The 56,134-nt window shown below is 70.3% G+C and carries 55 protein-coding genes and 4 pseudogenes (1 of these 59 cut by a window edge); 32 read left to right on the top strand and 27 right to left on the bottom strand.

Annotated elements, in window-relative coordinates:
* The 4 genes from C593_RS0110660 to C593_RS0110645 form a co-directional block, all read right to left on the bottom strand.
* Nucleotides 1-520 carry the 5' portion of a Maf family nucleotide pyrophosphatase gene (locus C593_RS0110660; protein ID WP_018847287.1) on the bottom strand. Its footprint begins 71 nt before the window's first position, so 520 of the gene's 591 nt are visible here — the first part of the coding sequence; it begins with the start codon at nt 518-520; its stop codon lies off the left edge, out of view.
* A gap of 158 nt (nt 521-678) precedes the next feature.
* Complete coding sequence (gene mmpB, locus C593_RS33690) at nt 679-807, bottom strand: morphogenic membrane protein MmpB (protein WP_018847286.1); 129 nt, start codon at nt 805-807, stop codon at nt 679-681.
* 151 nt (nt 808-958) lie between these two features.
* Nucleotides 959-1,168: an acyl-CoA carboxylase epsilon subunit gene (locus C593_RS0110650; RefSeq protein ID WP_018847285.1), complete on the bottom strand. Its 210-nt coding sequence runs from the start codon at nt 1,166-1,168 to the stop codon at nt 959-961.
* Between the two features lie 52 nt (nt 1,169-1,220).
* Nucleotides 1,221-2,810, bottom strand: a complete 1,590-nt coding sequence (locus C593_RS0110645; protein ID WP_018847284.1) for an acyl-CoA carboxylase subunit beta — start codon at nt 2,808-2,810, stop codon at nt 1,221-1,223.
* 147 nt (nt 2,811-2,957) lie between these two features.
* Here C593_RS0110645 and C593_RS0110640 point away from each other — a divergent pair, with 147 nt between their 5' ends.
* The 5 genes from C593_RS0110640 to hutH all read left to right on the top strand — a co-directional run bounded on the left by C593_RS0110640 (nt 2,958) and on the right by hutH (nt 9,399).
* Nucleotides 2,958-3,827, top strand: coding sequence for a biotin--[acetyl-CoA-carboxylase] ligase (locus tag C593_RS0110640; RefSeq protein WP_020610284.1), 870 nt, complete (start codon nt 2,958-2,960; stop codon nt 3,825-3,827).
* Between the two features lie 233 nt (nt 3,828-4,060).
* Nucleotides 4,061-5,272 carry an adenylate/guanylate cyclase domain-containing protein gene (locus C593_RS0110635; RefSeq protein ID WP_018847282.1) on the top strand — a complete coding sequence of 404 codons (1,212 nt, stop codon included), beginning with the start codon at nt 4,061-4,063 and terminating at the stop codon, nt 5,270-5,272.
* 269 nt (nt 5,273-5,541) lie between these two features.
* Complete coding sequence (locus tag C593_RS0110630) at nt 5,542-6,342, top strand: enoyl-CoA hydratase-related protein (RefSeq protein WP_018847281.1); 801 nt, start codon at nt 5,542-5,544, stop codon at nt 6,340-6,342.
* A 132-nt stretch (nt 6,343-6,474) separates the two neighbouring features.
* Nucleotides 6,475-7,647 carry a GGDEF domain-containing protein gene (locus tag C593_RS0110625; RefSeq protein ID WP_037745441.1) on the top strand — a complete coding sequence of 391 codons (1,173 nt, stop codon included), beginning with the start codon at nt 6,475-6,477 and terminating at the stop codon, nt 7,645-7,647.
* Between the two features lie 210 nt (nt 7,648-7,857).
* Complete coding sequence (hutH, locus tag C593_RS0110620) at nt 7,858-9,399, top strand: histidine ammonia-lyase (protein ID WP_018847279.1); 1,542 nt, start codon at nt 7,858-7,860, stop codon at nt 9,397-9,399.
* A gap of 62 nt (nt 9,400-9,461) precedes the next feature.
* Here hutH and C593_RS0110615 read toward each other — a convergent pair whose 3' ends face one another.
* Complete coding sequence (locus C593_RS0110615) at nt 9,462-9,818, bottom strand: hypothetical protein (protein ID WP_026277562.1); 357 nt, start codon at nt 9,816-9,818, stop codon at nt 9,462-9,464.
* Between the two features lie 106 nt (nt 9,819-9,924).
* On the opposite strand from C593_RS0110615, the gene C593_RS0110610 reads away from it, so the two are divergent.
* Together C593_RS0110610 and C593_RS0110605 are read left to right on the top strand one after the other, a co-directional pair.
* On the top strand, nt 9,925-10,302 hold the full coding sequence (locus C593_RS0110610; protein ID WP_051093668.1) for a hypothetical protein: 378 nt from the start codon (nt 9,925-9,927) through the stop codon (nt 10,300-10,302).
* Between the two features lie 527 nt (nt 10,303-10,829).
* Complete coding sequence (locus tag C593_RS0110605; protein WP_018847276.1) at nt 10,830-12,092, top strand: Ig-like domain-containing protein; 1,263 nt, start codon at nt 10,830-10,832, stop codon at nt 12,090-12,092.
* Between the two features lie 100 nt (nt 12,093-12,192).
* On the opposite strand, the gene C593_RS0110600 is transcribed toward C593_RS0110605, so the two are convergent.
* The 3 genes from C593_RS0110600 to C593_RS0110590 are packed head-to-tail and all read right to left on the bottom strand — an operon-like array spanning nt 12,193 to nt 14,384.
* Complete coding sequence (locus tag C593_RS0110600; RefSeq protein WP_018847275.1) at nt 12,193-12,810, bottom strand: outer membrane protein assembly factor BamB family protein; 618 nt, start codon at nt 12,808-12,810, stop codon at nt 12,193-12,195.
* Between the two features lie 57 nt (nt 12,811-12,867).
* On the bottom strand, nt 12,868-13,482 hold the full coding sequence (locus C593_RS30965; protein ID WP_078521376.1) for an outer membrane protein assembly factor BamB family protein: 615 nt from the start codon (nt 13,480-13,482) through the stop codon (nt 12,868-12,870).
* 35 nt (nt 13,483-13,517) lie between these two features.
* Nucleotides 13,518-14,384 (bottom strand): MmyB family transcriptional regulator, encoded by an 867-nt coding sequence (locus C593_RS0110590; protein ID WP_018847273.1) that lies wholly within the window; start codon nt 14,382-14,384, stop codon nt 13,518-13,520.
* Between the two features lie 127 nt (nt 14,385-14,511).
* Between C593_RS0110590 and C593_RS0110585 the strand changes: the two genes are divergently transcribed.
* Together C593_RS0110585 and C593_RS0110580 are read left to right on the top strand one after the other, a co-directional pair.
* Complete coding sequence (locus tag C593_RS0110585) at nt 14,512-15,564, top strand: NAD(P)-dependent alcohol dehydrogenase (protein ID WP_018847272.1); 1,053 nt, start codon at nt 14,512-14,514, stop codon at nt 15,562-15,564.
* A 223-nt stretch (nt 15,565-15,787) separates the two neighbouring features.
* Nucleotides 15,788-16,144, top strand: a complete 357-nt coding sequence (locus C593_RS0110580; protein WP_018847271.1) for a DUF1330 domain-containing protein — start codon at nt 15,788-15,790, stop codon at nt 16,142-16,144.
* 101 nt (nt 16,145-16,245) lie between these two features.
* On the opposite strand, the gene C593_RS0110575 is transcribed toward C593_RS0110580, so the two are convergent.
* A complete protein-coding gene (locus C593_RS0110575) occupies nt 16,246-16,629 on the bottom strand; it encodes a VOC family protein (RefSeq protein WP_026277561.1) in 384 nt (127 codons plus the stop codon).
* Nucleotides 16,630-16,842: 213 nt separating this feature from the next.
* Between C593_RS0110575 and msrA the strand changes: the two genes are divergently transcribed.
* Nucleotides 16,843-17,355: a peptide-methionine (S)-S-oxide reductase MsrA gene (gene msrA / locus C593_RS0110570; protein WP_018847269.1), complete on the top strand. Its 513-nt coding sequence runs from the start codon at nt 16,843-16,845 to the stop codon at nt 17,353-17,355.
* 41 nt (nt 17,356-17,396) lie between these two features.
* Here the strand turns inward: msrA and C593_RS0110565 are convergent, their stop codons facing one another.
* The gene (locus C593_RS0110565; protein WP_018847268.1) at nt 17,397-18,500 is read right to left on the bottom strand and encodes a membrane protein; all 1,104 of its coding nucleotides are present in this window, start codon (nt 18,498-18,500) and stop codon (nt 17,397-17,399) included.
* A gap of 243 nt (nt 18,501-18,743) precedes the next feature.
* Between C593_RS0110565 and C593_RS0110560 the strand changes: the two genes are divergently transcribed.
* Nucleotides 18,744-19,898 carry a cystathionine gamma-synthase gene (locus C593_RS0110560; RefSeq protein ID WP_018847267.1) on the top strand — a complete coding sequence of 385 codons (1,155 nt, stop codon included), beginning with the start codon at nt 18,744-18,746 and terminating at the stop codon, nt 19,896-19,898.
* A 134-nt stretch (nt 19,899-20,032) separates the two neighbouring features.
* Here C593_RS0110560 and C593_RS0110555 read toward each other — a convergent pair whose 3' ends face one another.
* The 4 genes from C593_RS0110555 to C593_RS29345 all read right to left on the bottom strand — a co-directional run bounded on the left by C593_RS0110555 (nt 20,033) and on the right by C593_RS29345 (nt 21,912).
* Nucleotides 20,033-20,224 carry a DUF1059 domain-containing protein gene (locus C593_RS0110555; protein ID WP_018847266.1) on the bottom strand — a complete coding sequence of 64 codons (192 nt, stop codon included), beginning with the start codon at nt 20,222-20,224 and terminating at the stop codon, nt 20,033-20,035.
* A gap of 169 nt (nt 20,225-20,393) precedes the next feature.
* The gene (locus C593_RS0110550; protein ID WP_018847265.1) at nt 20,394-20,645 is read right to left on the bottom strand and encodes a hypothetical protein; all 252 of its coding nucleotides are present in this window, start codon (nt 20,643-20,645) and stop codon (nt 20,394-20,396) included.
* Nucleotides 20,642-21,172, bottom strand: a complete 531-nt coding sequence (locus tag C593_RS29350; RefSeq protein ID WP_037745436.1) for a sigma factor-like helix-turn-helix DNA-binding protein — start codon at nt 21,170-21,172, stop codon at nt 20,642-20,644. Before C593_RS29350 ends, C593_RS0110550 begins: the two co-directional genes overlap by 4 nt.
* Before the next feature lie 209 nt (nt 21,173-21,381).
* A complete protein-coding gene (locus C593_RS29345; protein WP_199790017.1) occupies nt 21,382-21,912 on the bottom strand; it encodes a MarR family transcriptional regulator in 531 nt (176 codons plus the stop codon).
* A 257-nt stretch (nt 21,913-22,169) separates the two neighbouring features.
* Between C593_RS29345 and ilvA the strand changes: the two genes are divergently transcribed.
* The 3 genes from ilvA (at nt 22,170) to C593_RS0110525 (ending at nt 25,662) form a co-directional block, all read left to right on the top strand.
* The gene (gene ilvA / locus C593_RS0110535; protein ID WP_018847262.1) at nt 22,170-23,402 is read left to right on the top strand and encodes a threonine ammonia-lyase; all 1,233 of its coding nucleotides are present in this window, start codon (nt 22,170-22,172) and stop codon (nt 23,400-23,402) included.
* A gap of 311 nt (nt 23,403-23,713) precedes the next feature.
* Nucleotides 23,714-24,805: a daunorubicin resistance protein DrrA family ABC transporter ATP-binding protein gene (locus C593_RS0110530; protein ID WP_018847261.1), complete on the top strand. Its 1,092-nt coding sequence runs from the start codon at nt 23,714-23,716 to the stop codon at nt 24,803-24,805.
* On the top strand, nt 24,802-25,662 hold the full coding sequence (locus C593_RS0110525; protein ID WP_018847260.1) for an ABC transporter permease: 861 nt from the start codon (nt 24,802-24,804) through the stop codon (nt 25,660-25,662). Before C593_RS0110530 ends, C593_RS0110525 begins: the two co-directional genes overlap by 4 nt.
* A gap of 191 nt (nt 25,663-25,853) precedes the next feature.
* Here the strand turns inward: C593_RS0110525 and greA are convergent, their stop codons facing one another.
* Nucleotides 25,854-26,351 carry a transcription elongation factor GreA gene (gene greA, locus C593_RS0110520; RefSeq protein ID WP_018847259.1) on the bottom strand — a complete coding sequence of 166 codons (498 nt, stop codon included), beginning with the start codon at nt 26,349-26,351 and terminating at the stop codon, nt 25,854-25,856.
* A 262-nt stretch (nt 26,352-26,613) separates the two neighbouring features.
* Nucleotides 26,614-27,021 (bottom strand): DUF4307 domain-containing protein, encoded by a 408-nt coding sequence (locus C593_RS0110515; RefSeq protein ID WP_106434623.1) that lies wholly within the window; start codon nt 27,019-27,021, stop codon nt 26,614-26,616.
* Between the two features lie 106 nt (nt 27,022-27,127).
* Between C593_RS0110515 and mca the strand changes: the two genes are divergently transcribed.
* From mca to C593_RS0110500, 3 genes are read left to right on the top strand one after another with little or no spacing between them, the layout of a single operon-like run.
* A complete protein-coding gene (mca, locus tag C593_RS0110510) occupies nt 27,128-28,009 on the top strand; it encodes a mycothiol conjugate amidase Mca (RefSeq protein ID WP_026277560.1) in 882 nt (293 codons plus the stop codon).
* Nucleotides 28,002-28,256 (top strand): hypothetical protein, encoded by a 255-nt coding sequence (locus C593_RS0110505; RefSeq protein ID WP_078521373.1) that lies wholly within the window; start codon nt 28,002-28,004, stop codon nt 28,254-28,256. The genes mca and C593_RS0110505 overlap by 8 nt, the downstream gene beginning before the upstream one ends.
* A 52-nt stretch (nt 28,257-28,308) precedes the next feature.
* The gene (locus tag C593_RS0110500) at nt 28,309-29,448 is read left to right on the top strand and encodes a Fic family protein (protein WP_018847255.1); all 1,140 of its coding nucleotides are present in this window, start codon (nt 28,309-28,311) and stop codon (nt 29,446-29,448) included.
* A 22-nt stretch (nt 29,449-29,470) separates the two neighbouring features.
* On the opposite strand, the gene C593_RS33685 is transcribed toward C593_RS0110500, so the two are convergent.
* On the bottom strand, nt 29,471-29,602 hold the full coding sequence (locus C593_RS33685) for a hypothetical protein (RefSeq protein ID WP_486591108.1): 132 nt from the start codon (nt 29,600-29,602) through the stop codon (nt 29,471-29,473).
* 26 nt (nt 29,603-29,628) lie between these two features.
* Between C593_RS33685 and C593_RS31540 the strand changes: the two genes are divergently transcribed.
* Nucleotides 29,629-30,093: a DUF4304 domain-containing protein gene (locus tag C593_RS31540; protein WP_078521371.1), complete on the top strand. Its 465-nt coding sequence runs from the start codon at nt 29,629-29,631 to the stop codon at nt 30,091-30,093.
* 405 nt (nt 30,094-30,498) lie between these two features.
* Nucleotides 30,499-30,906: a helix-turn-helix domain-containing protein gene (locus C593_RS33680; protein WP_486591119.1), complete on the top strand. Its 408-nt coding sequence runs from the start codon at nt 30,499-30,501 to the stop codon at nt 30,904-30,906.
* A 154-nt stretch (nt 30,907-31,060) separates the two neighbouring features.
* Here the strand turns inward: C593_RS33680 and C593_RS32955 are convergent, their stop codons facing one another.
* From C593_RS32955 to C593_RS0110480, 3 genes and pseudogenes are all read right to left on the bottom strand, one after another.
* A complete protein-coding gene (locus C593_RS32955) occupies nt 31,061-31,270 on the bottom strand; it encodes a hypothetical protein (protein ID WP_158686818.1) in 210 nt (69 codons plus the stop codon).
* 198 nt (nt 31,271-31,468) lie between these two features.
* Nucleotides 31,469-31,654, bottom strand: a pseudogene (locus C593_RS0110485) (site-specific integrase); the annotation flags it as partial.
* Between the two features lie 514 nt (nt 31,655-32,168).
* Nucleotides 32,169-35,360 carry a tetratricopeptide repeat protein gene (locus C593_RS0110480; protein WP_018847252.1) on the bottom strand — a complete coding sequence of 1,064 codons (3,192 nt, stop codon included), beginning with the start codon at nt 35,358-35,360 and terminating at the stop codon, nt 32,169-32,171.
* Nucleotides 35,361-35,452: 92 nt separating this feature from the next.
* On the opposite strand from C593_RS0110480, the gene C593_RS29340 reads away from it, so the two are divergent.
* Together C593_RS29340 and C593_RS31520 are read left to right on the top strand one after the other, a co-directional pair.
* On the top strand, nt 35,453-35,824 hold the full coding sequence (locus C593_RS29340) for a type II toxin-antitoxin system RelE/ParE family toxin (RefSeq protein WP_018847251.1): 372 nt from the start codon (nt 35,453-35,455) through the stop codon (nt 35,822-35,824).
* Between the two features lie 132 nt (nt 35,825-35,956).
* Nucleotides 35,957-36,115, top strand: a pseudogene (locus tag C593_RS31520) (DUF255 domain-containing protein); the annotation flags it as partial.
* 377 nt (nt 36,116-36,492) lie between these two features.
* Here the strand turns inward: C593_RS31520 and C593_RS0110465 are convergent.
* Both C593_RS0110465 and C593_RS0110460 read right to left on the bottom strand, forming a co-directional pair.
* Complete coding sequence (locus C593_RS0110465) at nt 36,493-37,128, bottom strand: DUF4276 family protein (protein WP_018847249.1); 636 nt, start codon at nt 37,126-37,128, stop codon at nt 36,493-36,495.
* Nucleotides 37,125-38,537: an AAA family ATPase gene (locus C593_RS0110460; RefSeq protein ID WP_018847248.1), complete on the bottom strand. Its 1,413-nt coding sequence runs from the start codon at nt 38,535-38,537 to the stop codon at nt 37,125-37,127. The genes C593_RS0110465 and C593_RS0110460 overlap by 4 nt, the downstream gene beginning before the upstream one ends.
* 226 nt (nt 38,538-38,763) lie before the next feature.
* On the opposite strand from C593_RS0110460, the gene pglX reads away from it, so the two are divergent.
* The gene (pglX, locus tag C593_RS29335) at nt 38,764-42,396 is read left to right on the top strand and encodes a BREX-2 system adenine-specific DNA-methyltransferase PglX (RefSeq protein ID WP_018847247.1); all 3,633 of its coding nucleotides are present in this window, start codon (nt 38,764-38,766) and stop codon (nt 42,394-42,396) included.
* A gap of 81 nt (nt 42,397-42,477) precedes the next feature.
* On the opposite strand, the gene C593_RS0110450 is transcribed toward pglX, so the two are convergent.
* Genes C593_RS0110450 through C593_RS0110435 form a run of 4 tightly spaced genes read right to left on the bottom strand, consistent with a single transcriptional unit; the run spans nt 42,478 to nt 46,975 of the window.
* Complete coding sequence (locus C593_RS0110450; RefSeq protein ID WP_018847246.1) at nt 42,478-43,011, bottom strand: hypothetical protein; 534 nt, start codon at nt 43,009-43,011, stop codon at nt 42,478-42,480.
* 26 nt (nt 43,012-43,037) lie between these two features.
* Nucleotides 43,038-45,080, bottom strand: a complete 2,043-nt coding sequence (locus C593_RS0110445) for a hypothetical protein (RefSeq protein ID WP_018847245.1) — start codon at nt 45,078-45,080, stop codon at nt 43,038-43,040.
* Nucleotides 45,077-46,252 (bottom strand): 5'-methylthioadenosine/S-adenosylhomocysteine nucleosidase, encoded by a 1,176-nt coding sequence (locus C593_RS0110440; protein ID WP_018847244.1) that lies wholly within the window; start codon nt 46,250-46,252, stop codon nt 45,077-45,079. Before C593_RS0110440 ends, C593_RS0110445 begins: the two co-directional genes overlap by 4 nt.
* Complete coding sequence (locus tag C593_RS0110435) at nt 46,253-46,975, bottom strand: NUDIX hydrolase (RefSeq protein WP_078521367.1); 723 nt, start codon at nt 46,973-46,975, stop codon at nt 46,253-46,255.
* A gap of 207 nt (nt 46,976-47,182) precedes the next feature.
* Between C593_RS0110435 and C593_RS31515 the strand changes: the two are divergent.
* The 5 genes and pseudogenes from C593_RS31515 to C593_RS29330 form a co-directional block, all read left to right on the top strand.
* A pseudogene (locus tag C593_RS31515) lies at nt 47,183-47,332 on the top strand (DUF255 domain-containing protein); the annotation flags it as partial.
* A 64-nt stretch (nt 47,333-47,396) separates the two neighbouring features.
* Nucleotides 47,397-47,546: a hypothetical protein gene (locus tag C593_RS33310; RefSeq protein ID WP_018847242.1), complete on the top strand. Its 150-nt coding sequence runs from the start codon at nt 47,397-47,399 to the stop codon at nt 47,544-47,546.
* Between the two features lie 300 nt (nt 47,547-47,846).
* A complete protein-coding gene (locus C593_RS31510) occupies nt 47,847-48,650 on the top strand; it encodes a restriction endonuclease (protein WP_486591107.1) in 804 nt (267 codons plus the stop codon).
* A gap of 303 nt (nt 48,651-48,953) precedes the next feature.
* Complete coding sequence (locus tag C593_RS0110425; RefSeq protein WP_018847241.1) at nt 48,954-50,156, top strand: SAVED domain-containing protein; 1,203 nt, start codon at nt 48,954-48,956, stop codon at nt 50,154-50,156.
* Nucleotides 50,153-51,499 (top strand): SMODS domain-containing nucleotidyltransferase, encoded by a 1,347-nt coding sequence (locus C593_RS29330; RefSeq protein WP_018847240.1) that lies wholly within the window; start codon nt 50,153-50,155, stop codon nt 51,497-51,499. The genes C593_RS0110425 and C593_RS29330 overlap by 4 nt, the downstream gene beginning before the upstream one ends.
* A 233-nt stretch (nt 51,500-51,732) precedes the next feature.
* On the opposite strand, the gene C593_RS0110415 is transcribed toward C593_RS29330, so the two are convergent.
* On the bottom strand, nt 51,733-52,299 hold the full coding sequence (locus C593_RS0110415; RefSeq protein WP_018847239.1) for a Uma2 family endonuclease: 567 nt from the start codon (nt 52,297-52,299) through the stop codon (nt 51,733-51,735).
* A 231-nt stretch (nt 52,300-52,530) separates the two neighbouring features.
* Here C593_RS0110415 and C593_RS31505 point away from each other — a divergent pair.
* From C593_RS31505 to C593_RS0110390, 5 genes and pseudogenes are all read left to right on the top strand, one after another.
* A pseudogene (locus tag C593_RS31505) lies at nt 52,531-52,689 on the top strand (DUF255 domain-containing protein); the annotation flags it as partial.
* Nucleotides 52,690-52,743: 54 nt separating this feature from the next.
* Nucleotides 52,744-52,893: a hypothetical protein gene (locus tag C593_RS33305; RefSeq protein WP_018847238.1), complete on the top strand. Its 150-nt coding sequence runs from the start codon at nt 52,744-52,746 to the stop codon at nt 52,891-52,893.
* Between the two features lie 931 nt (nt 52,894-53,824).
* On the top strand, nt 53,825-54,058 hold the full coding sequence (locus C593_RS0110400; protein WP_018847236.1) for a hypothetical protein: 234 nt from the start codon (nt 53,825-53,827) through the stop codon (nt 54,056-54,058).
* A gap of 339 nt (nt 54,059-54,397) precedes the next feature.
* Entirely contained in the window at nt 54,398-55,444 is a 1,047-nt protein-coding gene (locus C593_RS29325; protein ID WP_018847235.1) for a phage tail sheath family protein, read from the top strand.
* A 498-nt stretch (nt 55,445-55,942) separates the two neighbouring features.
* On the top strand, nt 55,943-56,134 hold a 192-nt coding region (locus tag C593_RS0110390; protein ID WP_158686839.1), incomplete at its 3' end, for a transposase.

The raw sequence follows: 56,134 nt of genomic DNA, 5'->3' as shown, positions 1-56,134 counted from the left end.
CGATGACGTTGCCGTGGTCGCCGTCGATCGAGTCGACGAACGGCGCGGACCGCCCGTCCAGGGTGAACGCCCCGGCCACGTGCAGCGGTTCACCGCTGGCGACGTACGCGGCGATCTCCGCGTCCGTCGGCTCCCCGAAGCGCACGGTGGTCGACGCGGTCGCCGAGGCGCGCCGGCCGGTCACGGTGTCGATCACGCAGTGCCCGGTCCGCAGCACCCCGTCCCGCCCGCGCATCGCCTTCCAGCGGGCGGTGGCCTCCTCGGCGTCGGCGGGCTTCCCGTAGGCCGTGCCGTCCAGTTCGAGGACGGAGTCGCAGGCGACCAGCAGGGCCCCGGCCGCCTCCGGGCGGGCGGCGACGGCGTCGGCCTTGGCCTCGGCGAGGACGAGGGCCAGTTCGGCGGGAGTGGGCGCCTCGATCGCGTCCTCGTCGACCCCGCTGACGACGACATGGGGATCGAGTCCGGCCTGCTTCAGCAGACCGAGGCGGGCGGGCGACGCGGAGGCGAGGACGAGACGCATGGGGTCATGCTACGGGCGGCCCGCCGGGCGCCGGTACGGGCCGGGGGCCGGGCCCACACGTGCGCGACGGGGGACCCGGGGCCGGGCCCACACGTGCGGGACGGGCCCGGGTACCTGACGGGCGAGGGGCGGCGGGCCCGGGTCCCGGCCCGCCGGGGTCAGCGCAGGCCCGCCGCCAGCATCGCGACGAGCATCGCCAGCGCCAGCAGCACACCCGCGCGGCGCAGCATCGCCTGCATGGCGCGCAGTTCCTCGGGCGGCTCGTTCTCCGGGTCGGACCACAGCATGCCTTCGATCCTGCGGGTCGCGCCGCCCTCCCGCCTGAGTACGCGTACTCAACCTGCCCGTGGCCCCCGGCACACCGCGAGGACCGCACACGGCGAGGGGGCAGGTCCCGGCCGGGACCTGCCCCCTCGCCCATGCCTCACGGGCCGCCCGTCAGGACGGCCAGTAGCTGCGGACCCAGGACCGCGGCCCCGGCATCGGCCGGCGGCTGCGGGCGATGCGCGCCGGGTCCGACCAGCCCTCGGGAACGGCCTCGGACGTGCCCGAGGCGGCCTGTGCGCTCGCCGCGGCACGGGCCTGGACGACCGCGACGGCGGCGGCCAGCTCCTCCGGGGTGGGGTTGCCTCGTACGACCTTGATCATCGGATTGCCTCCCGGGGCCCGCCGTTCGGAGCGGGCCCTCGCCGTCGGACCGTCAGAGCGGGATGTTGCCGTGCTTCTTCGGGGGCAGGCTCTCCCGCTTGGTGCGCAGCTGCCGCAGGCCCTTCACGATGTGGGCACGGGTCTCGGACGGCATGACCACCGCGTCGATGTAGCCGCGCTCGGCCGCGGTGTAAGGGTTGAGCAGGGCGTCCTCGTACTCCTGGATCAGCCGCGCCCGCACCTCCTCCTGCTCCTCGGCGGGGGTCTCCGCGATGGTGCGGCGGTGCAGGATGTTCACCGCGCCCTGCGCGCCCATGACCGCGATCTGGGCCGTGGGCCAGGCCAGGTTGAGGTCGGCGCCCAGGTGCTTGGAGCCCATCACGTCGTACGCACCGCCGAACGCCTTGCGGGTGATGACCGTGATCAGCGGGACGGTCGCCTCGGCGTACGCGTAGATCAGCTTGGCGCCGCGCCGGATGATGCCGCCGTACTCCTGGTCGACGCCCGGGAGGAAGCCGGGCACGTCCACGAAGGTGATCACCGGGACGTTGAACGCGTCGCAGGTGCGCACGAAACGCGCCGCCTTCTCCGAGGCGTTGATGTCCAGGCAGCCCGCGAACTGCATCGGCTGGTTGGCGACGATGCCGACCGGGAAGCCCTCCACCCGGCCGAAGCCGGTCACGATGTTCGGCGCGAACATCGTCTGGGTCTCCAGGAACTCGCCCTCGTCCAGGACGTGTTCGACCACGGTGCGGATGTCGTAGGGCTGGTTCGCCGAGTCCGGGATCAGCGTGTCCAGCTCCCGGTCCTCGTCGTTGACCGCGGTGTCCGCGGACTCCGGGAAGGACGGCGGCTCGGAGAGGTTGTTGGACGGCAGGTACGACAGCAGGGACTTGACGTACTCGATGGCGTCCTTCTCGTCGCCCGCCATGTGGTGCGCCACGCCCGAGGTGGTGTTGTGGGTGCGCGCGCCGCCCAGCTCCTCGAAGCCGACGTCCTCGCCGGTGACGGTCTTGATGACGTCCGGGCCGGTGATGAACATGTGCGAGGTCTGGTCCACCATCACCGTGAAGTCGGTGATCGCGGGGGAGTAGACCGCGCCACCCGCGCAGGGGCCGACGACCAGGGAGATCTGCGGGATCACGCCCGAGGCGTGCGCGTTGCGGCGGAAGATCTCGCCGTACATGCCGAGCGCGCTCACGCCCTCCTGGATGCGCGCGCCGCCGGAGTCGTTGATGCCGACGACCGGGCAGCCGGTCTTCAGGGCGAAGTCCATCACCTTGATGATCTTCTGTCCGAACACCTCGCCGAGGGCGCCGCCGAAGACGGTGAAGTCCTGCGAGAACACGGCCACCGGACGGCCGTCGACCGTGCCGTAGCCGGTGACCACGCCGTCGCCGTAGGGCCGGGTCCTCTCCAGGCCGAAGTTGGTCGAGCGGTGCCGGGCGAACTCGTCCAGCTCCACGAAGGAGTCCTCGTCCAGCAGCAGGTCGATCCGCTCCCGAGCGGTCAACTTGCCCTTGGCGTGCTGCTTTTCCACGGCGCGTGCGGAGCCGGCGTGCGTCGCCTCGTCGATCCGGCGCTGAAGATCCGCGATCTTGCCCGCGGTGGTGTGGATGTCGATTGCTTCCGGCTCGGACATCGGGATGCGGCTCCCTGACTGGTCACGGGGGACGGGTACGGAAACGGGTGATCGGCTTCCGGGCTGGTTCCGGTGCTACTGACTCGTAGCGTATCGGCGGGGATACCGTTCGGCAGTGCGGCGTTTGCCACACCTAACCTGGCTTGCATGACGCACGAGAATGCGCCCGACGGGGCCCCCGCAAGCCGCTGGTCCGACCTCGGCCGGCCCCCGCTGAACGTGGCCGCGCTGCGGCGCGCCCTCCTCGTCCCCGGGGGCCTGTGGACCTCCCTGGACGTCCTGCCGAGCGTGGGTTCCACCAACTCCGACCTGGCCGAGCGGGCCGGGGACCTGCCCGAGGGGGCCGTGCTGGTCGCCGAGGAGCAGACCGCGGGCCGGGGCCGGCTGGACCGCTCCTGGACCGCGCCGCCGCGCTCCGGCCTCTTCCTGTCGGTGCTGCTGCGCCCCGGACCGGAGATCCCCCCGGAGCGCTGGGGCTGGCTCCCGCTGCTGGGCGGCGTGGCCGCCGCGACCGGTCTCGCCCGTGCCGCCGGCACCGATCTGACCCTCAAATGGCCCAACGACCTCCTGGTGACCGTGGGCGGCGAGGAGCGCAAGACCGGCGGCATCCTCGCGGAGCGTGCCGGTGACGACGCGGTCGTCCTCGGCCTGGGCATCAACGTCTCGCTCGACGCCGGTGAGCTGCCCGTCCCCACGGCCGGCTCCCTGGGCCTCGCGAACGCCGTCTCCACCGACCGCGACCCCCTGCTGCGGGCCGTGCTGCGCTCCCTGGAGCAGTGGTACGGCGACTGGCGCGCGGCGGGCGGCGACGCGGGGGCCTGCGGGCTCCAGGCGGCGTACGCGGCGGGCTGCGCCACCCTCGGCCGCGAGGTGCGCGCCGAGCTGCCCGGCGGGAAGGCGCTGACGGGCGAGGCGGCGGCGATCGACGGCGACGGCCGGCTCGTGGTCACCACGGGTGACGGGGAGCGCACGGCGGTCTCGGCGGGCGACATCGTCCATCTGCGCCCGGCGGGCTGAGGCGGGGCGGGTGTCCCGGCTCGTGCGCCGGCCCGGGCGGGCCGGGGCCGGTGCGGGCGGTCCCCGCCTGTGTGCGCGCCCGGGCGGAGCCGGGGCGGTGCGAGCGGTGCGGCGCATTCCGTTCGTGCGGGTCCGCCGCCGGGACGTGAGCTGGGGCACACCTGCCGTATCGTTGAGGCGATCGAGCGACAGATCGGCAGGTACGTGCGCAGGGAACGGGCAGGAGGCGGCTGGTGACCGTCGACGACACCACTTCCGGCGCGGGCGAGCAGCCGCCGTCGGACTCCTCGTCCGGCTCCTCCGGCACCGCGGGCCCGGCCGCCTCCGGGAGCGGCGCGGGCCAGAACGGCCCCGGAGCCGTCCACCCCCCGCACCGCGAGGTCGACCACACGGCCGAGCCGTCCGACGACCCCCTGGCCATCCGGCTCGAACAGCTCATCCTCGGCGCCGAACGCCGCTACACCCCCTTCCAGGCCGCCCGCACCGCCGGTGTCTCCATGGAGCTGGCCTCCCGCTTCTGGCGGGCCATGGGCTTCGCGGACATCGGCCAGGCCAAGGCGCTCACCGAGGCGGACGTCCTCGCCCTGCGCCGCCTCGCCGGTCTGGTGGAGGCGGGGCTGCTCAGCGAGCCGATGGCGATCCAGGTGGCCCGCTCCACCGGGCAGACCACCGCCCGGCTGGCCGAATGGCAGATCGACTCCTTCCTGGAGGGCCTCACCGAGCCCCCGGAGCCGGGGATGACCCGGACCGAGGTCACCTATCCGCTGGTCGAGCTGCTCCTGCCCGAGCTGGAGGAGTTCCTCGTATACGTGTGGCGGCGCCAGCTCGCGGCCGCGACCGGCCGGGTCGTCCAGGCCGCCGACGACGAGGAGATGGTGGACCGCCGGCTCGCCGTCGGCTTCGCCGACCTGGTCGGCTTCACCCGGCTCACCCGGCGCCTGGAGGAGGAGGAACTCGGCGAACTCGTCGAATCCTTCGAGACCACCTGTGCCGACCTGGTCGCCGCGCACGGCGGCCGGCTGATCAAGACCCTCGGCGACGAGGTCCTGTACGCGGCGGACGACGCCCGCACGGCCGCCGAGATCGCGCTGCGCCTCATCGACGCCATGTCCGAGGACGAGACCATGCCCGCGCTGCGGGTGGGCATCGCCTTCGGCACGGTGACGACCCGGATGGGCGACGTGTTCGGGACGACCGTGAACCTGGCGAGCCGGCTCACCTCGATAGCGCCCAAGGACGCGGTCCTGGTCGACGGCGCGTTCGCCGAGGAGCTGGTGCGGACCGGGGACGCCCCGGAGTCGGAGGCGGAGGCCGCGGCGGCGGAGAAGGAGAGCGAGGAGCCCTCGCCGTACCGGTACGGCCTCCAGCCGATGTGGCAGCGCCCCGTGCGCGGGCTGGGTGTGGTGGAGCCGTGGCTGCTGGCCCGCCGCCCGGCCGCGCCCTGACCCCCGTCCCCTGGCCCGCCGGCCGGCCGCGCCCTGACCGGCGCTGTCGCGCCGCCCGGCCGCGCCCCGGCCGGGCGCCCGCTGTGCGCGGGCCCGGTGGCCCCTGCCCGGCCCCGCCGTACCCGCACACTCCTCTGCCGCGCCCGGCCCCGCTGTCCCGTCGTACCCGCACGCCCGGCCGTCCCCCTCCGTCCCCTGCCGTCCCGGCGCTCCCTGGGCCTATGATCCCGGTGGATGTGAACCAGCGTTAACCGGGAGGGTGGGCCGTCATGCCGGAGTCCGAGCAGAGGTTCGGGGAGTTCGTCGCGGTGCGCAGGCACGAGCAGGGGCATGTCGCCGAGCTCGTCCTCGACCGGCCGAAGGCGATGAACGCGGTCTCCACGGAGATGGCCGCCTCGATCGGTGCGGCCTGTGCCGCCCTCGCCGCCGACCGGGAGGTCCGGGTCACCGTCCTGACCTCCAGCAACGACCGCGCCTTCTGTGTCGGCGCGGACCTCAAGGAGCGCAACTCCTTCTCCGACGCCGACCTGGTGCGGCAGCGGCCCACCGCGCGCGGCGCGTACACCGGGGTGCTGGAGCTGCCGATGCCCACCGTGGCGGCGGTACACGGTTTCGCCCTGGGCGGCGGCTTCGAGCTGGCGCTCTCCTGCGATGTGATCGTGGCCGACGCGACGGCCGTCGTCGGACTGCCCGAGGTGTCGGTCGGCGTCATCCCGGGCGGCGGCGGCACGCAGTTGCTGCCCCGCCGGGTGGGCGCCGCCCGCGCCGCCGAGCTGGTCTTCACCGCCCGCCGGGTGGAGGCGGCCGAGGCGCGCGAGCTCGGGCTCGTCGACGTCCTCGGGGAGGACGCCCGCGCCGAGGCGCTGGCGCTGGCGGCCCGGATCGCCGTCAACTCGCCCGTCGGGCTGCGCAACGCCAAGAAGGCGATGCGTCTCGGTCAGGGGCTGGACCTGCGGGCGGGGCTGGAGGTGGAGGACGCCGCCTGGCGCGCGACCGCGTTTTCCGGCGACCGGGCCGAGGGTGTGGCCGCGTTCAACGAGAAGCGGCGGCCGGCCTGGCCGGGGGAGTGACGCGCCGCGAGCCCCGGTGCCTCCGGCCTCGCGGGGCCGCCGGGCGCCGTGCCGGGCGTGGCCGGGGCGTGATGATTGATCACTTTCGCGTCCAACCGATCGTATTCGGACAAACCTCTCTAGTGTGGGGGGATGGCTGAGGATCGGCGTTTGCGGGCCGTCGTGGCGCTGGCGCAGGCGATGGCGGCCGCCCACACCCCTCGGGAGTCCTGGCGGGCGGCGGCCCTCGGCGCCTGTGTCGCCCTCGACGGCACCTTCGGGGCGCTCTCCGTCTGGGAACGGGAGCTGGGACGGCTGAAGGTCCTGGTCAACGCCGGGCAACGGGCCGAGGGCGAGGAGGAGTTCCCGGAGGCGGAGACCTATCCGGTGAACCGTTTCCCCGAGATCACCGAATTCCTGCACGAGCAGTGGGCGGGCGGCGGGGAGCCGGACGCCTGGGTGGAGACGGCGGAAGGACCGGCGACTCCCGGCCACGGCTACTGCCACCAGCGGGTGGCCGCACTGAGACGGCGGCGGCGCGGCTGCTGTGTGGTCGCCCCGATCGTGCTGCACGGCCGCGCATGGGGCGAGCTGTACGTGGCCCGGCCTCTCGACGCACCCGTCTTCGGCCGGGAGGACGCCGACTTCGCGGCAGTCCTCGCCGCCGTGGTCGCCGCCGGGATCGCGCAGACCGAGCGGCTGGAGGAGGTCCGCACCCTCGCGTTCACCGATCCGCTGACCGGGCTGGCGAACCGCCGGGCCGTCGACACCCGGCTGGACGAGGCGCTGGAGAACCACCGTCGCGACGGGGTGGTGGTGAGCCTGGTCGTCTGCGACCTCAACGGTCTCAAGCAGGTCAACGACACCCTGGGGCACGAGGTCGGGGACCGGCTGCTGGAACGGTTCGGCTCGGTGCTGTCCCGGTGCGGGGCGATGCTCCCGGGCGCGCTCGCGGCCCGGCTCGGCGGCGACGAGTTCTGTCTCGTCGCCGAGGGCCCGCCGGCCGACGACGTGATCGCGGCGGCCGCGGAACTGTGCGTGCGCGCGGGGGAGTTGGAGCTCGGGGCGGGGGTGGCCTGCGGGGTGGCGTCCACCGGGGACGCCATCGGGGAGGTGCGCAGCGGGCGGCGGCTCTTCCGGCTGGCCGACGCCGCCCAGTACCGGGCCAAGGCCGCCCGCTCACCCGGCCCGGTGGTCGCCGGCCGGGACGGAACGGTCCTGCGGCTGGCCGACTCCCCGCCGCGTTCGCCCCAGGACCGCCGCCGTTTCCGCGACGCCCGGCCGGAGGAGGACCCGGAGGCCCGGGAGCCGTGGAGCGAGCCGTGATGCGCCGTGCGGGCGGCGGCCGTGAGGAGCCGGTGCCGGCGTTCCCCGGCGGTACCACCGCCGGGGCCTCCGCCCCCTTCGCGGCCGCCGGCCCCGGCGGTACCACCGCCGGGGCCTCCGCCCCCTTCGCGGCCGCCGGCCCCTCGGCAAGCGGTCCCCGACCATCTCGTGACAGGTAGCGATTCAAAACGTACGCTGCTGAATATGGATATGCACACTGTCGTGGTGGGGACGTCCGGTACCACCGCCGACGACGTCGTCGCCGTGGCCCGCCGGGGCGCCCGTGTCGAGCTCTCCCACGAGGCCCGCGCCGCCCTCGCCGAGGCCCGTGCCGTGGTGGACGCCCTGGCCGTCAAGCCCGAGCCCGTCTACGGGGTCTCCACCGGGTTCGGCGCCCTCGCGACCCGGCACATCAGCCCCGAACTCCGTGCCCAGTTGCAGCGCAACATCGTCCGCTCGCACGCCGCCGGCATGGGCCCGCGCGTCGAACGGGAGGTCGTGCGGGCGCTGATGTTCCTGCGGCTGAAGACCGTGTGCTCCGGCCGCACCGGCGTCCGGCCCGAGGTCGCCCGGACCATGGCGGACCTGCTGAACGCGGGCATCACCCCCGTGGTCCACGAGTACGGCTCCCTCGGCTGCTCCGGCGACCTCGCACCGCTCTCCCACTGCGCCCTCGCGCTGATGGGCGAGGGCGACGCCGAGGGGCCCGACGGCACCGTCCGCCCCGCCGGTGAACTCCTCGCCGAGCACGGCATCGAGCCGGTCGTCCTGCGCGAGAAGGAGGGCCTCGCCCTCCTCAACGGCACCGACGGCATGCTCGGCATGCTCGTCATGGCCCTCGCCGACCTCGACCGCCTCTACAAGACCGCCGACATCACGGCCGCGCTCACCCTGGAGGCCCTCCTCGGCACCGAGAAGGTCCTCGCGCCCGACCTGCACGCCATCCGGCCGCACCCCGGGCAGGGCGCGTCCGCCGCCAACATGCTCGCCGTACTCAAGGGCTCCGGGCTGACCGGCCACTTCCAGGAGGAGGAGGCCCCGCGCGTCCAGGACGCCTACTCGGTGCGCTGCGCCCCCCAGGTCGCCGGCGCCGGCCGGGACACCATGGCCCACGCCCGCCTGGTCGCGGACCGCGAGCTGGCCGCCGCCGTCGACAACCCCGTGGTGCTGCCCGACGGCCGGGTGGAGTCCAACGGGAACTTCCACGGCGCGCCCGTCGCCTACGTCCTGGACTTCCTCGCGATCGCCGTCGCCGACCTCGGCTCCATCGCCGAGCGCCGCACGGACCGGCTGCTCGACAAGAACCGCTCCCACGGCCTGCCGCCGTTCCTCGCGGACGACGCGGGCGTGGACTCCGGTCTGATGATCGCCCAGTACACGCAGGCCGCCCTGGTCGCCGAGCTGAAGCGCCTCGCCGTGCCCGCGTCCGCGGACTCCATCCCGTCCTCCGCGATGCAGGAGGACCACGTCTCGATGGGCTGGTCCGCCGCCCGCAAGCTGCGCACCGCGGTCGACAACCTGGCCCGGGTCCTCGCCGTCGAGCTGTACGCGGCCACCCGCGGCATCGAACTGCGCCGTCACCTCACCCCGGCGCCCGCCTCGCAGGCCGCGATCGCCGCGCTGCGGGAGGCCGGCGCCCAGGGGCCCGGTCCGGACCGCTTCCTGGCACCGGACCTGGCGGCGGCCGAGGCGTTCGTGCGGGAGGGGCGGCTGCTGGCGGCGGTGGAGCCGGTGACCGGCCCGCTCGCCTGACCCTCCCGGCCCTCTCCCCGGCCCCGTACGTCTTCCTGACCCCGTGTGCGTCGCGCGCGGGGTCAGGCCGCGTACGCGCCGCCGCTCCTGCGGATCGAGTACCCGACGAAGCCCGCGCCGATCGCGAGGAACGCCGACCCGGCGATGACGTACGGGGTGGTGTTCACGCCGCCGGTGTCCGCCAGCCGGAGTTCCCGGCCGTGGCTCTGGTCCTGGCCCGGGCCTTGGTCCTGGTCGCCGCTGCCGGGCCCCGCCTCGGGGGCTTCGGCGTTCCGGGCCGGGGTGACGGTGCCGGCCGCGGCCGCCACCTGGCCCTGTCTGCTCTCACCGGTCGCGTTCGCCGAAGGGACGAACCACAGCGCGCACAGCAGGGACCCCGCGGCGGTCGCGGTGAGCAGCGGACGACGTGCGACGGACACGAACACCTTCCCCATCAACGGTCGTTCGAATCATTGAATGCGCTGATGCTAGTGAACGCAGCGGGTCTCCGGAAACCCGAGGGCACCGGCCCCTACGCTCCCGTCCATGACCACTGACGAGACATCACGTTTTGTGCGGCTGCGAGTGGAACTGGTCCTGGAGATCGAGGACCCGGACGCCCTGACCGGGGCCGCCCTGGAGCGCATCACGGCCGACGAGCTGATGCCGGACGAGGAGCGCGCGCACGCCGGCTCGGCGGTCCGCGAGGACGAGGCGGAGGCGCTGGCGTACCTCGTCGACCCGTTCGACCTGGTCGCCGAGGTGCCGGGGGTGGAGCTGGCGCAGGCGTCCTGGAGCAGTGAGCAGGTCGACTACGACCCGGACGCGGACGACTGGGACCTCGACGACGACTCCGACGACGACTCGGACGACGAGGACCTCGACGAAGGCCCCGGGGTGGAGCCCGGAGCGGGCCCCCGCTGAACGGCAGCGCGCCCCCGGATGCCGAGGGACGGGCCGGGGCGTAAGACGGATCACATCGCCACGGCGCGAGCGGGCCCGTCCCCCCCCCGTGCACGCCGGGGGAGACGCGCCGGGGCCCCCGATGCCGCGGGCCGGGGTCAGCGGTGGGCGAGGGGGTGGTTCCGGGGCGGTCCCGGCAAGGAGGATGATGGGGGGCGGGCCGGCACCGCCGCCGTGTCCGGTCGACCACCGGACTCCCGCCGCCCGGATCCGCGTGCTTCAGGCACCGGATGCCCGGGCAGGCGTACTGGCGGAGCGCCGGACGGCCGGTGCACGACGGGCGCGACGGGGAGGCCGCCGCGCCACGTCAGCACCGGTCCGCGGGCCCGTGCAACCAACCGGCCGCCGCACGCGTCGATCACATCGGTGAGCGGGGCGCGGGGGGTCGCGCGACCGGCAGTGGCGTTCCCCACATCCTTCGCGGATGTGGAACCGGATGCCCTGAGATGGGGATTGTCCACAGTGACGGTCCGGGGAAATCGGCGACGATGGAGAAGCATGTGATGACGGACAGCAAGCGGCGCAGGGGTCTGGTGGCCGTGTCCGCGGTGCTCGGGGGCGTGCTGGTGCTTTCCGCCTGCAGCGACGGCGACAAGGGCGCGGGGTCCGACAGCTCGAAGACGTCGCAGGCGCAGGTCGACGAGGCGGCCGCCAAGGAGGTCTCCAAGGCACGAATAGCGATCTCCCCGAAGAACGGCTCCGACAACGCCAGCATCAACAACGCCGCCAAGGTCACCGTCTCCGACGGCACGCTGACCGAGGTCACCCTGACCGGAGCCGACGGCACCGCCGTCAAGGGCACCATCGCGGCCGACGGCAAGAGCTGGAAGCCGGACGTGCAGCTGGAGCGCTCCACCACCTACAAGCTCGCCGTGACGGCGAAGGACGCCGACGGCCTGGCGGCCCACGAGAACTCGTCCTTCACCACCGTCTCGCCCGACAACAGCTTCATCGGGAACTTCACGCCCGAGGACGGCTCGACCGTCGGCGTCGGCATGCCGGTCTCGATCAACTTCAACAAGGCGATCACCGACCGCAAGGCCGTCCAGTCCGGCATCACGGTCAGCTCCAGCAGCGGCCAGGAGGTCGTCGGGCACTGGTTCAACGACCAGCGTCTGGACTTCCGCCCGGACCAGTACTGGACCGAGGGCTCGACCGTCACGCTGAAGCTCGCGCTGGACGGCGTCGAGGGCGCGGACGGCGTCTACGGCGTCCAGCAGAAGACCGTCACCTTCAAGATCGGCCGCAACCAGGTCTCCACCGTCGACGTCGCGACGAAGACGATGACGGTCACCCAGGACGGCAAGACGATCAAGACCATTCCGATCTCCGCCGGCTCCCCGGAGAACCCGACCTACAACGGTCAGATGGTGATCTCCGAGAAGTTCAAGGAGACCCGGATGAACGGCGCGACGGTCGGCTTCACCGACGACGACGGCAAGGGCGAGTACGACATCAAGGACGTGCCGCACGCCATGCGCCTGTCCACGTCGGGCACCTTCCTGCACGGCAACTACTGGGGCGCCGACTCGATCTTCGGCAACGCCAACACCAGCCACGGCTGCGTGGGCCTGAACGACGTCAAGGGCGCGGGCGACCCGAACCAGCCCGCCGCGTGGTTCTACAACAACTCGATCATCGGCGACGTCGTGATCGTGAAGAACTCCAAGGACAAGGTCATCCAGCCGGACAACGGCCTCAACGGCTGGAACATGAACTGGTCCCAGTGGAAGGCCGGCTCCGCGGTCTGATCCGCTCCGCGCCATCCGCCCCGACGCCGAAGCGGCGGCCCTCCCGACCGGGAGGGCCGCCGCTTCGTGCGTGCGGGGAGTGGGGGGTGGTGTGCCCTGGTCAGCCGACGGCCCGGTGGGCCTCCAGGCTGCCCTGGGTGCCCTTGACGAGTCCGACACCGCCGTCCACCGCGCTCGGGGCCACAGCGGGCGCCGTCTCCCGGTCGGCTCCCGTGCGGGCGTCCAGGACGACGGGGCCGCTCTTCGCCTCCCCGTGGACGGCGCCGTGCCAGGCCGTGGTGACCTCCAGGGAGGTCCGGTCCCCGGTGGGCAGGGACCACAGCTTCTTGCCGGAGACGGCGTCGTAGCCGTTCACCTCGTCGGAGGTGTGCGCCGTGCTGCCGCACACCACGACGCTGCGCTCGTCGTAGGCGCAGGTCAAGGCGTTGCCGCTGGAGCCGATGCCCTCCCTGGGCGGGAGCCCGACGAGCTGCTTTCCGGTCCGGGCGTCGACCACGCCCTCGGTGTCCTCCCCGAAGTCACCGGAGAGCGACTGGTAGACCACCTCGGTCTGGAGCACACCGGTACCGATGGCCCGCGCCTTCAGCGTCGTGCTCTTGGCGTACTGCTCCCACAGTTCGGAGCCGTCCTTCGCGGAGAGTCCCACGAGCCGGGTGAACCGGTCCTCGAAGGTCTCGCTCCGGCCCTCGACCGTGAACTTCTCGGTGCTCCGCACCACGCCGACGACCGCGCCGCCGCTGTAGACGGGGTCGACGAGTCCCGCGTCCGGCTTCTGTCAGAGTTCCTTGCCGGTCGCCGGGTCGATCGCGTGAACGGAACTCGTCTCGGTGCCGGTGCCGGTGCCGGTGCCGGTGTCGGTGTCGGTGCCGGTGTCGGCCTCGGGCCGGGTGCCGACGACGACCGCGGCGGTGGCGTCGGCGCCGATGAGGGTCCCCTCCGCGCCGACCGCCGTCCGCCACTTCTCGGTACCGGTGCGCGCGTCGAGCGCGACGACCTCCGTCGAGGTCGTCTCCTTCGAGGTGCCCGTGCCGCCGGTCGTGACCGACACCGCCGCGATCACCAGGGCGCCGTCCCCGTCGGCCACGACGTAGGGACGCTGCGGACCTCGACCGACCGGGGTGGACCACATCACCTCGCCGGTCGCGGTGTCGTAGGCCGAGAGCTTCTCCTCGGCCACCGTGTAGGCCAGCCCCTCGTGCAGGGCGAAGGTGGGGGTGCTGAAGGCCACGGCGGTCAGTGATCGCCAGGTACGCAAGGGAACTGCCTTTCGTGGGAGAAGCAGGGCCGCGGCAGGCGGCAGCAGAGGATGGGGCCCTTGCTCCCGGCTCCCGGTCCCCCGATGCCGGACTCGCCCGGCGTGATGCTGTCCTGGTCGAGCAGACCGTAACACCCATGATCACATGGCGGTTTGGGCGGCGGACGTCCCTACGCCGTGCCCGCGTCCGCCGGGATCTCGGCGACGCCCCAGCCCGCCAGCAGGCGGAGGGACTCGGCGGAGCGGGTGTCGGGTTCGGCGTGGTAGGTGACGAGGGAGAGGTCGTGGTCGTCGGGGAGGCGCAGAGTCTCGTAGGCGAGGGAGAGTTCGCCCACCAGGGGGTGGTGGAGGCGCTTCACGCCGTGGCCCTTCTCCTGCACGGTGTGGGCCGCCCACAGGGAGCGGAACTCCTCGCTCTTCACCGACAACTCGCCTACGAGAGAGGAGAGTTGCGGGTCGTCCGGGTAGCAGCCCGCGCACAGGCGCAGGACGCTCACCACCTCGACCGCCTTGCACTCCCAGTCCAGGTACAGCGCGCGGGAGTTCGGGTCCAGGAAGACCAGCCGGGCCATGTTCCGCTCCGCCGGCTCCATCGCGGCGAAGTCGCCGAACAGGGCGCGGGCCATCCGGTTCCACGCCAGGATCTCCAGGCGCCGCCCCAGGAACAGCGCGGGGGTCTGGTCCATGGTGTCGATCAGCTGCTGGAGCTGCGGCCGCACCTTCTGCGTCCGGTGGACCGCGCCCCGCTTCTTCTTCGCCTTGGGCTTGGCCAGATGCGTCAGATGCGCGTGCTCGGTGTCCGACAGCCGCAGCGCCCGGGCGATCGAGTCCAGCACCTCCGAGGACACGTTCTGCCCGTTCCCCTGCTCCAGCCGCGTGTAGTACGCCACCGACACCCCCGCCAGTTGCGCCAGCTCCTCCCGGCGCAGCCCCGGGACGCGGCGGTGGCGGCCGAAGTCGGGCAGCCCGACGTCCTCCGGCTTCAGCCGGGCCCGCCGGGACCGGAGGAATTCGCTGAGTTCGGCACGCTGGTCCATCCCTCAAGTATTGGCCACCCCCGGGGCGGCCCGCCGGACGAGCCTGACCCTGCCAGTGGTAGGCACGGCGGACGTAGGCACGACAGAGGGCTGGGTGGCTCCGCCGTGCCCGGGCAGGCTCGATGCCATGACCACGAACGTATCCACCGTCCCCGCCTACGCCGCCCCCGCCGCGGGCGCCCCGCTGGAGCGCACCACGATCCCGCGCCGGGCCGTCGGCGAACACGACGTACTGATCGACATCAAGTTCGCGGGCATCTGCCACTCCGACATCCACCAGGCCCGTGACGGCTGGGGCACCGGCATCTACCCGATGGTCCCCGGCCACGAGATCGCCGGGATCGTCACCGAGACCGGCCCGGGCGTCACCCGGTTCAAGGCCGGTGACCGGGTGGGCGTCGGCTGCCTCGTCGACTCCTGCCGCGACTGCGACAACTGCAGGGCCGGTCTGGAGCAGTACTGCACCGGCGGCAGCGTCGGCACGTACAACGCCCTCGACAAGAACGGCGAGCCCACCTACGGCGGCTACTCGACCCATATCGTCGTCGACGAGCGCTTCACCGTCCGCATCCCCGAGGGCATCGCCCTCGACGAGGCGGCCCCGCTGCTGTGCGCGGGCATCACGCTGTACTCGCCGCTGCGCCACTGGCAGGCCGGCCCCGGCAAGAAGGTGGCGATCGTCGGGCTCGGCGGCCTCGGACACATGGGCGTCAAGATCGCGCACGCGCTCGGCGCCGAGGTGACCGTGCTCTCCCAGTCGCTCCGCAAGAAGGACGACGGCCTGAAGCTCGGCGCCGACCACTACTACGCGACCTCCGACGACGCCACCTTCGAACAGCTCGCGGGCACCTTCGACCTGATCGTCTCCACGGTCTCCGCGCCGCTGCCGCTCGACCGCTACCTCGGTCTGCTGCGCACGGACGGGGCCTTCGTGAACGTCGGCGCCCCGGAGGAGCCGGTCTCGCTGAACCTGTTCTCCGTCATAGGCGGCCGCAAGACCCTGGCCGGGTCCGGTATCGGCGGCCTCCCGGAGACCCAGGAGATGCTCGACTTCTGCGCCGAGCACGGCCTGGGCGCGGAGATCGAGGTGATCCGGGCGGACCAGGTGAACGAGGCGTACGAGAGGGTGCTGGCCAGCGATGTGCGGTACCGCTTCGTGATCGACACGGCGACGATCTGACGGTCCGGACGCGGTCTCGGTCTCGGTCGCCTCGCAGGCGCAGGCAGAGGCGACGACGCCCGATGGGAGGCGGTCGGCGGCGGCACGGTGCGCGGCGCCCGATCGGATGCCCCCGGCCATGACCCGGGAGGTAATCGACGGGCGCCCGCCCCGCCCGGCACGATCGCGGTGTGCCCGGAACCCCGGGCCCACCGCCGCCCCGCCCCGACCGGGAGGACCCGCCATGACCGCGTACGCCGTCGCCCATCTGCAGCCCCCGGCCCGTCTCGACGACGAGGTCTTCGCCTACATGGAGCGCATCCAGGCCACCATGGAGCCCTACGGCGGGCGCTTCCTCGTGCACGGCGCGAACGTCGAGGTCGTGGAGGGCGACTGGCCCGGCGCGCTGGTGATCGTCGCCTTCCCCGGTATGCGCGAGGCGCGCGAGTGGTACGCCTCCGACGCCTACCGGGCCCTGATCCCGCTGCGCACCCGCCATATGCCGGGGGACATCGTCCTCGCCGAGGGCGTGGGCCCCGACTACGACGCGGCCGGGACGGCCGCGCATCTGCGGCGAGCCCAGGGCACCCCCGCGGCCTGAGCCCGCCGCCCCCTCCGGGCCCCGCACCGCCCCCTCCGGGCCCCGCACCGCCCCCTCCGGGCCCCGCACCGCCCCGGCCGGGCCCGCCCTGCCCCGGGCCCTCACCCCGCCCCCTCCGGCGCATGGCACACCGCCTCCACGTTGTTGCCGTCCGGATCCCGCACGAACGCCCCGTAGTACGCCGGGTGGTACTCCGGCCACACTCTCGGCTCGTGCAGCACCTCGGCGCCCGCCTCCACCGCCGCGTCGAAGAAGGCGCGCACGGCCGCCCGGTCGCGCGCCGAGAACGCGAGATGCGCCTCCCGGGCCGCCCCGTCCGTCGTCACCGGGCCGATCCAGAACGTCGGGAAGCCCTTCCCGTATCCGATCACCGCCCCCTCCTCCCGTTCGAAGAGCCGAGTGCCGCCGAGAGTGGCCAGCACCCGGTCGTAGAAGGCGGCACTCGCCGCGGTGTCCTTCACCTGTACTGATACGTGGTCGATCATGCACCGAGGGTGACACAGGCCGCTGACAGTCACCCCGCTGCCGTGCGGGCAGGGGCTCGGGCGCCCCGGCCCGCCTCCCGCGCCGGAATCGTCGGGGCCCCTCGGGCGTTCAGGAAGTGGGCCGGGGCTCCGGTGGCGTGTGCGCGCGCCGGGCCGCCCGACGAACGAGCCGGCATGGACGACATGTACGGGTGTGACGAAGGAGGAGCTGCAATGGCGGCGCAGACGCAGAGGGCCGTGCTGGCGGGCGGGTGCTTCTGGGGGATGCAGGACCTGATCCGGCGGCTTCCGGGAGTGACGGCGACACGCGTCGGCTACACGGGCGGCGACGTGCCGAACGCGACGTACCGCAACCACGGCACGCACGCGGAGGCCATCGAGATCCTCTTCGACCCCGAGCGGACGAGCTTCCGTGAGCTCCTGGAGTTCTTCTTCCAGATCCACGACCCGACGACCAGGAACCGCCAGGGCAACGACATCGGCCTCAGCTACCGCTCGGCGATCTACTACGTGGACGACGAGCAGAAGCGGGTCGCCGAGGACACGATCGCGGACGTGGACGCCTCCGGCCTGTGGCCCGGCCCGGTCGTCACCGAGGTCGAGCCGGTCGGTCCCTTCTGGGAGGCGGAGCCGGAGCACCAGGACTACCTGGAGCGGTACCCGGACGGGTATACCTGCCACTTCCCGCGCCCGGGCTGGCGGCTGCCGGCCCGCGCGGAGGGCTGAGCGGGCACCGGAGCGGGGTTGGGGCGGGGCTGCGTGGCGGCTCAGCCCCGCAGCGTCGCCGGGCTGCCGCCGTTCGCCTCGTAACCCGCCACGGCCAGCGCGCGGTAGACCGTGTACTCGGCCGCCGGGTCGCCGTTGTGCGTCCACGGCAGTGCGCCGACGTGCCCGTCCACGTGGACGAGCTGGTTCATCGCCTCCGCCCAGCGCTCGCCGCGCACCAGGAAGAGGATCAGCAGGTGCCGGACGTGGGCGAGCATCGGATCGTCCGCGCGGGCGGAGTGGACCGCGTACAGCGCGCCCTCGACCGCCTTGGTGACGACCGCGCTCTGGTAGAAGCCCCTGACCATGTTGACCTCGGGCAGGTGCTCGTACACCGCGAACAGCGGCAGCGCGGCGAGCAGGGAGCCCTGCGGGGCGCGGGCGGCGGCGGTCGTCGCGAAGTGGTCGGCCTCCTCTCGGGAGCCGTGCCACTTCTCGCAGAGGTAGTGCAGCGCCGCGAGGTGCGCGCCCATGTGACCGGGCGCCCGGTCGATGACCTTGGCCCAGAGCTGGTCGAACTGCTCGTGGGAGTCGCCGAGTCCACGGGCGACGGCCAGGTCGACGATGTACGGGACGGGGTCGCCGGGCGCCAGCAGCGCGGCCTGGGCGCAGACGGACCGGGCCTCCTCCAGGATGATCCGGAACTCGTCCGTCCCCGCGGCGGCCGTCCGCCACGCCTGCTGCACGAGGAACTCGGCGTGCACCTGCGCCCCGCCCGCGTCCTTCGGGGACTCGGAGCGCCAGGCGCGCAGCCACGCGCCGCCGGTGCCGGGCTGCTGCTGGAGTTCGAGGGACGCGGCGCCCGCGAAGGCCTGCACCCGCTGCCAGCGGGTCTCGCTCTCCTTGGGCGTCCCGGCGAGGAGCTGCGAGGCGGCTCGCCAGTCCTGGGTGCGCTGGACGACGTCGAGCACGTCGAGGAGGTCCTGGTCGGGGCCCGGCAGGCGGACGTCCAGCTGTTCCTGGCGCACGAAGCCGTAGGTGTCGGGGTCGGCGGCGTCGGGCGAACCGGGCGCGGCGAGCCGGATGCCCGAGCGGCGGCGCAGCATGAACGGGCCGACGACCGCGGCGAGCATGCACAGCGCGATCAGGAACCAGAGAATCTCCATGGCCCCATTGTCCCGGACACCCGCCGTCCCCCGAGCGGGCAGGTCCCTGGTGGTCGCGGCACGTGTGGTCCGGGCCCATGTTGCCGCGGCACGTGTGGTCCGGGCCCATGTGGTCCTGGGACATGTGATCGGGGCCCATGTGGTCCGGGCACGTGGGGCGTGGGCACGTGGGGTGCGCGTATACGAGGGGCGGGCAGGCATGTGTGGTCCGCCCGCCCTTTCACAGGACTACGCTCGGGCCTCATGAGCGACGAGCACACCTTGCACAGTTTCGAGACCCGCGCGATCCACGCGGGCAACACCGCCGACCCGCTGACCGGCGCGGTCGTCCCGCCCATCTACCAGGTGTCCACGTACAAGCAGGACGGCGTGGGCGGACTGCGCGGCGGCTACGAGTACAGCCGCAGCGCCAACCCGACCCGTACCGCGCTGGAGGAGAACCTCGCGGCGATCGAGGGCGGCCGCCGCGGTCTCGCCTTCGCCTCGGGTCTCGCCGCCGAGGACTGCCTGCTGCGTACGCTGCTGGTACCCGGCGACCACGTGGTCATCCCGAACGACGCGTACGGCGGCACCTTCCGCCTGTTCGCCAAGGTCGTGGCGCGCTGGGGTGTGGAGTTCTCCGTCGCGGACACCTCGGACCCGGCGGCGGTGCGCGCCGCGGTCACCGACCGCACCAAGGTGATCTGGGTCGAGACGCCGTCCAACCCGCTGCTCGGGATCACGGACATCGCCGCCGTCGCGGAGGTGGCCCGCTCCGCCGGCGCCAAGCTCGTCGTGGACAACACCTTCGCGAGCCCCTACCTCCAGCAGCCCATCGCGCTCGGCGCGGACGTGGTCGTGCACTCGCTCACCAAGTACATGGGCGGTCACTCGGACGTCGTCGGCGGTGCGCTGATCGCGGCCGACGCGGAGCTGGGCGAGGAACTGGCCTACCACCAGAACGCGATGGGCGCCGTCGCCGGTCCGTTCGACGCGTGGCTGGTGCTGCGCGGCATCAAGACGCTGCCGGTGCGCATGGACCGCCACAGCGAGAACGCGACCCGGATCGCGGAGATGCTGACCACGCACCCGAAGGTGACGCAGGTCCTCTACCCGGGCCTGCCCGAGCACCCCGGCCACGAGATCGCGGCCAAGCAGATGAAGTCCTTCGGCGGCATGGTCTCGTTCCGCGTCCAGGGTGGCGAGGCCGCGGCGGTCGAGGTGTGCGACCGGGCCAAGCTGTTCACGCTGGGCGAGTCCCTCGGCGGCGTCGAGTCACTGATCGAGCACCCGGGCAGGATGACGCACGCCTCCGTGGTCGGCTCCGCGCTGGAGGTCCCGGCGGACCTGGTGCGTCTCTCGGTCGGCATCGAGGCGGTCGACGACCTCCTGGCGGACCTGCGCCAGGCGCTGGGCTGACCGCCAGACCCTCGGCTGCCTCTGTTCGGCCGGCCTCGTTCTGCCGACCCTGCCCGCCGGCGCCGGCCGGTGGCTCCCGGACCCGTCCGCCCGCGCACTGCGCCGGCGGACGGGTCCTTCGCACCTCCTCACCGTCACGCGGGGACCTTCTCGTCCTCCAGGGACTCCCTGATCATCTGCCTCAGTTCGGGCCCGTCGGTGTGCTGGTGCACGGAGACGGCGTGCTCGGTCGCCGCCCGGACGACTTCCTCCTCCTCACCGGTGATCGTGAGGGTGCATCCGGCGACGCTCGGCGTTCTGCGGCAGTCGGCGACTTTCCTGGTCATGGCGGCCTCCTCGGACAGGGTGCGGTGCCGCTTCCTCCAGGTCTCCAGGGTAGATCCGCCGGCCGGGCGGAGCCCGCGGCCCGGGACCGCGCCGGACCGCCCGGGACCGCGCCCGACCGTGCCGGACCGTCCGGGACCGTGCCGGACCGCCGAGGGGGTCCAGACCGGGCTAGACCCCCTCCACCGGCGGGGTCGTCCGGGTCGGCGGCGGCAGCCAGGGTTCCGCGACCAGGGCCCACACCAGCAGGGCGAGCAGCGCGGCGGACAGGAGGAGCCAGCCGGCCAGGCGGAGGGCGCGGTGGCGGCGCAGGAGGCGGTCGCCGCGGGCGGCGGCGCGTACGGCGAGGTCCTGGGGGACGGTCGGCGGCCGGTCCTCCATCATGCGCCGGACCTCGCCCTCCTTGCGGTCGGTGCCGCTCACGGGGCGGCCCTCCCGCGGATCCCGTTGCCGGCGGTCCCGCTCACGGGGTGGCCTCCGGGCGGGCCGGGACGGCGCCTGGCCGGTGCGGCCGGGCCGTGGCGCATCGCGGAGACGGCCCGGGTGCAGATCGCGCGGACGCGTTCCGCCGGAATGCCGAGAGAGGCCGCGGCCTGCTCCTCGGCGACCCCGTCGTAGACGAGGAGGACCAGCACCAGGCGTTCCTGCGGGGTGAGGCGTTCCAGGACCCCGCCGCCCGGGCCCCGGTGGTGGCGCCAGGCGCTGCGGGCGAAGCGCGCGGCGAGCTCCTGGCGGGTGCGGTCGTACGGGTCCTCGCCGCGCAGCCGGTCCCAGTCGGCGTAGGTGCGGGCGAGGGCGGTGGTGAGGAGCCGCTGGGCGAGCGGGTTGGCCGTGGGCGGCTCGGCCGTGAGCAGGGTGGCGACATGGAGCAACCGCGCGGCCGCGCCGGCCACGAAGGCGTCGAACTCCTGGGCGCGGCGGCGGTCCCGCACGGAGTGCCGTTGGCTCACGTCCTCATATAGAGCCCAGGCCGGTGTTGGGGTCAAGGGGTCGGGACACCCGGGAGCACGAGGGAGCACCCGGGAACACCAGGGGAACGCCCTTGCCGGACCCGGACCCGGACCCGGGCCCGGACCCCACCCGGACGCTTCCCGGTCTCCCCGGTCTGCTCGGTCTCCCCGGCCGGGCCCGGGCCGGGGGCTCGGGCGGGGCGCGGGGCTCAGGAGGCCGGCGGGGTCTCCGGGTCGACCGCCGGTGCGTCCGCGTCGGCCGGCTGCTGGCCCGCCTGCCACGCCGAGAGCGCGCCGTTGAAGCGGGTCAGCAGCGTGCAGAACGCCTCCCGCTCCTCCGGCGACCAGCCCTCCGTGATCTGCCGCATCAGCTCCCGCCGCGAGGCGCGCACCTCGTCGAGGCGGGCCTGTCCGCGCGGCGAGAGCTGAAGGACGACCGCGCGGCCGTCCTCCGGGTGGGAGGTGCGCTTGACCAGGCCGGTGTCGACGAGCGGCGCGACCTGGCGGGTGACCGTGGAGGAGTCGATGCCCATCCCGGCGGCCAGCGCCTTGACGCCCATCGGCCCTTCCTGGTCGAGGCGGTTGAGCAGGAGGTACGCGGCACGGTCCATGGAGTTGCGGAGCTGGCCGACCCCGCCGAGGCGGGTCTGCTCGGCACGTCGCGCGAAGACGGCCACCTGGTGCTGGAGGGCGTCGAGGAGGCCGGGACCGAGATCTGTCATGTCCTGGGAAGTGGGCATGGCTGCGGGGGCTCTCTCGTGCGGTGGTCGGCTGGTGGGGGACAAGAGTACGCGGCCGTGCCCCCGCGCGGAGGCGGGCTGCCCAATCCGGTGCACCCGGTATAGGGCGCCGGTCCACGGCCGGTCCGGGGGCCCGTCGGGAGTGCCCTCGCGGGCGCGGTCACCGCGGCGGTTACGGGAGAACTCCCAGGCCGGGGCGGGGCGCCCGGTATGCGGACGGCGGCCCGCCGCCGGGCCCCGGCTGCGAGACTTGGCGCATGAACTTCCGCCTGCCCCAGGCCGCCTGCCCCGTCATCCTCGACGACGTCCGGGGAGCGCAGAAGATGCTCGCGGGTGTCGCCCGGATGACGCCCATGGAGGGCAGCCGGCACCTGTCCCGGCTGGTGGGCTCGCCCGTCCACCTGAAGTGCGAGAACCTCCAGCGCACCGGCTCGTTCAAGCTGCGCGGGGCGTATGTGCGGATCTCCTGCCTCACCCCCGAGGAGCGGGCCGCCGGGGTCGTCGCCGCCTCCGCGGGCAACCACGCGCAGGGGGTGGCGCTCGCCTCCTCGCTCCTCGGTGTGCGCTCCACGGTGTTCATGCCGGTCGGGGCGCCGCTGCCGAAGGTGGCCGCCACCCGGGAGTACGGCGCGGACGTGCGCCTGGTGGGCCAGGTCGTCGACGAGACCCTGGAGCAGGCACAGGAGTTCGCGCGGGAGACCGGCGCGGTGTTCATCCACCCCTTCGACCACCCGGACATCATCGCGGGCCAGGGCACCCTCGGCCTGGAGGTCCTGGAGCAGTGCCCGGAGGTGCGGACGATCCTCGTCGGCATGGGCGGCGGCGGTCTCGCGGCGGGCATCGCGGTGGCGGTGAAGGCGCTGCGGCCGGACGTGAAGGTGATCGGCGTGCAGGCGGAGGGCGCGGCCGCCTATCCGCCGTCGCTGGCGGCCGGGCGTCCGGTGGCGGTCCGCAGGCCCGTGACGATGGCCGACGGGATCAAGGTCGGACGGCCCGGGGACGTGCCCTTCAAAATCATTGGCGATCTCGTGGACGAGGTCCGTACGGTCTCCGAGGACGCGCTCTCCAGCGCCCTGCTGCTGTGCCTGGAACGGGCCAAGCTGGTCGTCGAACCGGCGGGCGCCAGCACGGTGGCGGCGCTGCTGAGCGAGCCGGAGTCGTTCGACGGGCCGGTGGTCGCGCTGCTGTCCGGCGGCAACGTGGACCCGCTGCTGATGCAGCGGATCCTGCGGCACGGGATGGCGGCTGCCGGTCGGTACCTGTCGCTCAAGCTGCGGCTCACCGACCGGCCGGGGGCGCTCGCGGCGCTGCTGGGGACCCTCTCGGCGGCGGACGCCAACGTCCTGGACGTGAGCCATGTGCGCACCGACCCGAGGCTCGGGCTGACGGAGGCGGAGGTGGAGCTGCAACTGGAGACGAAGGGGCCGGAGCACTGCGAGCAGGTGGCGGCGGAGCTGCGGGCCGCGGGGTACACGGTGCTGGGCGGCTGAGCCGCGCTTCCTGCCCGGCCCCGGGTGGCCCACCGGAAGCCCGGGGTGCGTGGTGGAAACCGCTTGTGAGTCGCGATACATCGCGATACTTTCGGGGCGGGCCGGTCGGGTGCCGGTGTGCCTTTACGGTCGGACTCCTGTTCGGTCGGCCGGTTCGCGGGGTGCCTGTTCGCCCGGTTCCCTACGCTTTCCAGCGGCCCGTTTCCCCGCAAGCCGCGTCATCCGCAAGCCGCGTCAATCCGCAACCCGCGTCATCCGCAAGCCCCGTCCGTTACACGCAAGCCATCCCCTGTCACCTTGGGAGACCCTTTATGCCAGGCGCCATCTACGCCGAAGGTCTGGTCAAGACCTTCGGCGACGTCAGGGCTCTGGACGGCGTCGATCTCGACGTCCCCGAAGGCACGGTCCTCGGACTTCTCGGCCCGAACGGCGCCGGCAAGACCACCACCGTGCGGGTGCTGACCACCCTGCTCCAGCCGGACAGCGGCACGGCGCGGGTCGCCGGCATCGACGTGCTCAAGCATCCGAACGAGGTCCGCCGGTCCATCGGCCTCTCCGGGCAGTTCGCCGCGGTCGACGAGTACCTGACCGGCCGCGAGAACCTCCAGATGGTCGGGCAGCTCTACCAGATGTCCGGCCGCGACGCGAAGGCCCGGGCGGCGCAGCTGCTGGAGCGCTTCAACCTCGCCGACGCCGCCGACCGCCCCGCCAAGACGTACTCCGGCGGTATGCGCCGCCGCCTCGACCTCGCCGCCGCCCTGGTGGTGTCGCCGCCCGTGATGTTCATGGACGAGCCGACCACCGGCCTCGACCCGCGCAACCGGCAGCAGTTGTGGGACGTCATCCAGGAACTCGTGCGCGGCGGCACCACCCTGCTGCTCACCACCCAGTACCTGGAGGAGGCCGACCACCTCGCCGACGACATCTGCGTCGTCGACCACGGCAAGGTCATCGCCCGCGGCACCTCCGACCAGCTCAAGGCCCGCACCGGCGGCGAGCGCGTGGAGGTGGTCGTCCACCGGCCGGAGGAGATCGCCGCCGCCCGCCAGATCCTCACCACCTACGGCAAGGGCGAGGTCAGCGTCGTCGAACACACCCGGAAGCTGACCGTCCCCGTCACCGGCGGCGCCAAGCTGCTCGCCGAGGTCATCCGCGACCTCGACGCGCGCGGTATCGAGATCGACGACATCGGCCTGCGCCGTCCGACCCTGGACGACGTGTTCATCTCCCTCACCGGCCACGCGGCCGAGGTCGCCGACGAGAACGGCGAGAACGGTGAGAGCGGCGAGAACGGGCCCAGCAGGGGCAGCGGCGGGACCGCCGGGACCGCCGGGAACGCCGGGACCGCCCGCACGGGCGGCAACGCAGAGGGCGACGCGCCCCGGAAGGAGAGCGCCAAGTGAGCGCCACCACCGACACCGCCGCCCCGGTCGCGGCGCCCCGCCCGCGCGGCGGAATCGTCCAGTCCTTCAACGACTCCCTGGTCGTGGCCAAGCGGAACATCATCCGCATGACCCGGATCCCCGAGATGATCATTTTCGGGATCATCCAGCCGGTCATGTTCGTGGTGCTGTTCAGCTACGTCTTCGGCGGCTCGATCTCGGTCGGCGGCAGCCTGTCCCCGGCCGCCTACCGCGAGTTCCTGATGGCGGGCATCTTCGCCCAGACGGTCACCTTCGCGACCGCCGGGGCGGGCGCGGGCATCGCCGACGACATGCACAAGGGCCTGATCGACCGCTTCCGCTCGCTGCCGATGGCACGGGGCGCGGTCCTCACCGGCCGGACCCTGGCCGACCTGGTGCAGACGGCGCTCACCCTGGTCGTCCTCGCGGGCGTCGCCCTCCTCGTCGGCTGGCGCACCCATGAGAACGCGGCCAAGGTCGCGGCGGGCTTCGCCCTGCTCCTGCTCCTCGGGTACGCGTTCTCCTGGATCGGCGCGCTGATCGGCCTCTCGGTCCGGACCCCGGAGGCGGCGACCTCGGGCGGCCTGATCTGGCTGTTCCCGCTGACGTTCATCTCCAACGCGTTCGTGCCCTCGGAGAACATGCCGACCTTCCTGCGGCACATCGCCGAGTGGAACCCGTTCAGCGCCACGGTCCAGGCGGCCCGCGAGCTCTTCGGCAACCTGCCGCCGGGCTATCCGACGCCGGACGCCTGGCCCATGCAGAACCCCGTGCTGGCCTCGATCCTGTGGTCCGTGCTGATCATCGTGGTCTTCCGGACGCTGGCGGTGCGCAAGTACCGCTCGGCGACCGCGTGACGGCGTGACCGCGTGACCGCGCGACGGCGTGAGGGCGTGACGCTGTGACGGTCTGACTGCGTGACGGCCCGAGGCCCGGCCGATCGCCGGCACGGCGGCCGGTCCGGGCAGGGCCCTGGCAGGCGGAGGGCCCCGGCGGGAATCCGAAACCGGATTCCCGCCGGGGCCCTCTCGTGTCCGTGCGCGACGCGTCAGGCGCTGTACGGCTTCGCGGCCAGGATCCTGACCATGGCCTTCCGGCCGTTCGGCAGCTCGTACTCGGCGTCGTCGCCGACCTTCTTGCCGTTCACGCCGGTGCCGAGCGGCGACTGCGGCGAGTAGGTCTCGATGTCCGAGCTCGCGTACTCGCGGGAGGCCATCAGGAAGGTCAGGGTGTCGTTCTCGTCACCGTCGAAGGCGATCGTCACGACCATGCCGGGCTCGACGATGCCGTCGTCCGCGGGGGCCTCACCGACCTTCGCGTTGTCCAGGAGCTGGGTGAGCTGGCGCACTCGGAGCTCCTGCTTGCCCTGCTCCTCCTTGGCCGCGTGGTACCCGCCGTTCTCCCGCAGGTCCCCTTCCTCACGCGCCGCCTCGATCTTCTTCGCGATCTCGGTGCGCGCGGGACCAGACAGGTACTCCAGCTCGGCCTTGAGCTGGTTGTACGCCTCCTGGGTGAGCCAGGTGACGTTCTCGCTGGTCTGGGTCACAGGTGCTCCTCGTAGGTACTGGGAATACAAAGCATCGCCCTACCCAGAAGGATGGTCCTTCCTGGATGGGCGAAACCACGAGCCTAACAATTTCGGGGCGAAAGGGGGAGGACATATCCCACCGCGTCGGGAACGCCGCTGGTCAGCGTGTTCCGGACCGCGTTCCTGGCAGGCGGTCCGGCACGCGTTCCCGTACGTGGGCCGGGCCGCGGGCGCGGTCCGGCCCGGGGCGCCGTCCGGGGCGGCTCCGCGGCTCAGCGGCTCAGGAGGCCGTGCAGCCCATCAGCTCGGCGCTGGTCGCCTCACGCGTGGTGCGGATCGTGAAGACCCGGTCGATCCGGGCGGTGTCCGCGTCCTCGATCCGGGCGTCCAGCCGGCCGACCTCGCCGCCGTCCTCCGCGAGGGCCCGCACCGTGCAGGTTCCCGTGGCGCCGGCGTCCTTGCGGATCTCCAGGTGCGCCTGGACCGTCTTCTCGCCCTCGACGATGTCGAACTTGATCATCTCGGCGCTGATCGTCTGGCCGGTGATGTAGTCGTAGCCGAACCAGCCCACCATGGCGACCAGACCCGCGCCGAGGAAGGCGCCGACGACCCGCAGCCTGCGGTCCGCGCGCTCGTCCGCCGAACGCCCGTAGCGCCCGCGCGGAAGCTCCTCGCGTACCTCGCGCACCGCCGCCATGATCGATCCCTCCGGGTTCCGGGGACAGGAATTTTCCGCCCCCCGGTTCGGTCACTATAGAGAGCGCACGACGCGACGAATCACTGAGGATCGAGTCTTGACTGAGCAGCTGCGACTGATGGCCGTGCACGCCCACCCCGACGACGAGTCGAGCAAGGGCGCGGCCACGATGGCGAAGTATGTGTCCGAGGGGGTGGACGTGCTGGTCGTGACCTGCACGGGGGGCGAGCGCGGCTCCATCCTCAACCCGAAGCTCCAGGGCGACCCGTACATCGAGGAGAACATCCACGAGGTGCGGCGGAAGGAGATGGACGAGGCCCGCGAGATCCTGGGGGTGAAGCAGGAGTGGCTCGGCTTCGTCGACTCCGGTCTCCCCGAGGGTGACCCGCTGCCCCCGCTGCCCGAGGGGTGCTTCGCCCTGGAGGACGTCGACAAGGCGGCGGGCGAGCTGGTGCGCAAGATCCGCGCGTTCCGTCCGCAGGTGATCACCACCTACGACGAGAACGGCGGCTACCCGCACCCCGACCACATCATGACCCACAAGATCACGATGGTGGCCTTCGACGGCGCGGCCGACCCCGAGAAGTTCCCGGAGTCCGAGTACGGCCCGGCCTTCCAGCCGCAGAAGCTGTACTACAACCAGGGTTTCAACCGCCCGCGCACCATCGCCCTGCACGAGGCGCTCCTCGCTCGCGGCCTGGAGTCGCCGTACGGGGAGTGGCTGGAGCGCTGGAAGGAGTTCCAGCGCGCGGAGCGGACGCTGACCACGCATGTGCCGTGCGCCGAGTTCTTCGAGGTCCGCGACCGGGCGCTGATCGCGCACGCGACGCAGATCGACCCCGACGGCGGCTGGTTCCGGGTCCCGATGGAGATCCAGAAGGAGGTCTGGCCGACCGAGGAGTACGAGCTGGCGAAGTCCCTCGTGGACACTTCCCTCCCCGAGAGCGACCTCTTCGAGGGCGTCCGGGAGAATGCCTGACATGAGCGCTAGCGCAAACCTCGCAATGACGCACGTCGCCACCCTGGCCAAGGAGCTGGACGAGAACAAGGTCACCCCCGGTGTCCTGGGCTTCATCGTCTTCGCGGTGATGGCGGTCGGCGTGTGGTTCCTGATGAAGTCCATGAACCGCCACATGGGGCGCGTGAACTTCGAGGAGAAGCCGGAGACCGAGCGCCCCTCGGGCGCCGCCTCCTCCGCGAAGCGGACGGGTGGGTCGAGGGCCTGAGCGGGGGGTGCGCCAACATGATTCGATGACACCCACTGGGTATCATCGAATCATGTTGTACTCCATCCCTTCGCTGACCTCCGAGGATGAGCGGGTACTCGCCGAGGTCGACACGCGGCGGGAACGGCTGCGGCACCAGGTGCTGGGGACCCCGGCGAAATGGACGGCGGGCCTGCGGAAGAGTCTCACCGCCGACGCCATCGCCGGCTCGAACACCATCGAGGGCTACAGAGTCGACTCGCGCGATGTCGAGGATCTGCTCGACGGCGAGCGCGAAGTGGCCACCTCGGAGGAGAACAAGGCGGAGACGCTGGCGTACCAGAACGCCATGACGTACATCCAGTCACTCCACGACGTACCCGACTTCGCCTACTCCAAGGGCCTGCTGAACGGCCTGCACTGGATGCTCCAGGGGCACCATCACCCGCAGCGGCTCGCCGGCCAGTGGCGCAGGCGAGGAGCGTGGATCAACGAACCGGGCCGCCCCGACGTGGCCGCCTACGTCACCCCGGACGCGGACCGCCTCCCCGCCCTCATGAGCGAACTGGTGGACTGGCTCAACGACGGCGACCCGGACACGCACTTTCTCCTCCGGGCCGCCCTGGCCCACCTCAACCTGGTCAACATTCACCCGTGGGCCGACGGCAACGGCCGGATGTCCCGCTCCCTCCAGACGCTGCTCATCGCGCGGGGCGGCGTGCTGGCACCCGAGTTCTCCTCGATCGAGGCGTGGCTGGGGGCGCCGGGCAACACCTGGGAGTACTACAAGGTCCTCAAGACCGCGGGCCCGGAATGGAGTCCCGACCGCGACACGCGCCCCTGGATCCGGTTCAACCTGCTCGCCTACCACCAGCAGGCGCAGTTGGTGGGCTTCCGCATCGAACGCTCCAACCGCTGCTGGACGGACCTGGAGGAATTCGCCGCCGCCCACGGGATCGACGAGCGCCAGATCACCGCGCTCCACGACGCGGCACTCGTGGGCCGGGTCCGTCGCGCCCGCTACCAGCGGGCCGAGAACCTGAGCGGCCAGCAGGCGGTGCGGGACATGCGTGCTCTCACGGACGCGGGCCTCCTCGAAGCGGTCGGCAACACCAAGGCCCGCTTCTACGTACCAGGTGCCCGCTTCCCCGCGCACGTCCTGGAACGCGCCGCCGGCCCGGTCCGGCTCACGGACCCGTACGCAGCGGACTGACGACGGCGAGGGGTGCGGCGCGCTACGGCGGCCCGTCCCCGCCCGCCGCGTAGCCCGGCACGGACGGCCAGCGGACCGTCAGGACGGACCGCGACAGTTGCAGAAGTGCGTCGCCGAGTTGGAGGAGATGACCGGTCCGGGCTGGACTGGCCATCTCGACACGTATAAGAGGTTCGGCTGATGGTTAACTCGATTCTCCTGGAGGTCCTCAATGGGGTTTTCAAGCCGCTGGGTTTTCGAAAGAAGTCGGCGAGCTGGTACAGAGTGTCTGGCGATCTCTACTGTGTAGTTGCCGTCCAGGAGTCCAGCTGGGATGAGTCGTGTAACGTAAACGTCGGATTCGCGCTAGCTGCCAATATCAAGTCGGGGTGGCTCCCGGAGATTAAATGTCTCGTCAGGTTCAGGGCGGACGCTATCACCTCCATTTCTCGCGAAGATCTCGACCTCCTGTCCGCACAAGCAGCGGAGGTGCGCAGCGAGGATTCCCTTCGAATAGGTCTTGCCGAAAAGATTGCAACTCCGGTAGCGCGGGCGGTCAATCCGATTGAGAGCATCCAAGGCTTGAAGTCGCTGCTGCGTACGAGCGTTAGTGATCAGGTTTTCATTCACCGTGAAATCAGGGGTAAATTGCTTGAAGAGGGGTGAGGCATCGTCTTTGATTCCAAGCCGACAGGTTCACTTCTGTGGATTCATGATTTCTCGGAGTGCCGGATCGCCGGGATTTGTAGGCGCTGACGGTAGTAGTTGCCGCTGAGGTTGAACGGGTGGGAGGACAGCGGGCGTTGGCGGCGCTGCATCCTCGTCATGAGTACGCGGATGGCGGCGGTCTGACCGCTGCGGGGCGGGCGAAGCGTGAGCGCGTGCGTTTCGAGGCCGCGGAGATGTTCGAGCGCGGGATGCGGCCGCCGGAGGTGGCGGGCCCCTTGGAAGGCAGGGCCACGTGCCGACGTCGCGCCAGGCCGCGTGCCAGGCGTACGCCGACTTCCGCGACACCCGTAACCGGGGCGTGGTGGCTTTCCGTGTCGGCTCAGCGATGAGCAGGTAGAACGGCTGCAAGCCGAGCTGGATGCCGGCCCTGCGACGCACGGCTGGAGCGAGGACCAGCGGTGGACCCTCGCACGCGTGGCCGGGCTGATCCACAGGCACACGCCACGTGGGGTGTCGTATCTGCTGCACCGGCTGGGCTGGTCACCGCAGGTCCCCGCGCACCGGGCGGTCGAGCGCGACGAGCAGGCCGTAGAGCGGTGGCGGACGGAGCAGTGGTCACGTCACGGGCAAGGGGACGGCCCAGTTCCTGGGCGCGTGGATCGTCTTCGAGTGCGAGGCCGGGCAGGACCTGAAGCCCGGCAGAGGTTGGACCTGGTCACGGTGTGGGCGGACGCCGCTGGTCAGAGTGATGGGCAAGAGCCCTTGCCGGGTCCTGATGGCCGGGATGGTCTGCGTCAGACCGGGTCGTGAGGCCAGGACGAGTTGATTCTCAAGGGGTGACAGAGTTGGCCTACAAGACGACGTTCCTACCTGATGGCAGCATTGTGCACGTCAAGTTCAAGTGAGGATGAGACCCATGGAATCGGATCCTTGCCGGGCTCTCACCAGCCTGATTCGCTGGGAATCATCGCTGGATGGTCTGGTAGAAGCTGCCAATAGCTGCGATCGGCACGAGGGGCCTTCTGTTCATCTCGACCGTGATGCCGTAAGGGATGTTCTCCAGCGGTGCATTTCCGGAGCAGTAAGCGTTCTCGACTTGTCGCGATGGGCTGGAGTGGTTCACATGCTGGAGCGTGTCGAGATCGATGAATTCGACGTCGACTTGCTGACTCAATTCCTATTCGAGGTTTCAAGTCCTGAACTGTTCGAGCCGATCACCGTGGACGTATGTCAACGATGGATCAGCCGAATGGAGCATGTGTAGCACTCTGCTCACGCAAGAGCCTGGAGGTCCGGACGGAGAAGACTCCGGCCGGGCCTCCGGGGTGTTTGACGGCAGTTGCTGACGCAGCGGAAACGGTGACGCTGAACGTCAGCGGACGACGGCCACAACGGAGGGATCGTCGTTGCCGTCGTCGGTACGGCTGAGGGCGGTGCCGAGGGTGTCGATGGCTTCACGTTGGAGGCGGAGGCGTACGTGGGCGTAGACGTCGGCGGTGACTCCGATGCATGCGTGGCCGGGGAGTTCCTTGATCACGACGAGGTCGATGCCCTGTTCGGGAGACCCTTCGACGGGGTTGAGGTCGGGCGCGTAGCGGGAGTTTGACGATGGTGAGCCAGTCGCGGTTGCGGTCGCAGAAGTCCCGCAGGGCCTTGGCGTGGTGGGTGCTGGCGTTGCCCCACACCACGATCAGCGGGGGCACCGCCGAGCTGCCTGCGGGTAGAGGTCAGCAGGTCCGCGAACTCGCGGGCCCGGAAGCCCTTCTTCTCGCCGGTACGGCCCCGGTACGTCTGCGTCCGGTAGATCGGACGGGTCTCACGACCCCGTCTGACGCAGATCATCCCGGCCACAAGGACCGGCCAGGGCACTTGCCCGTGACTCTGACCAGCGGCGTCCGCCCACGCCGTGACCAGGTCCGGCCTCTGCCGGGCTTCAGGTCCTGCCCGGCCTCGTCCTCGAAGACGATCCACGCGCCCAGGAACTGGGCCGTCCCCTTGCCCGTGACGTGACCACTGCTCCGTCCGCCACTCAGCAGATGAGGTCATGGCGATCGGCGCCCGCTCGGACCCCCTCACCCCACCCCCATCACCTCCCGCGCGTGCCGTCCCGGCACCAGCCCCAGGGGCCAGGCCGTCCAGCCGTCCTCCAGGCGGGGGCCGCGGGTGAGGACGACGGCCAGGGCCTCGGCGCAGTCGTCGAGTTTCGGGTCGCGGGACGGGTGCCCTGCGGTGCGGAGGGTGGTGAGTTCCTGCTGGGCGACGGCGGTGCCGACCTCGGAGCCGCCCGGGGAGGCGTACGGGAGGAGGGTGCAGCGCAGGAAGGCCGCCCAGTCGCCGCCCCGCCGGTCGCCGTAGGACGCGAAGAGGGCGACGGCCTCGTCGCACAGGGCCAGCGCCTGGGCCGTGCGGTCGTTGCCGGCGTCGACGACCGCGAGTTCGAGGCAGGTCCAGGCCTCGCCGTGGGCCACCTTGATACGGGCGAAGTCGGCGCGGGCGTCCACCAGGAGCTGGCGGGCGAACCCGGAGTTGCGCAGGTTGCCGGTCCGGGCGGCGCGCTGGTCGCGGGTGACGCGGCCCGAGTGGTGGCGGGCGCAGGCCAGCCCGTACACGTCCCGCATCCGGGAGAACATCGTGCGGGCGCGCTCCAGTTCGCGGACCGCCTCGTCGCGGGTGCCCTGCTCCTCCAGGGCCTGGCCCAGGTAGTACAGGGTCCACGCCTCGCCGCGCGCGTCCTCGTTCTCGCGGTGGCGGGCGAGGGCCTGGCGCAGCTGTTCGGCCGCCGCGCCTGCGTCCCCGGCCACCAGCCGGGCCCGCGCCAGCTGCGTACGCGCCCACGCCTCGCCGCGGTCGTCCCGGGTCTGCCCGTACAGGTCGAGCGCCCGGCCCAGCGCCTCGTCCGCGCCCGCGACGTCGCCCCGGCGCAGGCACACCTGCCCGAGCTGGAAGCGCGTCCACGCCTCGCCGTGCAGGGACTCGCCCTCCCGGTGCAGCCGCAGCGCGTCGGCGAGGAGGCGTTCCGCCTCGGCGAGGTTGGCCCGGTCGCGCTCGACCGCCGCCAGCGCGTGCAGGGACCAGGCGCGGTCCTCCGCCTGCTCCGGGGACGCCTGGAGGTCGATCGCCTCGTTCAGCTTCGCCGCCGCCTCGGTCAGGTTGCCCTGGTGGTGCAGGGTGATGCCGAGCGAGCAGAGGGCCAGCGCCGCGCCCGCGTCGTGCCGGGCCTCCCGGTACAGGCCGACCACCGAGGACAGCGTGGTCCGCGCCTTGTCCAGCTCGCCGAGCTGCCGCGCCGCGATACCGGTACGCCAGCGCACCGACCGCTCCAGCAGCCCCTGGTCCACCGACTGCGTCAACTCGCTGATCTCACCAAGCCGGTAGAGGTCGCCGCGCAGCAGGCAGTAGTCGCAGAGCGCGCCGAGCAGCCCCAGGACCGCCTGCTGGTTGACACCCTCCGCGTGCCGCAGCGCGGAGGTGATGAAACTGGACTCCTCGTCCAGCCAGCGCAGCGCCGCGTCCAGGGACGGGAAGCCGTGCGAGTCGAACCGGCCCGCCCGGGTGGACATCTTGCCGTCGACCATGCGGATCACCGCGCCCGCGAGGTCCGCGTAGTTCTCGATGAGCCGCTCCTGCGCGGCGGTGCGGTCGGCCGCGTCCTCCTCGTCGAGGAGACGGGCCCGGGCGAACGCGCGGACCGCGTCGTGCAGCCGGTAGCGGGAGCCGCGGACGTGGTCCACCAGCCCCGCCGACGCGAGCCGGGTCAGCAGCCGCCGGGCCTCCTGCTCGTCCGCGCCGAGCAGGGCGGCCGCCGCGGCGGTGCCGAGGGACGCCCGGCCCGCGAGCGCGAGCCGGCGCAGCAGCCGGCGGCCCTGCTCGGGCTGGTCCGTGTAGCGCAGCCACAGGGCGCGTTCGACCGGGTCCACGGGCCCGTACGCGGCCAGGTCCGCCGCCAGCCGGTCCGCGCTGCGCTCGCCGAGCGAGGACCCGGCGATCCGCAGGGCGAGGGGCAGCCCGCCGCACAGCTCACCGACCCGGTCCGCCGCCTGGGCGTCGTACGGCCCGGCGGACGCGTCGCCTCCCGCCGCCTGGCGCAGGAGTTCCTCCGCGCCGGCCGCGTCCAGCGCCTGAACCGGCAGGTGGTGCACCCGTGCCCGCAGGTCCTTCGGCAGCGCCAGCGGTACCCGGGAGGTCACCAGGACCAGACTGTCCGAACGCTCCGGGACGAGGGTGCGCACCTGCTCGGGGTCGCTCGCGTCGTCCAGGACGACGGTGACGGGCAGACCGGTCAGATGCTTGTCGTACAGCTCGCTCAGCCGGGCGACGTGCTGTTCCGCCGAGGAGCGCTCGCGGAAGAGGAGCTGCTCACGGGGTGCGCCGAGGCGGTTGAGGAGGTGGAGGAGGGCGTCCCGGGTGGAGAGCGGCCGGCCGCTCTCACCGCGCAGGTCCACCAGGCACGCGCCCCGGAACTGGTCCTTCAGGTGGTGCGCGGCCCGGACCGCGAGGGTGGTGCGGCCCACGCCGGGCGGGCCGTGCAGCACGACGACGGTCGGCTCGGTCTGTGTCGCGGCGCGCGAGGCGTGCACCCACTGGGTGATCTGCGCGAGCTGCTCGCGGCGGCCGGCGAACGGGCCGTCGGGCTGCGGGAGATGCCCGAAGGACTGCTCCAGCACGGACCGGCGGCGGGCGGCCGCGCTGCGGTCCCCGCCGCGCAGCCGGGGTGCCGCGGGCTTCTTCGCGGGGGTGGCGGCGGACGACAGCATGCGCTGCTGGTCGAGGAACGGGCGGATGCCGCGTACCTCCAGGGCGGTCAGCCACTGGAGCCGCAACTGCTCGGGCCCGCCGGGCCGGCCGGCCTCGCCCGCACGGCGGTGGGAGGCGGGCCAGTGGGAGGCCGTCACCCTGGCGACCGTGGTCGCCGCCCCCGCGACCGCGACGACGGCGCCCGCGCCGAGGGCGGTGCCGGTCGCCGTGCCGAGCGCCATGTCCGCGCCCACGGCGGCGGCCGCGGCGACGGCGGTGACCAGGGCGGGCGTGCCGACGTTCCGGCGGGAGAAGCGCTCGGACAGCGGGGGCCGGTCGACCGCCGACTCGGCGAGGGCCTGCTCGTACGCGGCGTACTCCTCGGCCGCCCCGGCGGCCATGGTGTCGAGGGCGGCCCGGCCGCGCGACATCAGCAACTGCCCGTCGGTCCGCCCGCCACTGCGCCGGACCTCCTCCTCGACCGCCCGTCCCAGCAGCCGTTCCGCCTCTGCCCGGTGGCTGTCCCGCATCTGGTTCCCCCTCGCTGTCCATGCCGGTTGGGTTCCTTACCCAGTTGTCGCGCCGTCAATTGCGGTGCGGCGGTGGGGATGGGGGAGCAGGGGTGACGGCTCGGGGGATCGCTCAGTGGTACGTGCCGACGGCCGGCGAAGGGGCCCGGGCCCGGCGGACCCCAGAGTCGGGGCACACGAGGGTGGTGCAGGCCCTCGACGCGCCGGCGGAAGGCGGGCCCGGGCTGGGGCGCCCGCTGGTCGACACGATTCACGGCTCGTCGATGGCGAATCTGAAGGAGTTACGCCCCGGCACCGTACGCATGCTCTTCGCCTTCGATCCCTGGCGTTGCAGCATTCTGCTGGTGGCAGGTGACAAGGCGGGGCGGTGGAGCGAGGGGTATCGGGAGGCGATTCCCCTCGCCGAACAGCGATACGAGATATACGTGAAGGACCGAGCGGCACCAGGCCATCTCCTTCGATGACGGAGACATCGCGGCCATCGCCTGAGGGTGTGCTGCGGTTGCGCGAGTCCGGAGACCCGCCCGCGACAGCCTGTGCCACACCCGCCTCCGGGTGACAACGCCCCCTTCCGTCCCGTGCGCGAGGATGGAGGCATGGCGAACCGACTTGCGCAGGCGACCTCCCCCTACCTCCTCCAGCACGCGGACAACCCCGTCGACTGGTGGCCCTGGGAACCCGCGGCCTTCGAGGAGGCCCGGCGGCGTGACGTGCCCGTGTTCCTGAGCGTCGGCTACAGCGCCTGCCACTGGTGCCAGTGAACTTACACAACCAGGTAGTCCGTACCTGGGGTGTTTCCAGAGGGTAGCCACGTGGGCGCGCACGATGAGCGGCTAGGTGGAGACATAGACGCCTGGGGCGAAGGCCAGCTGGCAGCCTCTCCCGAGTGGACGCCCGAGCAGTAGTCGTTGCCGCTGTTGCTTGGCTAGAGGGCGTAAGCGCACGACGATGGCCCGCACTCGAGACCGAGGGTGGGATCAGTCAGCCGTGATCAAGCCATGGGCTGAAACGGAGCCGACCACAGTGCGGCGGCAACCGGGGTCCAGTCGCAATCGGTCCGGGCATCGCCGAGAGCGGCTGCCGCCACCACGTTCTCGTTCTTCACCACGTCTCAACCTGAGGTTGGAAAGGCTCAGAGGCTGCTCAGCACCTCGCTCAGGTCGTGGGTGAACGACTGCCATGATGCGAGCTGCTTGACGGGACCCTCGCGATCTAGCATCTGGAGGAGCCGCGCGCGGTTCTCTGAGAAGCGCGCCTGGACTTTCTTGAGGCCGCGGCCTTTCTCCTCGCTGGCCGTGGCGATGGCTTGCTTGAGCAGTGCTTTCGGGTCCGCCACGGACTCCGCCCGGTTCGGTTTCGGAAGGTTGAGTGAAACTCTGCCGTTGGGGTTCCCCGCCACCTCCCGGATCGCCCTAGGGTCGAGGATCAGCCAGGCCTCCAGCATGCGCACGGGGATCACGGGCACGTGGGCCAAACCGGGGCTCACCGAGGCCACCGCGTCGGCGATCTCATCGCGACGTGTCTGCTGGGGATTGCCGTCGGAGTCGCGGTGGATCACTACCAGGTCGTACTCGTCTGCGTCGTGGCTGAGCTGCCGCGCGGCTCGCAGCTTATCCCCGACCGAGTGCCCAGGCTTGTTCGGCAGGCGGTGCAGGTCCGGCACGGTTACGTGGATCTCCCGGCCAGTCTCGACCGCGATCGCCTCAATGTGAAAGCGCAGGCCGGTGTCGCTGGATCCCTCGCAGAGGTAGAGGGCGCGAAGGGTCACGAGGCGCTCTCCTCAAGAGTCAGCCGGGCCTGTGGGGGAGAAGTGAGGTACGCAAGGATGTCGGCCACTGTGCCGTAGCCCTTCTCCACACCGCCTGCACGCCAAGTGCCGGCCAGCGGCCGGAGCCGCAAGGCGCGCGCGGTCTTGCTTCCCTCCCTGGGAACGGTGGCCGTGTCAGCGATGAGCAGGTCCGCGGGATCGACGAGTTGCACGACCCCCGGTGAATGCGTGTTGATCAGGACCTGCCGGAAGGGGTTGTCCTCGTCTACCGGTTCGGAGGGGTCCACCGCCAGATCCCGTACAAGGTTCACCATGGCGAGGAGATTGGCCGGGTGAATACCGTTCTCCGGCTCCTCCATGCAGAGCAGGCCCTGCGCGCTGGGGTCCTCCAACAGCACGCAGAGGGCCAGGAAGCGCAGGGTCCCCTCAGACAGGCTACGAGCTGGCAGTTCCATGCCGTTGATCTCATGGAGCTTGATCGTGAGCAGCTCACGTGTGTCGTCGGCCTCGACGTGCAGCGTGCGTACGTGCAGGCCTGACAGGTCCGACAGGCGTCCCGCGACCCGCGAGTAGACCCGCGCGGGATCGTCCGGGGACTTCTCCCGCGCGATCCGGTCCAGGCTCCGTGGCAGGTGCAGGCCATCGGGCTGCATTGTGCTGGGGTCCTGATAGCGGTCCGAGGTGCGCAGGGCCGAAGGCTCAAGGGCCAGCCGTCGCCAGGATTGCATCTCCCGTCTGGCCGCCAGAATGGTGGGGTCGTCGTTCCGGTTGATCGTGGAGAGCATGGTCCCAGGTGCCCGGCTCGCAGGCGCGGGACGGGGCTGGCCCCTGCGGCCGTCGGCGTGGATCTGGACGACGGCATCGCCTGTGTCGAGAGACGTGGAGATGTAGGGGGCAGTAGACGGGCGGCCGCGAACCACGGTGTTCCGAAAGCCCTTGGCGCTGTGCGGAAACCGCAGTTGCGATGCGGCATCACGGGGCCTGATCTTGCTGAGATCCTCGTACAGCAGCGTCAGTCTGCCGCCGCGCTCCCCGCCTTGCGGTGGTTGGTAGCCGAGCCTGAGCTCGTAGCGCAGAAACGTGGACGTCGGCTCGGCGAGTCGGCCGAAGTCGTCCTCTACTTCCCCGGGGATGATCATCTCCGCGGCGAACGTCATCAGATGCTCGCCCTCCGCGTAGCCGTTCCAGAACAGGTCGCGCGCGTCACCATGCAGCGAACCATGGGTCCCGCGCACAGCCTGGGCAGCCTCGATCATGGAACGGTCGGCGAGCAGGCTCAGAAACTGGATCGCGTCGAAGACGTTCGACTTTCCCGTGCCGTTCTCCCCCGCGATACAGGTGAAGGGACCGAACTCGACCCTGAGATCCAACAGATTCTTGAAGCCATCGACTTCGAGTCGCGTCAGCATGTATCCCCTCGATGGTCTACCCCGGCCCGACCCAGGTACCCGCGGTTGCCGACTGGGTCGTGTGCCGGTGCGCACAGAATGATAGGGGTCGGGGATGTGGCTGGTGGTGCCTATCCGGACGGTCACCGGCGACGGACGCGGCCAGCCAGCCGGGGAGCTGGCAGGATGTATTCGACAGGACAGTGGATCGTGGACGTCGACGACGTACGGAGGAGAGGTCGCCGCTGTGTCTCCGACTGGCGGAGCCGAGACGGGGACGTCCTCGCTGGACCGTGCCGCACTCGTCTCAGACGTGCGGAAACAGGTTCTGGCACTGCGGACGGACCTCCGCGAGCGCAGCGACAATGTCGACCGTTACCGCAGCCGCCTGCGGAACGCATACGAGCAGGCGAGGGCGGCTCGGCGCACGGCCGACACGTATGGTGCCTGGCGGGACGAGCACATCACGCAGGCGGCGGTGGCGTGGGTGCTCGGCACAGTGTTCGTGCGCTTCTGCGAGGACAACGGACTCATCGGCTGGCCGTTCATCGCGGGGCCGGGACGGAGGCTGGCACAGGCGGAGGAACGGCAGGACGCCTATCGTGCGGAGCACCCCGGGAACGGCGACCGGGAATGGCTGCTGGAGTCGTTCACACACCTGGCCCGGTCCCACCGAGCGATGGCCCGTGTCTTCGACAGACGGCACAGCCCACTGTGGCAGTTGTCGCCCTCTCCGCAGGCCGCGGCCGAGCTGGTCTCGTTCTGGCGCCGGCGCAACAGGGACGGCTCGATCCGATTCGACTTCACCGACCCGGAACTCGACACCCGGTTCCTCGGAGATCTCTATCAGGACATCAGTGACACGGCGTCCAGGTCCTACGCCCTGGTCCGGACACCTGAATACATCGAGGCTTTCATCCTGGACCTCACCGTGGATCCGGCTGTCGCGGAGTTCGGCCCTCGAGGCTTCCGCGGTATCGACCCGGCCTGTGGGTCGGGAACCTTTCTGCTCGGGCTCTTCGAACGCCTTCTCGGTGCCTGGCGCGCGCGGGAGCCTGGAACCGCGGATCGCGAGCTGGTTTGCCGGGCCCTGGAATCAGTCCACGGCTGTGACCTGAATCCGTTCGCCGTGAGTATCACGCGGTTCAGGCTGCTGATGGCCGCCACACGGGCGAGTGGTGAGCGCGTGCTGGGGGAGGTTCCCCAGCACATGGTCAATGTGGCTGTCGGAGATGCTCTGTTGGGAGGGCGAGGCGCTCCGGGGCAGTCGCCAGCGAAGCTTCCAGGGGACTGGGAGGACGAGGGCGTTGGGACTGCTGAGGATATTGATGAGTTCTCCGAGCGATGCGACCTGCTGGGGGCCGGTTCCTACCATGTCGTGCTGGGTGAGCCCCCCTTCACGGTCGTGCGTGACAAGTTCAAGAGGGCTGCGTACAGGGAGGCGTATGCCACGGCCGTCGGCGCGTTCCCGCTCTCGGTTCCCTTCGTGGAGCGCATGTTCCAGCTTGCGGTAAGGGGAATCGGCGGAGAATCCGGTGGCTACGTCGGGCAATGGATGCCCAGTTCGTTCACGAGGCGTGCTTTCGGCGAGAAGCTGATCGAGGAGTTCCTTCCGCGTGTCGGGTTGACGCACGTGATCGACACGTCTGGAGTCTTCGTACCGAGCCATCGGACCTCGACCCTGATCCTGATCGGGCGGAATGACCCGAGCCCACGTGACGCCCCGGTGAGGTCGGTGCTTGGCGTGCGCGGGGAGCCGGCGATGCCGCAGGATCCGGCCGAGGGAATTGTGTGGCAGGCGATCGTCGACCAGATCGACCGGCCCGGCACCATTTCGGAGTGGGTGAGCGTCCAGGACGAGCCGCGGCAGCGTTACTCGCGCTTCCCGTGGACGATGGCGGGAGGCGGTGGAGCGGACCTCATGGATGTGCTCTCGGATGCCCCGCGACGGTTGTCGGACTTCCTCTCTGGTCCGCCCCGAGTCGTCGCCGACCCGGGGCAGCGAGATGTCTTCACCCTCGGGCGGTCGTGGTTCACCCGGCACCCGGACTCGGCCAGTGCGGGCCGCGGCATGGTCACGGGCGAGACGGTACGGGACTGGCGCGTGAGAGCGTCGACCGAGGTACTTGCTCCCTACGACGAGCACGGCTCTCCGCTCGCGCTGGACCTCGACACCGCGTGGGGACGTCATCTTTGGGCGATGCGCCAGGTTCTGCGGACAGCGCCGGGTGCAAGGGATGCATCCCGGTCCCGCCCTTGGTGGACTTGGAGGGTCTGGTTGCTGGGCGACGATCGCGAGCCGACGATCACGTTCGCGTATGCGGCGACGCACAACCACTTCGCGCTGGAGCCCGGTCGGAAGGCGTTCAGCCGGACCGCCCCTGTGCTCCGGCTGCCCTCAGCCACAGACGAGAACGACCTCTTCGCAATTCTGGGGGTTCTCAACTCGTCGGCAGTCTGTTTCTGGCTGAAGCAGGCCAACGCCACCACAGGGGCCGACGGGCTCGATTCCCCCCTTCCTGGTCAGGAATGGGCCCGGCCCTACCTCTTCACGGCGGCTTCCTTCTCACGCCTTCCCTTGCCGGGCAGCACTCCACCGGACCACGCGCGGGAGCTGTATGACCTGGGGCTGGTTCTCGACGCCCACGAGCCGGGCGACGTGTGCGCGGGTGAACACCCGCCCAGCCGAAGCACACTGAACGCGGCGAGAGTTGTCCAGGAGAGGGCACGTCACCGGATGGCCGCGCTTCAGGAGGAACTGGACTGGGACGTCTACGCCGCCTACGGGCTGCTTTCCGGTGATGAGCGGATTCGTCTGACCACCATCCCCAGCACCGACTTGCCGCCGCTCCGGCCGGGCGAGCGTGCCTTCGAAATCGTGCTGGCACGCAAGGTCGCCGACGGTACTGCCTCGTCGTCCTGGTTCCAGAGGTTGTCCTGGTTCGAAGAGCAGGGAGTCACGCCGGTCACCGACGTCCCGAACCACTGGCCGGCCGCCTACCGGGACGTTGTGCAGGCCAGGGTCGATGCCATCGAGTCGGGGCATACGATCGCCCTCGTGGAACGTCCGGAGTACAAGCGGCGCTGGCTGTCGGACCCATGGGCGAAGCGTGAGGAACGAGCGCTGCGTTCCTGGTTGCTCGATCGCTGTGAGGACGAACGCCTGTGGTTCGAGCTCCGGGGTGGTGCCAAGCACGCTCGCCCCCGGACGATCGATCAGCTCGCACGGGACCTCGGAGACGACGCCGATGTGACTGCCGTGGCCACGCTCTATGCGGCCGACCACCTCGGGAGGCGGGAAGCAACGCTTGGTGAAGTGCTGGCGTCGGTGCTGGCCGAAGAGCATGTGCCGTACGCGTCAGCGAAGCGATACAAGGAGTCGGGTCTGCGTAAGCGTGCCCAGTGGGAGCAGGTCTGGGAGCTCCAGCGTCGAGAGGACGAAACAGGCGAAGCACTGGGGATTCCCGTTCCACCCAAGTTCGTGAGCGCTGATTTCCAGCACGCGTCCTATTGGTCGATCCGAGGCAGCCTCGACATCCCCCGGGAACGCTTCATTTCCTATCCCGACGCTGTTGTCGCTGGCCAGGGCCTGCTGCTCGGCTGGTCCGGCTGGAACGAGGCAGACCGCGTGCGCGTCCTGCTGGAGTTGGCCCGCGCGCACCACCAGCATCCTCATCCGAGCGCATACCGGATCACCCCCCTTCTGATCGGCATCCAGGAACTGATTCCCTGGATCCACCAGTGGGAGGCTCACCCCGGATCCGGGATGCGGCCCGGCCAAGCAGAAGAATTCCAATACGAGTTCGAGCAACTGCGCAGTGCGTACCAGCTCACCACGCACGACTTGACCTCTTGGCGGGCGCGGAACAATGTCCCCTGAGCGGGATGGACGTCGCTAGAAGGGGGAGAGTCACGCCGCGCTTGCCCTCCGGCAGGCTCGGCCCTGTCGAGGCCTGGGGTGCTACCGCTCCGTACGGCGTAGGAACTGCAAGCCCAGTACGGCCAGGGCGAGCGTCTGTCCGAGAGACGCGAGCAGGAGCAGGGGCTGAACGACGGGAGAGCACCAGAACGCGGTCGTGCAGACCATGGGCAGGACCAGGTACGTGAACAGGTCCACTGCGCTCTGAAGCCGCTTGCGCATGGTGTGGCCCGCCACGTCGCGGTGGTAGACCTCCCAGCCGAACACCACGCCGTCGGCGGAGGTGAGCTCCCCCAGGCGGGGTCCCAGCCGGTCGCGGACATAGTCGCCGATCGCCGAGATCTTCTCGTCGTTGGCCAGGTAGGTCCAGCCCAGGATCAGACAGATCGCCGGAACGAAGAGCAGCAGCCGGGACTGTCCGCTCTGGGCGGTGATTGCCACGACCGCGGTGGCTGCGGCGAGCGTGAAGTAGAGCAGGTTGTCGCGAAACCCTATGCGGGTCTTCTGTTCCTCCTTGAGACGGTCGTACTCGGCAAGCAGGACCTTGCTCTCGGTGACGTCGTCCGTGCAGTTCACAGGTGCTCCTCGGCTCGAGTTCAGGATCAGCCGGCGGTCTGGAAGGGCGCCAGGCTGTCGGGGCCGTGCCGTTCGATCCAGCTCTTCCCGTCCGCCGCTATCCCCTCCAGGAGGCGGAAGGTGTGGGTGGAGCCAGCCGCGCTGAGGCTGATCTCGGAGATTTCCTGGGGATTCTCGATGGGCGCCAGCTGACGGGCTTCGGCGTCCTTGACGCGGATCTTCCTGGCTGGTCCGTTGGCGAGGAGAAGCTCCAGGTCGTAGCCGACGTCGGCGTTCTCCGTCACTTGCACGGAGGTCAGGGCGTCGAACCGGTAGTTGTTCCGCTGCTCGTTCCTGCGCGTCGCGTCGGAGAAGTCGAACTCGGAGCTGATCTCGCGGATGCCGTCCTGGGTGAACAGGAACAGTCGGAAGACGTAGTGCGAGTACCGCCATGGGCCGCCGCGGACCCGGCCCCGTTTGTAGGAGGGAGCCGGGGCCACCAGGATGGTGTGAGTGATCAGGTCGCGCCAGGTGAGCCGGTGGTGTTGGAGCGCCTCGTCGACGAACGACGTCTTGTCGCAGGCGAGCCAAGTCTCCATCTCCTGTTCGCTGGGCCGCTTGTCGTCCAGGAAGGACTGCCAGCGCCGGTAGGCGCTCTGCCGTGCGGCCAGTTGTTCCAGGTACTCCCGATTCTCCCGATCCAGTCGGTGCTCCTCACGCCGGACCTCCAGCCAACGGGAAGCGGCTGCGTGCCCGGACCAGGCCGCACCGAGCACGGCCAGGAACGCCCACAGAACCTGCTGCTGGGTGGCATCGGTGACCGCCGTGGCGAACGCGGCCAGAGCCGCCGTGCCGAGAACGGCGAGGGCTGCCACGGTCAGGGCCTTCGTCCTGCCCGGAGTCCGGTCCTGGTGGTGCTGATCGAACAGGGTGCCGCTGTTGTAGCGATTCCGGGCATCCTCGGCGAGGTACCGGATCAGCCATTCGACCCGCTCCACACCGATCCGGCTCTCCCGGTAGAGATCCGCGATCTCGGCGGCGAGGCCGCTGCGGATCTGATCCGTGTGGGCGAGCCAGGCGTCCGAGGTGAACCCGTGGGGCCTGCGCCTGCTGAAGTAGTGATCGAACGAATGGCGGACGCGCTTGGTGAACCTACCCTCGGCGGAGTCCGGGCCGGAGTCGGGTCCGGACTCCGGTCCGGGTGCGAAGTCGGAGGCAGGATCGCGTGGGTGGGGGACGCGCGCCCCGGCCGCGAGGCCCGGCCTGGGCCACCGGCCCCACCACCGGACGCCGAAGCGGGCCGCGGTCAGGCCCGCGCCGAGTGCCACCGGTAACTCGACGATCGCCTGGGCCGGATCCGTGATCAGTGCCAAAGTCCAAAGGAGCGCACTGCTGACGACGAACAGGATCGCGCGGATAGGGAGGGCCGCCTTGGCGGCGGCAGCGGTGCTCGGGCGGGGCGGAACGGCCCTTGCCCCGATGGGGGTGGGTGCGAAGTAGGTCCAGACCCGCTGGCCCCGGTCGTTGGCGAAGCGTTCTGCCTTGGCCCGTTCAAGGGTTTCCGCCCACAGGTAGTCCTTCAGGCCTCCGGTGAGCATGAGGTCGAGGTGGCGGAGGATCGCGTCGTGTTGGCGGTGCGGCAGGTCCTGCAATTGCTTCAGCACGGGTCCGGTCTCGCTGCCGGCGGTGCTGAGCGCCGCCAACAGGTCGAAGGTGACGCGTAGGGCTTCCGTCCACTCGTCCTCGGCGTAGTCCCGCACGCGCCCGGCGGTGTAGCGCAGCCGCTGAACCTCTTCGTCGCTCAGGTCGTGGTGGGTACGTGCGCTGAGCATGGCCAGCACCCAATGGAAGCGCACCTCCGTGCCGTCGTGGCCGTGGGCGATCGCATCAGTGATCATTTCCCGGGCGCGACTGGGGACGCCGTCCTCCAGGAGTCGCACGCCGACCCGGTACTTCTCCTGCGGCGAGGCGTCCGGGTGGACGATGTAGACGTGGGAGTCGTGGACGGTCTCGGCCTGAATCCCGACGGTGGAGTATGCGGCCGAGTTGTACGAATCCGAGCTGTACGCGGCACTGTCGTCGCGGCTCATACCAGGCCACCGGCCGCAGCGACCAGGGGTGCCAACGCGGCTACCAGCGCGGGGCATTCCGCGACCAGTCCACGCAGCCTCTTGAGCGCAAGGACGGTCTGCTTCGACGACCCAGGGGCACGCTCCCCGGCCGACCGGAGGGAGGATTCTAGATCGGTCAAGGCCGCCTGGTAACTGTCCTCGTCGAGCACGCCGTCGGCGCGGTGCCACCTCAGCTGGTCGCGGAACCCGTTCAGCTCCGTGACCAGGTCCGTCGGACCGGATGCCTTCGGGGCCGTGCCCATGTGGACACTGCTGCCCGTGACCGAGCTGGCCATGATGCCGACGGTGCTGTTGTGAGCGGTGTTGATGACCCCCCGGTCTAATCGGTCGACCGAACGGTCCCTGTCGTCCTGGGCCATTGCGGACTGCATGGCGGACTCCCCCTGCTCGTTCACCAGTTCCACTGTCAGGCGGACGGCGAAAGCCGCCGCGTTCGCCGCGGCCCGCGGCTGCCAGTTGCGGTCGTCCGAACTGTTCTTCGTGCCGTCCGCCCGGTCGCTTATTCCCCGGACGATGGCCACAGGAGCTCCGCTGAGATGGCCGGCCTGGGCCACACCGGCGGCCTCCATCTCGATGGCGAGCGCATCGTTGTAGTGCTGCCGGATCCACTTCGCCTCGGCCGAGATCCTCGAGTTCTGGACGATCTCGCCGGCGGCGACAGCCCCGAAACGCACCTGCGGTCGGTCCTCGTGACCAGGCGGGGGATCCGCCCACTCGTCCAGACGGGCCAGGTGCGAGGCGAGCTGGCTGATGCCGTGCGGCGCTTCCCACACCCGAGGGCGGGCTTTGAGCCCATCGTCCTCGCTGGTGCCGCCGTGGTAGGCGTACACATGCGACGCCACCACCACGTCACCCAGCCTCGTGGCATCCCACAGGGCGCCGGCGACCCCGACGAACAGCACGGCCACGGGCGAGAACTCCTGGATCGCGCGTTCCGCGATCACCGCGGAGGATTGGTTTCCCTTGTTCGTCAGCCCGAGCGCGACACGGCACGACGTGCCCTTCACGACGCCCACTTCGAACCGGGTACCACTCTTGTGGAGATGTAATCGAAGATCCACCAACCTCTCGCGCACGGACTGATACTCAAGATTGAGGGCGGTGAGAATCACCACCAGGTCTTTCGACATCTACTCCTCTTCCCCTGTCGTATGAGGTCGGATCAGCGGCGGGAACAACACGGTGTTCGGCCCGGCCCGGTACAGCCGCGCGGGCCGCCCCCCTGTGGCCTTGCGGTCCGCGCCGGTGGGAACGATGAATCCCTTCGCGGCCTGGACCTTCCGATAGAAGTTGCGGGTGTCGAGCGGAGTGCCCCAGACGGCCTCGTACACCTGCTGGAGCTCCGCGATGGTGAAGCTCTCCCCGCAGAAAGCGGTGGCCAGCGCCGAGAACTCGATCTTGGCGCGCGCGCGTTCGATCCCGTCTTCGGCGATGCGGCGGTGGTCGAACGCAAGAGCGGTCTCGCCGGACAGGACGGCGTCCGCGGGAATCCACGCGGCCTCGGTGGCATCCGTCCCCGCGACGGGATCAGGCAGCCCTGGAGCGATCGCCAGGTGAGCTACGGAGACGATTCGTCCCCGCGGGTCGCGGCCCGGACTTCCGTACACGGCCAGTTGCTCAAGGTGCACCCAGCCGGAGGTCAGTGCCGTTTCCTCGCTCAGCTCACGGTGGGCGGCGTCGAGGATCTCCTCGTCCTCGTGGTTCAGAAATCCTCCCGGCAGGGCGAGGGCGCCCTGGAAGGGTTCTTCGCCCCGTTCCACCAAGAGCACGTGCAGACGACTGTCCCGCAGCGTAAGGATCACGAGATCGACTGTCAGTAGGACGGGAGGTGGTGACCATGCGTCATCTGGCATGGTTTGCAAGGTACTTCAGATACTGTCACTTGCACAAGAAGTCGGACGGCGCGATGACGCACCACTCGTCCCCAAGGGCCCTGGCGTGGCTGAATGGCCGGCGGTCCAGCCGGTAGTTCCGGGGCGACGGGACCCCGACCCGGCCGAGCGTGGCGGGCTCGGGCGGGTTTCGGTGCTCGCGTCAGACCCTGTGGGAGGCTGACCCGCATGAACCGGTTGGCTGGTGCGACCTCGCCTTATCTGCTTCAGCACGCTGACAACCCGGTCGACTGGTGGCCGTGGGGACCCAAGGCGTTCGAGGAAGCGAAACGGCACGATGTTCTGGTTCTGCTGCCAGTTGGATACTCTGCGTGTCATTAGCGGCAGGGCGTGTGATTGGCCAGGAAGTCATGGCCTGGGGTGTGTCAGGGGCGGGAGTCGCGTGGATACGTACGATGAGGACCTGGACGCAAGTATCGACGCCTGGGTGGAGGCCGAACTGGCCGCTTCGCCCGAGTGGGGGCCCGAGAAGATCGCCAGTATCCGCCAGTACTTGGAGGGCAGCGGACCCGCAGTCACCGCTGAGGAGTAGAGGCACGGAGCCATAAATCGCGGCTCACGCGACAGTGCTGTGGGCGAGGGTCGATAGGTCCTCGCCCACAGCACTGTCCGTAACGGCGACGGTGGTCGGCGAGCCGACCCGCAGGGCGTCCGCTGCCAAGAACAAAAAGTATGGTGACGCGGCCGCCCATAGCTTGGAGATGCCCTGAGCTCACTGACGCGCGGACGCTGTTCATCCCCTGGCAGGTACCGCCAAGTTCTGAACCACCACGCCCGAACGCTGACTGCCCCGCCCGTCGATCCCGCCACTCGCACCTACTGGAGTATCCAATTGCCCCGGACGCCGGAATGGCAGAAATATCAACAAGAAGTTTCCTCGTTCTTGTCTGAGCTCGGATTTGATACGCGCGTTGACGAAACCATCGAAGGTGCACGCGCACAGCATGACGTCGACGTAGCGGCCCGCATGAGAATTGCTGGCGTAGATATCCTTTGGGTAGTCGAGTGCAAGGCCTGGGGGCGAAGGGTTCCGAAGGAGAGGATTCTCACCCTCCAGGGAGTAGTTGATGACATCGGGGCCGATCGCGGACTTGTTTTTTCCGAGAGCGGATTTCAGGCTGGCGCAATTCGTGTCACTCAGAACACAAATATCACTTTGACTGGCTTGGGAGACTTCAGGCTGAACTTTCAAGATGAGATCTCATCGACGAAGGCAAGAATTCTCGATGGGCGAATTTCTCGCCTCTTGCAGGCATTTTTGGCAGTTTGGGATCTAGCGGAATCGGAGCGGCAGGCGGCGTTTGCTCGGTATTCCGGTCCTCCTGGGTTTGATTTACTCAAAGGTGGCCCTCATGCCGTGGCGGGAGTGACATCCCGCCTCAGTCAAATGCGACAGTCGCTGGAAGATGCGCGGTTCGGCCGCTGGCCAGTCGCTTATTTCCCGCTGGATCTCGTTGATGGTGAGATTTTTGACGTCAGCGACTGGGAGGGTCTGCTGTTCATCGTTGAAAAATCCGTAGTTACCTGTGAGCGAATTTATGATCACATGGTGACTCCGGAGGCAAGTCCAGTAGATTGGAATACCCTGCAACCGCCAGAGCTGATCAGCTTGCTCAGCGGCATCCGCGGTCGGTAAAAGGAGCCGCCTGGCTCGTGGCGTCCGAAGGCTCCACCGCTACGAACGCAAGACCCAACCACTTCGGCGCCTTGGCCCGTTAGGTCGAAACCTCGCGAACCGCCGTCTCAGCGGTCTCACTCGGATGACCCGCGACTGGTCCGGCCGCCGCAACGTGAGCCCCGGTCCAGCAGCACGAGGTAGGCCCTGCCTGGACTCGTGGCACGCGAGGTCGCGCGTGAGTGTCAGAGCAGGGGCGTACCGTTTTCTCACGGGGCAGGATTCCCTGCCCCTGCAAGCGACTTGGCAGCCTGCGAGGTTCAGTTGGCGACGAAGAAGAGCGGCTACAAGCGCAAGGCGCTGCCCTGGAAGGTCAAGCTGGAAGTGTGGGTCCGCTGCGGAGGTCGCTGTGCGATCTGCAACCGCTACCTCCTCGACGGAGTGCTGGCCCATCGGCCCATCCGCCTCGGCGAGCTCGCGCACATCGTCGGCCAGCAGAACACGGTGGGCTCCCCTCGGGGTCAGAACGACCTTCCCGAACGTGATACCGCGGACAACGTGATGCTGGTCTGTGCCGACGAGCACGACGAGATCGACGCCCCGGAGAACCTGGACGTCTTCACCGTCGAGAAGCTGCTCGCGCTCAAGCACGCCCACGAAGACCGGATCAAGCACGTCACCGGCATCGCACCAGACCGTACGACCACCGTGCTGCGGATGATTGGTCAGGTTCGGGGGCAGCAGGTCGAACTGACCCGCCAGACGGCCTCGTCCGCCGTGCTCATCTCGGGCGATCGCGTCCCCCTATTCCTGGAGTCCTACTCCCGCCATGGAATTGAGATCGAGCTCCGCCATGTACTCGGCGAAGCCACGATCGACCTCCGCGACGTCCCCGGGGAGAACGGGACCAACGGCGAGTATTACAGCCAGGCGAAGGCCGTGATCGACAACGTGGTCGACAACAAGCTCAACGAGGGCATCTCCCGCGACCAGGTGGCCCATCTCAGCGTTTTCGGATTCGCCCGCATCCCGCTCCTCGTCTACCTGGGATCGCGTCTGGATGACACGGTGCCCACCGATATCTACCAGCGCCACCGCCACGATGAGACCTGGACATGGAGCGAGGACGGACCGGTCGTCGCCTTCGCGACACACCTCGATCTGGACGTGCCGCCCGCTGACGAAGCCGTCCTGGTGCTCAACATCTCCGGCACCATCCAGCCCGGGGAACTGCCCCCTCAACTGGCCGGGTTGCGGCGCTACCGGATCAGCCCGGCGGACGCGTCGGCTGCCCCGGACATCATGCGCCACCGCGACAGCCTCGCCCGCTTTCAAGAGAACCTTCGCGCCCTGTTCGCCGACATCGAGGCGAACGCGAAGGCCATCCGCCGCCTGCACATCCTGCCCGCTGTACCGCTGTCCGCCGCATTGAGTCTGGGCCGTGTCCACGACCGCCAAGTCCACCCCAGTCTGACGATCTACGACCGCACCGACGGCGGCTACCGCCCCGCGCTGGAGATCAAGTGAAACTGAACGGGCACTTCAACACCCTGCTCAAGGGGACGGTCAACCTCAACCAGACCAGGCTGGATCAGCTGGACACCCGGGTGACGGCCATCTTGAACTTCCTGACCAGCGACTCGGTTATCGGCCCGCTGATCCTCGGCACCACCAGACAGGGCTCCTGGGCCCATCGCACCATCATCAAGCCAGTGGCCGGCAAGAACGACGAGTTCGACGCCGACTTCCTGCTCAACCTGACCGTTGTCGAGGCATGGGAAACGACGCCGTCGGAGTACCTGAAGGCCCTGTTCGCCGCGCTCAAGCGCAGCAACACTTACAAGTCGATGGTGGTGAAGAAGAACCGCTGCGTGCGGATCAACTACGCGGGCGACTGCCACGTCGACATCGTCCCCCACCTCGTCCTGCCCGACGGTCGGCAGGTGATCGTCAACTCGGAGGTAGAGGAGTTCGAGGAGACCAACCCCGAGGGCTACACCGCGTGGATGAAGGAGAAGGACTCACTGACCGGCGGCAACCTGCGCAAGGTGATTCGCCTGGTGAAGTACCTGCGGGACTCCAAGGACACCTTCAGCATCCCCTCGGTGATCCTGACCGCCTTGCTCGGCGAACGGGTCCAGGTGTACGACACGAGCAACCGCTACAGCGGGGTGCCCACCACTCTGGTCCACCTCATCGAGGACCTCGCCGCGTGGTTGTCCCTCAACCCGCTAATGCCCGTGATCGCCGACCCGAGCTGCCCGCAGACCAGCTTCAACCACCGCTGGGATCAGGACCGGTACGCCAACTTCGCCAAGCACATTCAGTCGTATGCGACCCGGATGCGTACGGCCCTGGACGAGCAGGACAAGGACAAGAGCGTCAAGCTCTGGCAGGAACTCTTCGGCGACGGGTTCAGGACACCGGCCACGACGGCAGCGGCCTCCCTTGCCAAGGCCGGGCAGCCGGCCTCGACGGAAGGGGTCACCCGGGCACCGTCGGAGAGGTTCATCGAGGAGATGGGCGTGCAGTGGGCGGGTGGACGCTGGGCCCGGATCGAAGCCCGTGTCGCGAACCCCATCGGCACCGGATCCGTGGACCTGCGCCGTACCGGCTTCGCCCCCGTCGGCCGGGACATCTACTTCACGGTGAGCACCGACGCCTCGCAGCCGTACGACATCTGGTGGAAGGTCCGCAACTACGGACCGGACGCCGAGAATGCCCACGGCCTACGTGGTCAGATCACGCCAGGGCGCGGACCACGGATTCATGAGCGCACCAGGTATCGGGGTCGGCATTACGTGGAGGTATGGATCGTCAAGGACGGCAGGGTCGTCGCCAGTGATCACCACGACGTAGTGATCCGCTGACGACGCCACGCCATCAGGGTGACGGGCATGAAGCGGGGGTGGCTCCCCATGCGGCTCGTCCCCGGCGAGAACGCACAGGTCGGCACCTGGTTGAAGCTGTCCAGTTTCCCTCCGGACCGCCTACGACGGGTCCGGGCCGAGCTGGGGGCCGATGCCCAGAGGTCCCCGGTTGCGGACATGTCTCAGCCCACAGTGCGTCGGAGGCGCCGAGGGCGCGGGCGATTCCTCGTTGCTCACGGGGCCCCAAGGTCGACCATGACAGGGAAGGGCGCGGTGGCCTTCACGGTGCCGGTGAACACCTCGCCGTCCCGGTAGGCCCTGTTGGCTGGGTCGAGGACGTAGGTGTAGACGATCGGGACGCCGGTGGCGGCCTGTTCGACCCGCCAGTAGAAGTGGATGCCGGCCTTGGCGTACTGGTCCACCTTCACGATCCGGTCGGTGGTCTCCGAACCGGGCGACACGACCTCGACCACCAGCAGCACGTGCTCGGGGCGGGTGGGCGTGAGGTCGATGGTCTCCGCCTGGTAGACGATGACGTCCGGACGGCGGTTGGTGAGCGGCACGTCCTGCAGGCGGACGTCGAAGTCCGTGTCGGCGTTCCAGTCCGGGCCCGCGGCGGCGTCCAGGGCGTTGGCCAGGAGTCGAGCCAGCCGGCCCAGCCGCTTGGAGGCGCTCGGGCTCGCGACGACCATCCCGTCCACGATCTCGATGCCGGCGCACTGCTCCTCGGACCAGGAGTCGTACTGCTCCGCGCTGATCTGCGAATGCATCCACGCGGGCGCCACCATCTCGGCGGTCACGAAGTGCCTCCTTCGAGGATGCGGTGCTGCTCGATTCAGCGTACTGCCCGCTTCCAGTCGGGCACGGGCTTCGGGGCGGGGCGGAACCTTCAGCGTCCGCAGGGCGACCTGGGCGCAAAAGGGGCGATCCGTATTCACCACGTGATGGCGCATGAGTGCAATTCGGCCAAGTAGGGCGGGGGCTTGCGGGCTGAACCGGCAGGGCCGTGTCGGCGTGAGAGGCTGGGTCGTATGAACCGGTTGGCTGGTGTGACCTCGCCTTATCTGCTTCAGCACGCTGACAATCCGGTCGACTGGTGGCCGTGGGGACCGGAGGCGTTCGAGGAAGCGAAACGGCGCGATGTGCCCGTTCTGTTGTCGGTCGGTTACTCTGCGTGCCACTGGTGTCACTGCACTTGGACAACCAGGTAGTTCTGACCTGGTGGTTTCACAGGGCGCACCAGCATGGACACGTACGATGAGGACCTGAACCACAAGATAGACGCTTGGGTCCGGGAGCAACTGACGGCTTCGCCGGAGTGGGAGCCCGAGCAGTACATCAGCATCAGGCAGCACCTTGAGGGCGACACCCCGTCCCGTGAGGCGGGCGCGTAAGCACGGCGCTTCAGCCGCCGGCCTCACCCAGGAGTGATGCCGCACGCCAGGACACAGAGGCCCGTGCGTGCGGCATCAAGACTGTGCCGCCCGTGATCAAGTATTGGGGTGTCCGGGCGCCGTCCACAACGCGGCGGCGATCTGCGTCCAGCCTTCATCGGTGCGTGTGTCGGTTCGTGCGCTAGCTGCGACCACGAACCCGTGCCCCTCCAGGTGCTGGACGGCTTCCTCACTTGGGAGAACCGGCGCATCGGTGCCCATCGGTTTGGGGTGGGGCCCTTGTTCAGCCTCGCCGGCAACGAGGTCATGCGCGGTTGCGGCAACGACAACCCGTAATGGACCAATATCCCTACGAGGCCGCCCCTTCGCGGGCCGCCTCACTGGTCCCCCCTCGTCTTACACTCCCGCTCGTGGTGACCACGAGGCTCCAATGGGACGACGTGCCCGCCAGCACCCGCGCCGCCGTCGCCGCCCGCACCAGCCGGATCTACGCCGCGACGATCACCGACAAGGGCCCTCAACTCCGAGATTGTCGCCACCCTCGACACCCCCGCCAGCCGCGTCTTCGTCAAAGGCTTGCGCTGCGATCATCCCCGCGCGTGGACCCAACTGCGCGAAGCCGCCCTCAACCCGCGTCGCTGGCCTCGCCCCCGCCTCCTCTGGACCGTCCGCGACGCCGAGTGGCACTTGCTCGGCATCGAGCACCTCGACGGCAGGGCCGCCGATTGCCGGTCCCACTCCGACGACCTACCGCTCGTCGCCGAGCGATCATCACCCTGTCCGGCATCCGCGCCCCCGCCGACCTCGACTTGAAGCACATCGAGCAGCGCCTCGCCGACTACCTCGACCACCCCGATGTGCCATGGGAAGTCGAGCCTCGCCGAAGCCGCTCACCGGTGGGTCACCCACCGCCACTGACAGGCGAAACCACATGGCCTACCCCCTGATCCGTCCGCCCGAGACCCTCACCACCCCGGTCGGCGAGGGCGTCGAGATGGACCTTGACGGGATCCCCATCGTCCAGGAGCTCTGGCGGCTGCGCATCAAGACGACCGCCTGCTGCCAAGACGTCGGCGAAGCAACCGCCGGCGTCCGCGACCAACGCGCCCCCTCGGGTACGGCGCAGACGCGTCCCGCGCCTACCACCGCGGATGGGCCCTGCTAAAGCTCCCCCTCTCGACGCCCCGCACCTGGTCGAGCTGCTTGACGGTGATCCGAACTTGCCGACCGCGTCGGCCGCCCCTGGCAGCCTGGTTCCGTCGAGCCGGACACGATGGCCGTCCGCGCCCCACAGAGCGGGAACAGACCCGGCCGGGACCCCCGCTCGATCACCGCAGCCATCAGCGGCTCGACGCAAAATCGACGTCCTTGTCAACTCTTCCGGGCGACACCGCACATGGCGATCTTGAGTTGTGGCATGCTCTCGTCCGGTCGGACCCTGGATGGAGTATTCGATGGCGGATTCAGTGAACTACCCCGGTGCCTACAGCGAGGAGCACGTCTCGTGAGCCTTCCGGTGTCCTCTGGCGCGACGGCCGTGCCGCTGTTCATCGCCGACTTCGGTACGGCGTTCGAGGGCGTGGTGCGGGTCGACAACTGGCAACACCTGCCTCGTGTTGCAGGCGAGGGCGCGGCCTCCGGGGCGACCGGCGGGGTGCTGCGCGGATACTTCGAGAACGGGGGCGGCTATTGCTATCTGGCCGACACGGCCGGCAAGCCCCTGCAGGAGGTACTGGCCTCCACCGAGGCCTTCGACGATGTGACGATCGTGGTGCCGCTCGGCCTGTGGGACAGCGGCGCCGATGAGGCCGGCGAGACGGCGAGGGCTGTGACCGCCTGGGCGGCGGCCCACCGGGCGATGGCCATCCTGCACGCCGGCCCGGAACACGACGCTCGGCAGGCCCGTGACGCGGCGAGGGCGTTCAAACTGGACGCCGACCAGAGCGCGCACGCGGCCCTCTACCACCCGTGGCTGATCCTGTCCGGAGACGGAGAGCCGGTGCCTCCCGTCGGCGCGGTCGCCGGGCAGTGGTGCCGGGTCGATCGTGAACGTGGAGTGTGGAAGGCCCCGGCGAACGTCACGGTGCACGGCGCGCGCCCGTCCCAGGCGGTGACCGACACGGAGCAGGGCCAGGCCCAGCCGGTTGGCATCCTGCGCGAGTTCACCGGCCAGGGTCTGCTCGTGCTGGGGGACCGCACCCTCAATGAGACCGACGACCCGTGGACGTATATCGCGGTGCGGCGTCTGGCCGACATGGTGGAACGCGACCTGCAGAAAGCCCTGCAGTGGGCGATGTTCGAGCCGAACACCCAACCGACATGGGAGAAACTGCGGGCGGCGGCCGACGGCTACCTGCACGACCTCTGGCGGCAGGGCGGACTGCAGGGCTCGAAGCCGGAGGAGGCCTACTTCATCCACATCGGTCAGGGCATCACCATGACTGATGTGGACGTCCGCGCCGGCAGGATCGTTCTGAAGGTCGGCCTCGCCGCAGTACGCCCCGCCGAGTTCATCCCCGCGACCGTGACCGGCACGGTAGGTGAGGCCTGACGGCCAGGAGTCTGGGGCTGTTCCAGGACGGCGGCACCGTGGGGATGCCCCGCGGCGCCGCCATCCTGGTCAGGTCCGCTCCCGCGGGCGTTGTCCGATCGCTCGGCGTCCAGGCCGACGCTGGCCTACTCGCCGGGGACAGTAGCAGCTCTCACCAACGGTCTGCTCGACCCAGCCGACACCTGCACTGCGTCCGCCACCTCCGGGCATCTCGGCGCCCTCCCACAGCGCGATGAAGAACCTGACCGCGACCAAGGAGTGGCCGTACGGCGCGGCCAGGGCTACACCCTGCGGGTCACGGCCGTGCCAGTGGTCCACCGCCAACTGTGCGGCTGACCAAGCGGGTGCTGGAGTTCCGCTCTGGAGGGCGAGCTGACCGATCACCTGGGCCACGAGCACGGCGAGCAGGCCGTCCACGCCCGCAGTCACTCCCCTACCGAGCAGGCCGCCTTAGACGTCGTCTCATTTGGAATGCTGGGTAGTCTGCACTGTGTGGTGATGGTCGAGCGCATGGTGCCGGACGAGTTGTGGGAGCTGTTCCAGCGGGTGGTTCCGCCTGCTCCATCGCGGCCGCAGGGCGGCGGCCGGCGCCGGTACGGGGATCGCGAGGTGCTGGCCGCGATCATCTTCGTTGCCACGACGGGCTGTACTTGGCGGCAGTTGCCGCCGGTCTTCGGCCCCTCGGGGCCG

The organism is Streptomyces sp. CNT372, from assembly GCF_000377145.1.
The sequence above is the reverse complement of the archived record's forward strand: the minus strand, read 5'-3'. Positions and strand labels throughout refer to the sequence as shown.

Excerpts from the sequence above, each read along its gene's own strand:
- mmpB (WP_018847286.1), bottom strand. The coding sequence starts at position 807 with ATGCTGTGGTCCGACCCGGAGAACGAGCCGCCCGAGGAACTGCGCGCC.
- C593_RS0110650 (WP_018847285.1), bottom strand. The coding sequence starts at position 1,168 with ATGATCAAGGTCGTACGAGGCAACCCCACCCCGGAGGAGCTGGCCGCC.
- C593_RS0110645 (WP_018847284.1), bottom strand. The coding sequence starts at position 2,810 with ATGTCCGAGCCGGAAGCAATCGACATCCACACCACCGCGGGCAAGATC.
- C593_RS0110640 (WP_020610284.1), top strand. The coding sequence starts at position 2,958 with ATGACGCACGAGAATGCGCCCGACGGGGCCCCCGCAAGCCGCTGGTCC.
- C593_RS0110630 (WP_018847281.1), top strand. The coding sequence starts at position 5,542 with ATGCCGGAGTCCGAGCAGAGGTTCGGGGAGTTCGTCGCGGTGCGCAGG.
- C593_RS0110625 (WP_037745441.1), top strand. The coding sequence starts at position 6,475 with ATGGCTGAGGATCGGCGTTTGCGGGCCGTCGTGGCGCTGGCGCAGGCG.
- hutH (WP_018847279.1), top strand. The coding sequence starts at position 7,858 with ATGCACACTGTCGTGGTGGGGACGTCCGGTACCACCGCCGACGACGTC.
- C593_RS0110610 (WP_051093668.1), top strand. The coding sequence starts at position 9,925 with ATGACCACTGACGAGACATCACGTTTTGTGCGGCTGCGAGTGGAACTG.
- C593_RS0110605 (WP_018847276.1), top strand. The coding sequence starts at position 10,830 with ATGGAGAAGCATGTGATGACGGACAGCAAGCGGCGCAGGGGTCTGGTG.
- C593_RS0110590 (WP_018847273.1), bottom strand. The coding sequence starts at position 14,384 with ATGGACCAGCGTGCCGAACTCAGCGAATTCCTCCGGTCCCGGCGGGCC.
- C593_RS0110585 (WP_018847272.1), top strand. The coding sequence starts at position 14,512 with ATGACCACGAACGTATCCACCGTCCCCGCCTACGCCGCCCCCGCCGCG.
- C593_RS0110580 (WP_018847271.1), top strand. The coding sequence starts at position 15,788 with ATGACCGCGTACGCCGTCGCCCATCTGCAGCCCCCGGCCCGTCTCGAC.
- C593_RS0110575 (WP_026277561.1), bottom strand. The coding sequence starts at position 16,629 with ATGATCGACCACGTATCAGTACAGGTGAAGGACACCGCGGCGAGTGCC.
- msrA (WP_018847269.1), top strand. The coding sequence starts at position 16,843 with ATGGCGGCGCAGACGCAGAGGGCCGTGCTGGCGGGCGGGTGCTTCTGG.
- C593_RS0110565 (WP_018847268.1), bottom strand. The coding sequence starts at position 18,500 with ATGGAGATTCTCTGGTTCCTGATCGCGCTGTGCATGCTCGCCGCGGTC.
- C593_RS0110560 (WP_018847267.1), top strand. The coding sequence starts at position 18,744 with ATGAGCGACGAGCACACCTTGCACAGTTTCGAGACCCGCGCGATCCAC.
- C593_RS0110555 (WP_018847266.1), bottom strand. The coding sequence starts at position 20,224 with ATGACCAGGAAAGTCGCCGACTGCCGCAGAACGCCGAGCGTCGCCGGA.
- C593_RS29345 (WP_199790017.1), bottom strand. The coding sequence starts at position 21,912 with ATGCCCACTTCCCAGGACATGACAGATCTCGGTCCCGGCCTCCTCGAC.
- ilvA (WP_018847262.1), top strand. The coding sequence starts at position 22,170 with ATGAACTTCCGCCTGCCCCAGGCCGCCTGCCCCGTCATCCTCGACGAC.
- C593_RS0110530 (WP_018847261.1), top strand. The coding sequence starts at position 23,714 with ATGCCAGGCGCCATCTACGCCGAAGGTCTGGTCAAGACCTTCGGCGAC.
- C593_RS0110505 (WP_078521373.1), top strand. The coding sequence starts at position 28,002 with ATGCCTGACATGAGCGCTAGCGCAAACCTCGCAATGACGCACGTCGCC.
- C593_RS0110500 (WP_018847255.1), top strand. The coding sequence starts at position 28,309 with ATGTTGTACTCCATCCCTTCGCTGACCTCCGAGGATGAGCGGGTACTC.
- C593_RS33685 (WP_486591108.1), bottom strand. The coding sequence starts at position 29,602 with ATGGCCAGTCCAGCCCGGACCGGTCATCTCCTCCAACTCGGCGACGCA.
- C593_RS31540 (WP_078521371.1), top strand. The coding sequence starts at position 29,629 with ATGGTTAACTCGATTCTCCTGGAGGTCCTCAATGGGGTTTTCAAGCCG.
- C593_RS0110480 (WP_018847252.1), bottom strand. The coding sequence starts at position 35,360 with ATGCGGGACAGCCACCGGGCAGAGGCGGAACGGCTGCTGGGACGGGCG.
- C593_RS0110460 (WP_018847248.1), bottom strand. The coding sequence starts at position 38,537 with ATGCTGACGCGACTCGAAGTCGATGGCTTCAAGAATCTGTTGGATCTC.
- C593_RS0110445 (WP_018847245.1), bottom strand. The coding sequence starts at position 45,080 with ATGAGCCGCGACGACAGTGCCGCGTACAGCTCGGATTCGTACAACTCG.
- C593_RS0110440 (WP_018847244.1), bottom strand. The coding sequence starts at position 46,252 with ATGTCGAAAGACCTGGTGGTGATTCTCACCGCCCTCAATCTTGAGTAT.
- C593_RS0110435 (WP_078521367.1), bottom strand. The coding sequence starts at position 46,975 with ATGCCAGATGACGCATGGTCACCACCTCCCGTCCTACTGACAGTCGAT.
- C593_RS33305 (WP_018847238.1), top strand. The coding sequence starts at position 52,744 with ATGGACACGTACGATGAGGACCTGAACCACAAGATAGACGCTTGGGTC.
- C593_RS0110400 (WP_018847236.1), top strand. The coding sequence starts at position 53,825 with ATGGCCTACCCCCTGATCCGTCCGCCCGAGACCCTCACCACCCCGGTC.